The organism is Candidatus Zixiibacteriota bacterium, assembly GCA_019038695.1.
In the GTDB taxonomy this organism is placed as follows: Bacteria; Zixibacteria; MSB-5A5; order GN15; family FEB-12; genus B120-G9.
The window spans coordinates 1-57671 of the sequence record JAHOYZ010000012.1; the positions used below are offsets into that span (position 1 = coordinate 1).

Annotated in this window: 43 protein-coding genes and 2 tRNA genes (1 of these 45 running past the window's edge); 16 read left to right on the forward strand and 29 right to left on the reverse strand. The window is 47.5% G+C overall.

The window, feature by feature from the left end; genetic code table 11:
- Positions 1 to 193 precede the first annotated feature (193 nt).
- The 3 genes from KOO62_05300 to KOO62_05310 all read right to left on the reverse strand — a co-directional run bounded on the left by KOO62_05300 (position 194) and on the right by KOO62_05310 (position 4558).
- The gene (locus KOO62_05300; GenBank protein MBU8933406.1) at positions 194 to 4021 is read right to left on the reverse strand and encodes a dockerin type I repeat-containing protein; all 3828 of its coding nucleotides are present in this window, start codon (positions 4019 to 4021) and stop codon (positions 194 to 196) included.
- Positions 4005 to 4208, reverse strand: coding sequence for a hypothetical protein (locus KOO62_05305; protein ID MBU8933407.1), 204 nt, complete (start codon positions 4206 to 4208; stop codon positions 4005 to 4007). The genes KOO62_05300 and KOO62_05305 overlap by 17 nt, the downstream gene beginning before the upstream one ends.
- Positions 4209 to 4348: 140 nt before the next feature.
- On the reverse strand, positions 4349 to 4558 hold the full coding sequence (locus KOO62_05310) for a hypothetical protein (GenBank protein ID MBU8933408.1): 210 nt from the start codon (positions 4556 to 4558) through the stop codon (positions 4349 to 4351).
- A 189-nt stretch (positions 4559 to 4747) separates the two neighbouring features.
- On the opposite strand from KOO62_05310, the gene KOO62_05315 reads away from it, so the two are divergent.
- From KOO62_05315 to KOO62_05330, 4 genes are all read left to right on the forward strand, one after another.
- Positions 4748 to 5668, forward strand: coding sequence for a hypothetical protein (locus tag KOO62_05315; protein ID MBU8933409.1), 921 nt, complete (start codon positions 4748 to 4750; stop codon positions 5666 to 5668).
- A 129-nt stretch (positions 5669 to 5797) separates the two neighbouring features.
- Positions 5798 to 6664, forward strand: coding sequence for a hypothetical protein (locus KOO62_05320; GenBank protein MBU8933410.1), 867 nt, complete (start codon positions 5798 to 5800; stop codon positions 6662 to 6664).
- A 24-nt stretch (positions 6665 to 6688) separates the two neighbouring features.
- The gene (locus KOO62_05325) at positions 6689 to 9865 is read left to right on the forward strand and encodes a metallophosphoesterase (protein ID MBU8933411.1); all 3177 of its coding nucleotides are present in this window, start codon (positions 6689 to 6691) and stop codon (positions 9863 to 9865) included.
- 58 nt (positions 9866 to 9923) lie between these two features.
- Complete coding sequence (locus KOO62_05330) at positions 9924 to 11009, forward strand: pentapeptide repeat-containing protein (GenBank protein ID MBU8933412.1); 1086 nt, start codon at positions 9924 to 9926, stop codon at positions 11007 to 11009.
- Positions 11010 to 11350: 341 nt separating this feature from the next.
- Here KOO62_05330 and KOO62_05335 read toward each other — a convergent pair whose 3' ends face one another.
- The 4 genes from KOO62_05335 to KOO62_05350 all read right to left on the reverse strand — a co-directional run bounded on the left by KOO62_05335 (position 11351) and on the right by KOO62_05350 (position 16915).
- On the reverse strand, positions 11351 to 14104 hold the full coding sequence (locus tag KOO62_05335) for a hypothetical protein (GenBank protein MBU8933413.1): 2754 nt from the start codon (positions 14102 to 14104) through the stop codon (positions 11351 to 11353).
- A 237-nt stretch (positions 14105 to 14341) separates the two neighbouring features.
- A tRNA-Ser gene (locus KOO62_05340) sits at positions 14342 to 14426 on the reverse strand.
- Between the two features lie 268 nt (positions 14427 to 14694).
- Complete coding sequence (locus KOO62_05345; protein ID MBU8933414.1) at positions 14695 to 15600, reverse strand: hypothetical protein; 906 nt, start codon at positions 15598 to 15600, stop codon at positions 14695 to 14697.
- Positions 15601 to 15709: 109 nt separating this feature from the next.
- On the reverse strand, positions 15710 to 16915 hold the full coding sequence (locus tag KOO62_05350; protein MBU8933415.1) for a right-handed parallel beta-helix repeat-containing protein: 1206 nt from the start codon (positions 16913 to 16915) through the stop codon (positions 15710 to 15712).
- Positions 16916 to 17021: 106 nt separating this feature from the next.
- Here KOO62_05350 and KOO62_05355 point away from each other — a divergent pair, with 106 nt between their 5' ends.
- The 6 genes from KOO62_05355 to KOO62_05380 all read left to right on the forward strand — a co-directional run bounded on the left by KOO62_05355 (position 17022) and on the right by KOO62_05380 (position 26650).
- Entirely contained in the window at positions 17022 to 18128 is a 1107-nt protein-coding gene (locus KOO62_05355; protein MBU8933416.1) for a hypothetical protein, read from the forward strand.
- Between the two features lie 117 nt (positions 18129 to 18245).
- The gene (gene trpS / locus KOO62_05360) at positions 18246 to 19241 is read left to right on the forward strand and encodes a tryptophan--tRNA ligase (protein ID MBU8933417.1); all 996 of its coding nucleotides are present in this window, start codon (positions 18246 to 18248) and stop codon (positions 19239 to 19241) included.
- 8 nt (positions 19242 to 19249) lie between these two features.
- Complete coding sequence (locus KOO62_05365) at positions 19250 to 20050, forward strand: segregation/condensation protein A (protein MBU8933418.1); 801 nt, start codon at positions 19250 to 19252, stop codon at positions 20048 to 20050.
- The gene (gene scpB / locus KOO62_05370; protein MBU8933419.1) at positions 20050 to 20838 is read left to right on the forward strand and encodes an SMC-Scp complex subunit ScpB; all 789 of its coding nucleotides are present in this window, start codon (positions 20050 to 20052) and stop codon (positions 20836 to 20838) included. Before KOO62_05365 ends, scpB begins: the two co-directional genes overlap by 1 nt.
- Positions 20839 to 20990: 152 nt before the next feature.
- Positions 20991 to 21716 (forward strand): rRNA pseudouridine synthase, encoded by a 726-nt coding sequence (locus KOO62_05375; GenBank protein MBU8933420.1) that lies wholly within the window; start codon positions 20991 to 20993, stop codon positions 21714 to 21716.
- A 269-nt stretch (positions 21717 to 21985) separates the two neighbouring features.
- Positions 21986 to 26650 (forward strand): PAS domain S-box protein, encoded by a 4665-nt coding sequence (locus tag KOO62_05380; GenBank protein ID MBU8933421.1) that lies wholly within the window; start codon positions 21986 to 21988, stop codon positions 26648 to 26650.
- A gap of 62 nt (positions 26651 to 26712) precedes the next feature.
- Here the strand turns inward: KOO62_05380 and KOO62_05385 are convergent, their stop codons facing one another.
- The 7 genes from KOO62_05385 to KOO62_05415 all read right to left on the reverse strand — a co-directional run bounded on the left by KOO62_05385 (position 26713) and on the right by KOO62_05415 (position 31583).
- Positions 26713 to 27084 (reverse strand): NifB/NifX family molybdenum-iron cluster-binding protein, encoded by a 372-nt coding sequence (locus KOO62_05385; protein ID MBU8933422.1) that lies wholly within the window; start codon positions 27082 to 27084, stop codon positions 26713 to 26715.
- A gap of 59 nt (positions 27085 to 27143) precedes the next feature.
- Positions 27144 to 28046, reverse strand: a complete 903-nt coding sequence (locus KOO62_05390) for an ATP-binding protein (protein ID MBU8933423.1) — start codon at positions 28044 to 28046, stop codon at positions 27144 to 27146.
- Positions 28018 to 28890: an ATP-binding protein gene (locus tag KOO62_05395; GenBank protein ID MBU8933424.1), complete on the reverse strand. Its 873-nt coding sequence runs from the start codon at positions 28888 to 28890 to the stop codon at positions 28018 to 28020. The genes KOO62_05390 and KOO62_05395 overlap by 29 nt, the downstream gene beginning before the upstream one ends.
- A gap of 19 nt (positions 28891 to 28909) precedes the next feature.
- Complete coding sequence (locus KOO62_05400) at positions 28910 to 29233, reverse strand: DUF5320 domain-containing protein (protein MBU8933425.1); 324 nt, start codon at positions 29231 to 29233, stop codon at positions 28910 to 28912.
- A gap of 61 nt (positions 29234 to 29294) precedes the next feature.
- Complete coding sequence (locus KOO62_05405; protein ID MBU8933426.1) at positions 29295 to 29657, reverse strand: NifB/NifX family molybdenum-iron cluster-binding protein; 363 nt, start codon at positions 29655 to 29657, stop codon at positions 29295 to 29297.
- A complete protein-coding gene (locus KOO62_05410) occupies positions 29657 to 30070 on the reverse strand; it encodes a hypothetical protein (GenBank protein ID MBU8933427.1) in 414 nt (137 codons plus the stop codon). Before KOO62_05410 ends, KOO62_05405 begins: the two co-directional genes overlap by 1 nt.
- A gap of 184 nt (positions 30071 to 30254) precedes the next feature.
- A complete protein-coding gene (locus tag KOO62_05415; protein MBU8933428.1) occupies positions 30255 to 31583 on the reverse strand; it encodes a sigma 54-interacting transcriptional regulator in 1329 nt (442 codons plus the stop codon).
- A 511-nt stretch (positions 31584 to 32094) separates the two neighbouring features.
- Between KOO62_05415 and KOO62_05420 the strand changes: the two genes are divergently transcribed.
- A tRNA-Ser gene (locus tag KOO62_05420) sits at positions 32095 to 32180 on the forward strand.
- Positions 32181 to 32697: 517 nt separating this feature from the next.
- On the opposite strand, the gene KOO62_05425 is transcribed toward KOO62_05420, so the two are convergent.
- From KOO62_05425 to KOO62_05465, 9 genes are all read right to left on the reverse strand, one after another.
- Entirely contained in the window at positions 32698 to 33399 is a 702-nt protein-coding gene (locus KOO62_05425; protein ID MBU8933429.1) for an ABC transporter ATP-binding protein, read from the reverse strand.
- Between the two features lie 3 nt (positions 33400 to 33402).
- The gene (locus KOO62_05430) at positions 33403 to 34167 is read right to left on the reverse strand and encodes an ABC transporter ATP-binding protein (GenBank protein MBU8933430.1); all 765 of its coding nucleotides are present in this window, start codon (positions 34165 to 34167) and stop codon (positions 33403 to 33405) included.
- Positions 34164 to 35051: a branched-chain amino acid ABC transporter permease gene (locus KOO62_05435; GenBank protein ID MBU8933431.1), complete on the reverse strand. Its 888-nt coding sequence runs from the start codon at positions 35049 to 35051 to the stop codon at positions 34164 to 34166. Before KOO62_05435 ends, KOO62_05430 begins: the two co-directional genes overlap by 4 nt.
- A 9-nt stretch (positions 35052 to 35060) precedes the next feature.
- Positions 35061 to 35939 carry a branched-chain amino acid ABC transporter permease gene (locus tag KOO62_05440; protein ID MBU8933432.1) on the reverse strand — a complete coding sequence of 293 codons (879 nt, stop codon included), beginning with the start codon at positions 35937 to 35939 and terminating at the stop codon, positions 35061 to 35063.
- Positions 35940 to 37397, reverse strand: coding sequence for a B12-binding domain-containing radical SAM protein (locus tag KOO62_05445; protein ID MBU8933433.1), 1458 nt, complete (start codon positions 37395 to 37397; stop codon positions 35940 to 35942).
- The gene (locus KOO62_05450) at positions 37378 to 39765 is read right to left on the reverse strand and encodes a hypothetical protein (GenBank protein MBU8933434.1); all 2388 of its coding nucleotides are present in this window, start codon (positions 39763 to 39765) and stop codon (positions 37378 to 37380) included. Before KOO62_05450 ends, KOO62_05445 begins: the two co-directional genes overlap by 20 nt.
- Before the next feature lies 1 nt (position 39766).
- The gene (locus tag KOO62_05455; GenBank protein ID MBU8933435.1) at positions 39767 to 40891 is read right to left on the reverse strand and encodes an ABC transporter substrate-binding protein; all 1125 of its coding nucleotides are present in this window, start codon (positions 40889 to 40891) and stop codon (positions 39767 to 39769) included.
- Between the two features lie 29 nt (positions 40892 to 40920).
- Positions 40921 to 41109, reverse strand: a complete 189-nt coding sequence (locus tag KOO62_05460) for a helix-turn-helix domain-containing protein (GenBank protein MBU8933436.1) — start codon at positions 41107 to 41109, stop codon at positions 40921 to 40923.
- Between the two features lie 190 nt (positions 41110 to 41299).
- Entirely contained in the window at positions 41300 to 41446 is a 147-nt protein-coding gene (locus tag KOO62_05465) for a hypothetical protein (protein MBU8933437.1), read from the reverse strand.
- Positions 41447 to 42038: 592 nt separating this feature from the next.
- Between KOO62_05465 and KOO62_05470 the strand changes: the two genes are divergently transcribed.
- From KOO62_05470 to KOO62_05480, 3 genes are all read left to right on the forward strand, one after another.
- Entirely contained in the window at positions 42039 to 42407 is a 369-nt protein-coding gene (locus tag KOO62_05470) for a hypothetical protein (GenBank protein ID MBU8933438.1), read from the forward strand.
- Positions 42408 to 42560: 153 nt separating this feature from the next.
- Positions 42561 to 44282, forward strand: a complete 1722-nt coding sequence (locus KOO62_05475) for an efflux RND transporter periplasmic adaptor subunit (protein MBU8933439.1) — start codon at positions 42561 to 42563, stop codon at positions 44280 to 44282.
- Between the two features lie 11 nt (positions 44283 to 44293).
- A complete protein-coding gene (locus KOO62_05480) occupies positions 44294 to 47362 on the forward strand; it encodes a CusA/CzcA family heavy metal efflux RND transporter (GenBank protein MBU8933440.1) in 3069 nt (1022 codons plus the stop codon).
- A 667-nt stretch (positions 47363 to 48029) separates the two neighbouring features.
- On the opposite strand, the gene arsB is transcribed toward KOO62_05480, so the two are convergent.
- The 6 genes from arsB to KOO62_05510 form a co-directional block, all read right to left on the reverse strand.
- On the reverse strand, positions 48030 to 49037 hold the full coding sequence (gene arsB, locus KOO62_05485) for an ACR3 family arsenite efflux transporter (protein ID MBU8933441.1): 1008 nt from the start codon (positions 49035 to 49037) through the stop codon (positions 48030 to 48032).
- Between the two features lie 221 nt (positions 49038 to 49258).
- Positions 49259 to 49924 carry an ABC transporter ATP-binding protein gene (locus tag KOO62_05490; GenBank protein ID MBU8933442.1) on the reverse strand — a complete coding sequence of 222 codons (666 nt, stop codon included), beginning with the start codon at positions 49922 to 49924 and terminating at the stop codon, positions 49259 to 49261.
- A 2-nt stretch (positions 49925 to 49926) separates the two neighbouring features.
- On the reverse strand, positions 49927 to 51153 hold the full coding sequence (locus KOO62_05495; protein ID MBU8933443.1) for an ABC transporter permease: 1227 nt from the start codon (positions 51151 to 51153) through the stop codon (positions 49927 to 49929).
- A gap of 3 nt (positions 51154 to 51156) precedes the next feature.
- Positions 51157 to 51927: a hypothetical protein gene (locus KOO62_05500; GenBank protein MBU8933444.1), complete on the reverse strand. Its 771-nt coding sequence runs from the start codon at positions 51925 to 51927 to the stop codon at positions 51157 to 51159.
- Positions 51928 to 52079: 152 nt separating this feature from the next.
- Positions 52080 to 52487 carry a metalloregulator ArsR/SmtB family transcription factor gene (locus KOO62_05505; GenBank protein ID MBU8933445.1) on the reverse strand — a complete coding sequence of 136 codons (408 nt, stop codon included), beginning with the start codon at positions 52485 to 52487 and terminating at the stop codon, positions 52080 to 52082.
- A 787-nt stretch (positions 52488 to 53274) separates the two neighbouring features.
- The gene (locus KOO62_05510; GenBank protein MBU8933446.1) at positions 53275 to 53709 is read right to left on the reverse strand and encodes a thrombospondin type 3 repeat-containing protein; all 435 of its coding nucleotides are present in this window, start codon (positions 53707 to 53709) and stop codon (positions 53275 to 53277) included.
- A gap of 346 nt (positions 53710 to 54055) precedes the next feature.
- Here KOO62_05510 and KOO62_05515 point away from each other — a divergent pair, with 346 nt between their 5' ends.
- Both KOO62_05515 and KOO62_05520 read left to right on the forward strand, forming a co-directional pair.
- Complete coding sequence (locus KOO62_05515; GenBank protein MBU8933447.1) at positions 54056 to 55522, forward strand: sodium/proline symporter; 1467 nt, start codon at positions 54056 to 54058, stop codon at positions 55520 to 55522.
- Between the two features lie 12 nt (positions 55523 to 55534).
- Positions 55535 to 57671, forward strand: the 5' portion of a protein-coding gene (locus KOO62_05520; GenBank protein ID MBU8933448.1) for a penicillin acylase family protein. Its footprint extends 236 nt past the window's final position; only the first 2137 of its 2373 coding nucleotides appear in the window; the start codon lies at positions 55535 to 55537; its stop codon lies beyond the right edge, outside the window.

Below are 57671 nucleotides of genomic sequence, written 5' to 3' on the forward strand. Positions count from 1 at the left end.
AAAGCAGCATGAATAATATGGATACACACTTTTACACACAACTCTTGACATTACCCCTAGCGTGAGTAGCTCGGATTTCAATGCCACCCGTCCGAATTATCTAAGGACACAGAATAGTCACAAATGAGAACAGCCACTCCTCGTGATGAGAAGTGGCTGTTCCAATCTACTCTATTCTATCTGTCCGCAGTTCCTAAGGACACGCCACCGGTGGTGGACCACCAGTGAACAGATATGCCACCAAGTAAGTCAGGTCAGCTATATTGATCTCGCCATCGCCGTTTACGTCAGCTTCTTCCAGGCACGGAGGAGGTGGACCACCAGTGAACAGGTAGGCCACAAGGTAGGTCAGATCAGCAATATTGACTTCGCCGTCATCATCGACATTGCCGCGAAGACCCTCACAGCAATCGTCACCACCACTGAATTGAGGTGTCTCGGGAACTTCGTTGGCTTCGACCGAATCAACAGCCTCATTGTGCGCTTCTTCCCATGTTGCACCGCTCTTCAAAGCCTCAATGAAGGGGTACTCGTACTCACCATGAGCATCGGCACCTTCTTCACCGTTGCCGTAAGAATACTCACCCGCCTCGCACGCGGTCGCGTGTTCACCGACGCAGGCTGCCAGGTCATCAATGAAGCTACCACTGAAGCATTGATCCATCTCTGCCCGGCAGTTGTCCTTGGTCAAGCCCGTGCCGGGAGTAGCGATGAGATCGCTAATAAGGTCCGCCAACTCATCGTCTACAAGCGATCCGCCTACACCGAGTGATATAATGTCATCGACACCAATCATGCTGATACCACCGGTTCCATCAAGATCAGGGGCTGTCCAGTCATCGTCCAGTTTATCAATGTAGCCGTCGCCGTTGGTATCGGTTCCGACCAGTTCGTCCTCTTCGAAGATACCGTCGCCGTCGGCGTCATGATAAACGGTGGGCGGAGGTCCGTACCAGAATTGGAGATCGCCGAGGGTGTCTCCGTTGACATCAAGTGTTCCCTGTCCGCGGCCATCAAATCTCAGATCATTTTCGCTGATCCGATTGGCTTCATCGCCGCCAGGTGGGTCGACCTGACCGCCACACCAGCCCTGACCACCACCACCTTCGGGCTCTTCCCCAACGGGAACTTGGTGCGCTGCAGTGTGATTGCCGCCGCCGTGGGACGAGCTGTGGAACTGGAACTCAGTATCCGAACAACCACTGGCGATCATCTGCTGTTTGATGTATTCGAAGGCCTTTTGGACATTGTCTTCAGTGGCAGGAAAGGCCCCACCGCTGGTGAAGTTGCCTGCTCCGTCGGTGGTGCCGGCTGGAGCGTCGAAGTCTTCCAGACAAGCCGCCGGACCCAGCACAATGATGTTGTCCGGATCGACGTCGGCATAGTTCTTTTTGTAATCGTACTTCTGGTTGATGTCATTCACAAAATCATCGTCGCAGTAGCCGGTCACAAGAATCGCGAACTTACACGGATCAATCACTCTGTCACCGGTCCTCGGCGGTGGCAGAGGATTACGGGATGGAGCAGACGGTGACGGCGGTATGGCGACGCCCCGAATGGATACATCGTCAACTGTAATATTGGCGATTAACTCATCTTTAGTCATTTTTCCCACTTTAGGGAAGATTTCGGAGGTATAGTAACCACTGATTGTAATTGCCGTTCCCTGGGAGATGCCGGAGAGATCCCCATCAGGGTCGTTAAGCAAGACATGGTGATTCCAGAACTTGCCCGCTCTGGAATTAGCCTTTCTTATACTAGTCCAGAGTTCAACCTGCTGTTTTTTAATTATCAGGACACCGGGTAGCGCCGTCGCATAGCCCGCTCGTTCCTTCATAATCAGCGAAGCGTTCAATTTGGGGATAAAGAGCGTATCGATAATATGCACAAATGTTTCGATCGTGTCCGGAGACGAAGGCGCATTCGAGTTGATAATCAGGCGACCAGTCAGATCTACTTCGGTGCCGGGACTGTTGACGATGCCACCCTGGTTGAAACTGACGGTTACGGTGTCGGCATTGCCAAGTCCCGCCGGCACTACACCTGAATATGGACCTACACCCAGCCATCCGGCCGGTCCGGTGTCTTCCACGATGGATATGCTGTAGTTGAGGGTCGCGTTACCGGTGTTCTCGATTATCAATGATGTGTCGAACTGGACTCCGTGCTGAACCCACAGCCAACCGAATTCAACCGGATGGGGCACAACAATCGGCGTTTCAACCGGTTCCACACAAGCCAGACGGAACCACTCGACATCGGCTTCAGTGAAATTCCCTTCCTGGAAAGGAAGACCTGGAGGGCCGGTTCGATCATCACTTTTCCATCCCGGATTGGGCCATAGACCATTGGTATATGCGCCGGGACTCTGATCAAGGATGTACTGGACATCAAGGTACCAGTCACCAGCATAACTCGCTGACGGATCAATGATGGGAACCCCGCTGAAATTGCCTACGAAATCGGTACCGAACTTGGTCATCGACGGCCAGTTTTCAGAGGCGCACGGTCCGCCCACTCCACCAACTGAATCACATCCGGGAGTATAAGTGTAGGTCAGATTGCGAGCGAGGTCCCAGGTGAGTCCGTAGTTATCGGACACACAGACAAATAGATCACCGTTGGCGGCGCCATCGGGATAGCCGGGGCTACCCACAGCGGCGCAGTCATCGGTAAGACCATTGGGAACATCGTTAAACTGGACAAAGAGGCAATACAGTCTGCCATCGCACTCTGATATTGTCATCTTAGAGGCGTTTAGCATCCAGTAACCACCGTTACACATAGGCTGGTTCCAGAGGAACAGATGGACTGAGCGAATGAACGGATTGTCTTCGGACCAGTGAAATATCCGGCCACTGAGTTTGTACGGTGGACCGGTATTGTCCCACTCGCGCGAACCCCAGGCAACGTGAAAATCATTCTTCGAATCGATGAATGCTGAGAGATCAGTATATGGCCGATATGGCCGGCTGCCGTTATAGTTCTTCGTGATGTTCTGTCGAGGATTCCAGTTGTCACCATTGTTATATGTAATTTGATAGTAAACATCGTTATCGACCAGTGGGTGCGATCCACCCAAGCCGGAACAGGTATCGCCACCGTTACAGGGATCGGTAATATCATGCTTTTGCGCAATCCAGGTTATGGCGACTTTACCGTAGTCATCGGCGGCAATGTCGTGTCCCACAACGTAGACAGTATCCACACAATACGGGGGATTGTCCCAGGTCGCAGTTGGGCTGCCAACGGAACCTAGCAGGCGGTAATAGACCAGAGCCGCCGGATCGCCCGGTTCTGGTTCCCCTTCAAGGGCGATAACATGTAGGAAAGTATCGGCTGAAGGACCTTCCACGAGGCGGAATTTGGGCCAGCAAGCACCGTCCTCAGGGGGAGGAGGAGGAGTGACTGCACAGTAGTTGGCCAGCGCATTGGGAATCGAATCCTGGTAGGCGAAAAATCCGACGCCGGGCGCCCAATCACGGAAGAAAGTACTGTTGAAGTCACCACCGGTAGGCTTCAGATGTCCGCCCAACAATGCCTGGTTCTCAACTGTGATGTCAATGCCAACATAACCTCCATACAAATCATGAGGGGGGTGAACATCGATTCCCCCTGCGAAAACCAGGTTTCCTGCACCAGCATCCCACGCCTCATATCGGTACGTCCGGTGCGACAAGCACGAAGGATCACCTCCGGGCGTATAAGTCCATGTAAATTGCATCAACAATTGAGATGGATCTGAAGGCGTTATGCCGTAGTCGATCATCCGTCCCATCGAGCCGATCTGCTGCTGATCCCACCAGGTTGTTCCGATCTTTAATCCCACGCCACGGCTGGAACCGCCAGATGAACCCAGCGCCTGATCACCTGCTTCGGCGGGGAAAGCGTATTGTTGAGAGTTGATGACCTTAGAGTCTACAACTCTGTCGTCATCCCGAACATCCCCGGCTACTACTGCGGTCACGATCAGACCGCAAAGCAACGCTGCCATAAGATACATTTTAGCGAGTGACTTCATAGTGTTCTTCCTTGTCCATGCGTATATTCGGTTCAATTACTGTCGATTTCATGATTGATCGTCGCAGAGGGGAGTCCACTGCGCCCCATGTCAGAAGAACCGAGCGCGAGATCAAGTATGGTACCTCTTTTGGCAAACTGTAGCATCTGAGAAACAATTCATCGATGGGCGCAAACAGAAGTAACAATAGCAGACTCCTACCTTAATTTAAGTCTGCATCCATGGCATTATTATAGCGCTTGAAGTGTGAAATGTCAAGTGCCGGAATTGGATTGTTCGCTGACAGTTGGGCAGTGACCCAACCGAGGTTAGCAGGCTTCGTGAGCGTTACCCGTTGCGATAACCCTTCCTCTGGTTGGTTCGATGGTGGCGACCGGCATTGATGAAACTGTCAAAGTCGACCGCCAATATCTTTTGATGTATTCGTTTGGCTACATACTGACAACTTCGTTCAAAATGCATTCGATACACATCCTTGACCTCGAACATACAGATTGCTGCCATGTGACTGTCGAAATTCAACTCTCGATAAAACATTAGGTGTCTCCTTTGTGGGTCGTTGAAAACTCTAGGATACACCTTTTGTTTTTACACACTTCCAAAGATATTACGAGGTTCGAAACATGGAACAAATGGTCTTGACTCAGCCTCTTGTACCGACTACTTTTATCAAAACAGATACCATATTCAGGGAGTAATGACGTGACACAAATTCGTTACAGACAGATGGCAAGTTATATTGTGATTCTCTTTGGCATCTTCGCATTGACTTACCCTCTGTCCGCTGAACAAGCAGCTGTTGATCAGGATAAACCACTAACCCTCACTGAGGAGCCAGACGCTTTAAGCGGGACTATCATTCATGCAGATCTTCTTATTAGCAACTTCGAAGATCACCAAGCTGAGTTGTACATTAACGATATTCCAGTCGCAAGAGTTGGTGGCAAGTTGCAGTCTTGGGCATCGGTGCCTGTTCCGGAATTCTTGCTGGATGGAACCAACACTCTCTCCGTGGTCATTGGAATTGGTGCAACACCCGCAACTGCCAAGGCTGGACCAAGTGATGGTAAATGTAACCCACAGATGGAAGTGTTGGCCCGAATTGTGAGAATGAAGGATGGTGAAATGGCCGAACCGGGCTCCGGAGAAATGCTTGCAGAAATAAAGTGGACCGGTGAGAAAGCAGAACCTATGCCAACGGCTGTCTCCGCTGAAGTAGATTTGGGGAAGCAATTCGGAGCTTGGGCGTGGCAATCAGCTGATGTTCTCACACTTGACTCGACAACCTGTGAATCGGCTGCTCAGTTTATTTCAGGATTGAGTGCTGCGTATACCGGTGGTCAAGCTGACCCGATTATCAAGGTGGCTCAACCCAAGCATTCGGAAGTAGGCCGCGCCTATCCCGAATTTGGGGATATCTCTTTTGACGATATGTTCAGGGAACAGATGGAGATGACAGCCGAAGAGCCTAATTGGAAACCATTCGTTCTGCCACGGGATGAGTATGATCTTCGTCTGGTCGCAGATGGTCGTCTTATCGAAGCAATCGCAAAGAACTGGAGACCAATAATCCGAATGGAAGACGGTGACTATGCCTATCCGATGCTTATCGGTAAGATCAAAGGCGAATGGCAGATAATGCGGTGATCTTCATGTGGTGTCAACGTTGTAGCTCTGCGGTTCAGTTAGGGCGGGAGTATACTAAGTCTGAGTCGGAATGAAGGACGCTTTTGAGACTCTCGTTCCTAAAACATACGACCCCTTGGAAGAAAAGTGATGTCTGATCTGAAGTTCACGGTGTCAACAGACACCAAGCACGAGATAGAGTTGGACTCGACGTTGGAAAGCGCCATGTGGTGCAGAGGTACTGCTGTCGTGGGCCAACCTGTGAAATTCGAAGTAATCACTTCTTTTGTCGGAAATGGTGCTAAGATCAAGATCACCGGCATGACTAATAATGGTACGAAGCTCGGCAAGATCAGCGATAAAATCTCAAACAATGTGTTTGTCGGCGAGTTCGATGTTCCGGAAAATATAGAACTGGACGACGAAGCCTATTTCGAGGTGAAGCTCCCTGAGAACGACCTCTCGGGCGAATCGAATAAGATACCATGTGTCGCTCCCGCAGTAATCTCGAACATGCGATGGAGTGCTAGTGAAGCGAGACGCGGCGATGTTCTGACACTTTCGGCCGATGTCAAAAATGTCCACTCACAGACCGAAGTATTGATCACTATATACGAATACGACGAAGACGGCGCTCACGACAAGGTCACTGACTTTCCTGGGATTGTGCGGAGCAGCAGAGTTGAAGTGAAATGGGAGTATGAGTACTTCGAGGACGTTAACGAAGTACCGACTGAGGAAGAGCTTCAAAGATATGGTCGGAGCTACAATCCTCCGAGGTATTTCTTTACGATCAAGGTGAATGACATCGAGTACGGTAGAGAGCAGGAGTCCGGATTGCTCGCTTTCAAAGACTGGATCGAAATCAAAGTTCTCAACTATACAGGTAATGAGAATTACGTCCTCCATCTCGCAGACGGAAGTGAGCGAAGGGGATCATTCGGTGAAGATGGCACTGCGCGAGAAGAAGATGTTCCTCCCGGGAGATGCTCCATCGAAATTGAAAGAGAGAACTAATTCGATGAGAACGGTGTCCACAGTATGACTCTGCAGGGTACAACTGGCAGACAGCACGATGTAATCTTTACCATTCCGGCCATGATAATCTATCCTTCACTACTTACACCGGAAGTAATAGTGGGAACGCAGAGTTCAAGCGACATAGAGCTACTGCTGCTTTTGCGTGACGGCTTTGAATTGTCTCAAGACAATATCGATTATCAGGTGAAGATCACCAATGGGCTCGACCCCGCTAAGAATTTCTCCCTTGATCCTCTTTCACAACTGGACGGTTCGGTTGAAATATCCTTCCACAGTATACCTTTGGACGAAAATGTTCTGGCCACAGATGCAAGATTCAAGGGTATACTCGACAGTCAGTCACTACAGATGTTTAGAGATTCCGAATGGACTCAGCTCTTCAAAATATCCATAAGGAATACGCGACTTCTATCCGATGGTGTCAACAATCTGTTTTGGCTTTATCCTCATGACCAGAAATGGTATGAAATATCCCCCGGAAGTGCTCCTGCTACCGGATCGGGTGTCCCGACTCATACGCTGAATCGCGTCGAGTCGGGGCGTATCATATCTAACGAAATCCAGGATGAGCAGATCAGGCACGTACTCAGGAATTTGAATGGACCCAATATCGCCGAGAGAGGCGAATATTGTTTTCGAGTGACTGAAGATGATATAGATCACACCGAAGTAGATTTGATGAATCCGATTCAGGCATATCATCCTGTGATCTTTTATGAGCAAGCTCTGGAATATCTGAACATTGGGCACATAACAGACCTACACCTTGCCGCAAGACAGAGCGTACTGTCGAGATGTGAGGCGAGGGTGATTGAATATCCATTCGAGAACGCCATACCACCGTCCTCCGAGAGTACACCTCCATCATCGGAGGAACCTTCCGAAACTCAGTCTGAAGCAGCAGAGTCTCCTCCTCCTGCTCCTGCCCATGACATATATATTGTTCAAAGTGGTGACTGGCTCTCCAAGATAGCATCGCGATATGGTATGACCTGGCAGGAACTGTGGCACTACGACGGCGGAACCGGTATTCCGAACTCGAAGCGCCTCAGGAGTGGGGACCCTGACTTGATTTATCCGGGCGAAGAGATTGTCGTACCGCCCTCTTCTCCACCGGGACTGGGCGAGGATGTCCCCCGATTGCATGTTTCTCCGGACTCAGTTGCAATCGTAATACATTCGGGTGGTGCCTCAACGGGACCACAGCCGGTAACTATAGCAAACATAGGCGGCGGGACTCTGAATTGGAATGCTGTTTCGGCTGATGATTGGGCCAGCATCAGTCCGACATCAGGTGTCACCACACCCGAAACGCCCAACTCGGCTTTCGTGGACGTCAATGGCGAGGGAATGGAGCCGGGCACTTACTATTCTGAGATCACCGTCTCATCTGAGGAGGCTTCTAACTCGCCTCAGCAGATTGGAATAACGCTTATCGTCGCCGAACAAGAGCTTCCACTGGAGGATTCCCCCGGAATAGGCTCGATGCTCGAAGTCTCTACACGCATTATAAAGACATTGCTGGACAGAATAGGAGGTGATCCCGGAATCCATGCTCTCATGCTGACGGGAGACCTCATAGATTTCGTGAGAATGCTCTATCCTGACAAGACGAGCAGGACGGTAAAGCAGATATGGGATCAGGTTGCACTCGATGACTCATATGATTCGCGGTATCAGGATTACGTTGACAATATTGCGCTCTATTCGTTGATAGTGTACTTCTACAACAGGTACCAGAAGCCCGTATTTGCTGTTACCGGGAATCACGATGCATATGCGCTACCATATGGTATTTCACCCCGAGTAGCCGGGGTACGTGCTAACCCCGGCATTCCGGCAGATCACAATTTGACGATCTACGAGGCAACACTTGCTTTCGGAGAGACTTATGCGGAAGTCAAGGAGATGTTTACATTCCATTACGAGAGGCTTCAGTGGTTGTATACAGTGTTTAGTCCTTTCGCAGATTTTGCCGCAGGATTTCCCAGGCAGACTCTTATCGGAGTGTCGTGGGGAGATGAAGAAGATATTCTCGATTTCCCGGGTATCGATCAGGGATTTGGTCATCTTCCAAGAGCAGATGATCCGGTGACTGATACTCAGCTTGAACTGCTGAATCGCGCTATCGAAGATCAGAAAAACATAATCTTCACAAGCCATTTCACGTTCGTTAGTTATCTTGAGAGTATTCCTATGAATACGGCTGAAGAAGGCGACGTAGAATTCCAATCAGGCTGGGATGCAGACGATCATGATCAGGGAACCTTTGAGACTAACAGGCAGCCTCTCTATGAAGACCATCTTGTTAAGCGCAAGAGCATTCAAGTTGTATTGACTGGACATTCGCATCGACGGGGCTTCTACACGATAAACCGTGCGGATTACAGCGGCGACGATTCCGTAAAGACGAGCTACTATGATTTTTCCGATTATCCGGCGCTTCGAGCTACCGGCAGGAGATTAATCCCTGTGGTGATAGTGTCAGATTCTGCCGGGCCACATCCGCGGCTCAACAAAACCGGCGAGTTCAATGGCGTGGGAAGTGATTTCTCGGCGGGTTCAAAGATTTGCTTCGACTCAACCGGCGACGTCGACAGGATGGAACCTGTAACAGGCTCTGTGAGCCCGAGAATCGCTGTCGCGATTGACTACTACGACTTACTCGAAAACAATCCGACAGTCGGCCATCATGATCGAGTCATTGAGACATTTGAATCCGACAAGTTCCTTATTCGGGACGAGCATCGCGGTTTGATCGATTACCGGTTCAGTGTAGTCATCATGCAGCATATTCGCATTCTGGTGAATCTGGAAGATATTGTGATCTATGTCTTCGCTGCCGATGGAGAGTGGAAGAAGATTCCATTGCAACCCGAAGGCTTGAACCATTGGATAATACCACGGGGAAGAGATGCTCAGACGTTCTTCAATTTTGTTGCCGGCAACAATGAGAGATCGATCTTTATGTCGATTAAATTCAATCAGAGAAATGCTCTTGTATCACATTATGATTTTGACAGCAGATGGAATTTCGAGATCCAAATAGACTCAGACACATCTGGTGGTGGGATCTTCGGTACAGACACTCACAAAATTTACACAATTGAAAGAGATGTGGATCGAGCAGAGATACCCGACTTCGAATGGAGACGGCGATTTGAAAAATACTGTTAGACATTTGTGGGTATGGTTTGTACTTGCGGTCATGATTGGCATGGGAGGAGTTTCCTGTATGACTTCAGAATTGAGTGACAAGGAGAAGAGCGATCTCAAGGATATTAGAAAATTCAATGCTGAGATCGGTCAACGGGGATGGCATGTCGAGGATAAACTCATTGAAGAACTGGACATTTCAGGCATTGTATTGAATCAGTCGTCTCTACGGGCTATTGAATTCAGCAATGTCACATCCAGGGGTGCCAGAATCACCGGGTCGGAGCTCAAGGGGGTCAAATTCGCTTCCGGAGACTTCTCTAATTCACAGTTTGCAGATGTTCATTTCATTGAGTGCGAATTCGGAGGTGTATCGTTTGAGCGAAGCACATTCGACAACTGCTCTTTCGTAGACTGCAAAAGCGTTAGAGCAAGAATGAGCGATGCAGCCTTCAGAGGATGCTCATTTGACAATTGCTCTGATGAATCCGGTGTTTTCTCTCGGGTAGAATTCATTAACACCAGGATACTCAAACCGGACTGGCGCAACACAAGTCTCTATCATGCTAGATTCGACTCTACAGAGATTACAAACGGTAAATTGGAGCTGGTTGTCTTCGGAAATGCCAATATCGACGATTTGAGCATCTCCGAATCGAGTATCATCTCCTGCAGCTTTGGTGAAAGTAATATCAGAAAACTTCAGTTCGACAAATGCGAAAGCAGGAGCGCCTCATTTGGGAAGGCGAATATCCAGCAGCTGATATTTGTTGGGTGCAACGGATTCAATGGCCTAAACATCATTAATAGCGACTGCCAGATGGTGACGATTGAAAATTGTGAAAACATGTCAGAGCCCAAGATATTCATTTCCAGAGTAGATAGTCTCTCGATAAGTAATTGCAGTATTGCTTACCTCTACTGTGTAGATTCTGAATTTAGATCCGGGGGACAAATCAACGGCTGCAAGATATCGGGTGCTAACTTTCAGGGAGCGAAAATGACCGGCATCGCGATCAGCGACTCCGAATTCTCCGACTACCTGGTAATTTCAAATGCTATTATCAAGAATCTCTCGCTGACGGGTGTGACATATATGAGTGGCATTGAGGTTGACAGTCAAAACGTTAATTACATTGAGTCTGATAGATTTGCGCCTTTGTAATAGGATGGGAGCATGAAGAGCAGGTGGGCTAATGAGGAAATTAAGAATGCAGTAGTGACTGAAGAGATTAGGCTGAAGCGACATAGTGAAGACATATCATTTTAACCAATGAATGTTTCTTGTACGTGTATGTCTTCAGACAATCCGGACAAAGTGTAGTTGAAATCTAAGCCATAGTTTGAGCCCTGTCAATTGTCCTTCTGTAATTCAACGTGATCCATTGCCTCTGTCCGATATCTGTTCATCCAACTGAGTTTCAAGTTAAATATCACAAGGAGAGACTCATACTGCGCCAATCGCAATTCGGCCGCAGGATTCATCGGTTTTGTCCCGGATTGGAGCTAAGGACACGCTGGCGGTGCTGCAGCTCCGCCAAATAGATAGTTTACCAGGAAGGTCAGGTCGGCTATATTGATGCTGCCATCCCGGTTCATGTCTGCTGATTCCATTATAGGAGGAGGCGGACCACCGCTAAATAAGTAAGCGACGAAGTGTGTCAGATCAACAATGTTAATAGTACCGTCATCATTCATATCACCAGTCGTATGACCGACGATTGTAATGGTTCCGTCGACAGAGAAGCTCTCCAGGTCGTTGTACTCACCTGACACGTTGTGCAACTGGATGGTGGTATCAGCCAGCACTCCATAGGTAACAAGGAAATCTTCTACTGGGCACGTGATTTGGAAAACGTCACCATCGAAATCCGGGTGCGATGCTAACAGCTCCCAGGAAGTTGGAGTGATAGTCGCATTTATCAGCACCGACGAGGGATCGATATCACCACAGATGTATCCGCCATCGAGATTACCCAGACGGATGGTTGCCATCTCGGCGAACCGCAAACCCTGAAGAGGAAGCTGCATCAAGTCTGGTTCAATGGTAGTCATCTCCCCGGAGCAACCGACTCCATAGGCGCCTACCAGGGAATCACAAACGTTATATTCGGGTGCACAGGGTGAGGTCTCGAAGAGGTGGAAGTCGCCGGAGGTGGTATCACAAAACCAGGGGTCAGCCGAGAAGTTGCAGTAAACACCATATTGATCTGCAATGCAGTCGGTCCAGTCACCGCCCTGATTGCCATAAATGTCACATAACCAGAAGAACGGGTAGGCGTAAGGGGAGAGGCATGCCACCGCCGCAGGTCCTTCGTTAAAAGCGATGAGGCACCGATCAAAAACTGGTGAGCAGTACGACGCGACGGCCACAGCACCACCATAGCTGTTGCTGTGGCCGTAGAACGTGCAGTTCCTGGCGTGGGGAGAGGCATTAGCCATGTACAGCGCCCCGCCATTGCTACCGGCGTGGTTATCATCAAAAGTGCAGAAGGTCAGGTAGGATGTGTCGGAGCTGTACATTGTGGTATCGTTGCTGAAAAAATGTATGGCGCCCCCATTAGCCATGGCGGTATTGCGTGATACAACGCAGTCGGAAAGTGAAACGGACGAACCGGTGAAGATACCACCGCCGTTGTTGCCTGCCGAGTTGCTATCGAGCGTACACACCTCAAGGCGCAAAAGGGAATAAAGCTCAACGCAAGCTAAGGCGCCGCCCGAGTAGGCGTGGTTACCTCTAAGAACACAGTTGCGTATGGTGGGGGAAGAGCCGTCACAAAACATTCCCCCGCCATTTTGAGACTCGAAATAGCCATTGACGATGGTAAGGCCTTCTATGAAGGTGGTCGAATCCTCTCCCTGATGAAGATAGAACCCCCGGTGTTCCTCAGACGCACTGCCTTCACAATCGATAATGGTCTGTTCGGGTCCTGAAACAGAAGTTAAGACAATGGCTTTGCCGCGCAGTTCGATATCACGATTGCCGACGCCGGAGTAGGTTCCCGGTTCCAGCAGAACCGTATCAAGAGTTGAGCAAGAGTCAACCGCGGCCTGGATGTTGGGCGCATCGCCACTACCATCGGCAGATACTAACCACGCCCGCGCGGGCGTTCCACAGCCCACTCCCATCGCACCTATCAGCGTGCCGCAGCCGCTGAGAGCAGGAGAACCCGGCGAAATCTCGTCAATGTGATAGTCACCGGCGGCGGTATCGCAAAATAGTGGATCAGCTGAGATGTTGTTATTGTCGTTGTCTTGACCGGCGATGCAGTCAATCCAGTCCCCTCCAATGTTGCCATAGACATCGCAGCAAGCAAGTGTCGGGTAACAAGGTTCGCCTGTGTACTGGAGACACTTTACGGCCTGCCCCGGGCTGAAAGCAATGATGCAATTCTGTAGCGCAGGTGAGGACGAGCGTCCGCAGTAGATCCCTCCCCCGAAAAAAGTGCAGTTTGTCAATGTGGGTGAGCATGAGCGATAGAGCGTCAGATCGTTGCTATTAAAACCGGTATTACTGATAAAAACACAGTTCTCAAATATCGGAGAGCATTCAATCACGCAGTAAATACCGCCGCTACCGCCCCAACTGAAATTGGTTTCGAAGCGACAGTCGGCTAAACTTGGAAAGGAGTTGTCCTGCATATAAATCGCCCCGCCGGAGTGTCGGGAGGTGTCACAATAAAACAGGCAACCTGACAGAACCGGCGAAGACTGATTACAATGCATGCCACCGCCCCATAAGTAGGCATAGTTGGTCTTGATGACGCAGTTAACCAGACTTGGTGAAGCGTCGTCACAGGAGATACCGCCGCCCATCATGGCCCAGGAGTCTTCAATGATGCAGTCAACGACGGTCGGGGAAGCGGAGTCGCAGAGCATGCCACCGCCATAGGTGATGGTGGTGTCATCAATGTACATGTACCCGTTGCGAATTGTAAAGCCCTGTACCACGGTCATGAAGTCCTCACCCGTGTTGAAAATGAACCCACGGTGTGGGTTTGTGGAATCGCCTTCGCAATCGATGATAGTCAACTCCGGGCCACTCAAGGATTTCAGTACTACGGCCCTGCCGCCAAAGTTGATGTCGCGGTTACCATCGCCGGTGTATACGCCGTCCGCAACGAGGATGGTATCAAGATACTCTTCTGCGGAGTCTATTCCTGACTGGATGGTTGGTTGATCGGCCGGCACATGTATTATGGTTGCCTGGACAGGGGCCACAATCAACATCATTACTGTTAAGACTAGAATTCGCTTCATCTCTACGTTCCTCTCCTGATTATGATCGCCAGAGAGGCGCTCTTGGGGTACACCCAATAATATACATAGGAGAACGTATTGGGGCAAACGGAAACTGACTACCCCTCGATAGAGAAATGTCACACAGTGTGAGAGGTTCTGTGAGTGTGAGTAGCGACTATTTTGTTAGAAATCGGGGAGGAAAAGCTTCTAGTCTATGTCATAAGATTATGTAGCACAATAATTTACATAATAATGCGGAGGAGGTAGGATTCGAACCCACGGTACCTTGCGGTACAACGGTTTTCAAGACCGCCGCTTTCGACCTCTCAGCCACTCCTCCGGACAAATACTGTCACACACTGTTTGTCGGTCCCATTATGCATCTCTTGAATGCCATCATCAGGAACCAACACACCGTGTGTCAAGGTCGGTAAGATCACCGATCAATAGCTGGTCGTCAAGTCTTTTGGGCGGCGGTGCCACCTCTTACTCCTGAGTTCGAAAGATAATCTGGGGATCATAAGAAGGCGGGCGCCCGAAAAGGACACCCGACAGAATACTTCGCCAATTCAATCTGCGAAGGCGGTTCAGTAACCGCCGCGAGGTTTTTATGCCGACGGGCCGCAGTCGAGAGTCTCGGTAGTTGTCCAGGTAGTTGTACCATCACTGATGGTTACCGTTATCGTCCTGTTGCCGTTGACAACTGCCGTCATTGTCCACGTGCCGTCGATATTGAGTTGATCCCATCCAATTGGGCTGTCCCCAGTGCAATCCATGTCAATTGCCATGGTGACCGAAATCGTTCCATCCAGAGGGCAGTCGTCACCCCCATTTAGTAACAGTTCGAGTCCGTCAACAGTTGTTACAGAAGCCATCTCCAGTTCGCAGGTTGTGACGTCATCGGCCCAGGCGATAGCGATTGTGTCGTGAGCCGTGCCGTCGATGGTGGCCACGCTGTCGGTATCGGTTACATTCACCTCGAAATCTACACGGTGGTGGCTGCCAATTGTAGTGCCATTGTTGGTCTCTCCATTGACGTGAGCGCGCACTTTCACACCGTTAAATACGAGGGGCATTATTTCCATCGTGAGCGGCGTTCCGTCATTAAGAAGCTGAATCGAGTCGATACCGTTGATATTGATGGTGTCGAAACCGTCAATGATGGTGCCATGGAATATAAAGACATACCAATATTCAGGAGTGAACAGGAAACTGTCGACTAAGGTAATCTCGATTTCGTCCGAGCCATCACCAAGGGCCGCGAGTGGGGTGGATTTCGACGGCGACATCGTAATACCCTCGATTTCGTCCAGAAGGGCCAGCGACATATTTAGAGAGATGTCGAAGCTTGAAAAGATGTCCTCCCCGAAGGCCGAATCCACGAACTGGAAATTGGCCGCAGTTGTATCTCCCTGTTGATTCGAAACGGGGTCCTTGGAACTGTCACAGCCGGTTCCCATCATCAACAGAACCAAGCCAGTGAGAATCGCCATCAAAAAAATTATGCGTTTCACAACTAGTCCTCCATATTCAACAATTCATTTCTATCCGATATTTCTCTAATCGGTTACTCACTGGTCGAGAATTAGAAAATAATGATCGCTGGTCAGAAATGTTCGATCTTCAGTCTTGTTTGGCCTGTGGTCCGCCATAGAGCCCGATATGTGAGGCTGAACCGTCGATGTTGTAAATCAGGCTGTCACCAGCGTTCAGTCCTGGAGATCCGGCTTGAAGATGAAAATCTCCATCTCCAACGAAGAGGGGGTCAACATTCAAGTTGCCGTTTAGGCCGGTCTGGTTCCAGATAGCCTCATATTCGCCTGCCACGTTGTTGAAGACGATATTATTTCTAAAATCCCATTTGGCCCAATCGCCATAATTCCAGACTCCGACACAAGGACAGACCCACTGCTCCCGCCAACCGTTCTCAATCACAATGTTATTGACTATGCGACCCCTGCTTTCCGTTGACCAGGGAGCGATGCCGCAATTGCCGTTGTGGTACACAACGTTGTTGACCATATCCATATAGGCTTGCCCGGTGGCGATCATGCCCCAACCCAGGTTATTATGAATCAAGTTGTTGCGGGCAATAACCCACGAAGTACCAAAAGCACCGATACCTTTCCAATAGCCGGTTACTTCGTTGCGATATGCGGTGCAGGTGGCATCCCATGTCACGCCGATTGCTGCTCCGCGGCCGTCCTTGATCAGGCAGTCAGTAATCACTGCCGATGCTCCCCGGTAGAGTGCTATGCCATCCCACCCGTTGTTCTCGATCGTGCAGTTTCGAATCTCAAGCTCGGCTCCTTCGCGACCGAATATGCCCCCGATTCCAACTACGACGGTGTCGAGCCGGTGATCGTTGTCGCGGACATTGACTTCGGTGATTTCCACTTGCGAACGACGTACAACTATTCCGGCGTTAGTTGCCATACCGTCAGGATCACGACGACCTCCGGTTATGGTTAGATTCGAAATCCTGAGCGATGGACAGTCTTCAATGTACAACCCGTAACCTGCACCGGTTATCAGCTTCGTACCGGTTCGGTCAGCCCCGCGGATTACCAGTGATTTGCCGCGAATAACGAAACCGACTGAGGCTCTGACTACCGTCTGTGGATCAGGGCAGTTGCCACAAAGAGAATCTTCAAATGGTGAAGGTCTCGAAGAGAACTCCTTGGCCGCCAGGAGAAGGGTGTCCCCGTTTCGGGCGTAATTTATGACGGACTGAAGATCGGACCCGCGCTTGACGGTTAGGGTGGCGGCTATGGCAGACTGCACCACCAGAAGCAGACTGATTCCATAAACTATGAGTATCTTGAACATAATCTAAAGAAGTGGCCGAATTGCGCCTGATAGCAAGGAAAAAAGAAGCCGCGACTGACCTCAATCCTTTCCCCAGGTTCGATTCTGATGCATCTTGATACTTATAATGAAAAGCAAGAAAGCTGCCATACTGTTATCGCGCCAGCCTCTCCACCCGAACGGCAATGCCGGCTGGGTTCGGCAGGTGATCAAGGCAGTCCAGTGGGTTCGTGATCATGATCTGACGCTGGTGACATCGATAGGGCTTCAGACCTGGGAGCTGATCACCACCTTTGGGGCGGAACTCGATCTCAGGCAGGAGATACTGATCCCGGCTGCCAATGAGTCGGATTTCGCTCGGTTGCAATCCTGGACTCTGGAGCAGTTCACTTTTGACCAGACTCGCACTCGGATTCGACCTGTAATTCTGTCTGAAGGGGGAGAAGTCACGAATCTATCTGTGCAACGTGATAGGGCGGTTGTTGATACGGCCGATACTCTGGTGCCAATCTCGGTCAGATCCGGCGGCAACATGTCTCGGCTCATCTCAGAGGGTTATTCGGCAGGGAAGGAAATCATGTCTTCTATGCAGATAGTGTATCAGCGCCGTTCGAGTCGTTTGAAGTATAAGATCATTCATGATCATCTTAACTCGGAATTGGACAGGTTCGGCCGCAAGTACCTGGTCCACTGGACCCGTTCGTCAAATGGTCCCTGGCCAGATGAACGAGTAGTCGATTATTGGCGAGCAGTAGTAGATTCTAAGACACATCCTCGATCTGCCTTTGATACGTTGCAACATATCGTATCCACTCGCAAGATTATTGCTTCACCACGACATATGCCGGGAGGTGTGGCAACGGTATCAATGACTGGTCTGGATCCGGAAAAGGCACTGGCATTGATGCGATGGCGCGCCCGGTATCACGAGATGTCTTTCGAACCATACGGATTAGCTATTGATCGCGATTTCGCACTGGCTCACGGTGTGGTTCCGGTCGTGTACTACGAGAAAAAATCAAGTCAGTCGGAAGCAAGGGAGAATGCCTGGCAATTCCAGTCACGAGGTCATAAGACTGACTGGCGGGTGGAAGAAGAATTCCGGTGTCGCGGCGATTTCGATCTGTCCGGTATACCGCCCGACAAGCTGCTGGCGATTTGTTACCGACCCGATGAGTCAACGCGGTTGGAATCAACGTCGGGAATCAGGACAATATCGATCCTGGCGCGATAGGGGCTGCTATATAGCCACGATTCAACTGGACTCCTTAAAAAGTTTTATTTGATTTCGATCCCAACTCTGGATAACATCTAAAGCTGGTAGAAAGGTGTATTATATGGGAATACTTCTGTGACTGACACAAACAAAAATGGCCGCCAGGTTATCCTTTCCGGGATGCAACCGACCGGCAGACTCCATATCGGGAATCTTGAGGGCGCCCTGCGCAACTGGGTCATGTTGCAACAGGAATATGAGATGTACTGTTGTATCGTGGATCTGCACGCGTTGACGGCCGACTATAAGGAACCGGGAGTGCTGAAGGATCGGATTTTCCAGATGACCATTGATTTTCTATCTGCTGGTCTCGATCCGCAACAGTGCGCCATCTTCATCCAGTCGGAGGTACCCGAGCACGTCGAATTGCATTGGATATTCTCCACGATGATCACAGTACCTACACTGATGCGGCTGCCAACGTACATTGAGAAAAAGGACACGCTCGATTCGTATGGTTTTCTCGGGTATCCTGTTTTACAGGCGGCGGATATCTGTATCTATGACGCTGACAAAGTGCCGGTCGGTAAGGATCAGGAGAAACATATTTGGCTCGCCGGCGATTTGGCAAAGCGGTTCAACCACTACTATGGTCCGACGCTGAAAGAACCGGAAGGGTTGTTTAGAGACATTCCGCTAATTCCCGGGTCTGATAACCGCAAGATGTCAAAGTCCTATGACAACCACATTCCGATAGATTACTCGCCGGAAGACACTATCAAGCGTATTCGCGGTTTCTATACTGATGAGAAGAAACTACGAAAAGGGGACCCGGGTCGACCAGAACAATGCCCGGTGTTCCTGCTGCATCGCATCTATACTCAAAACGCCGAAGAAGAACTGGCAGTTCCATGCCGGACGGGTGAACTTGGATGTGTCGATTGCAAGATGCGCCTCGCAGATAATATGAACAGCGCCCTGGCGCCAATACGTGACAAACGTGCCGAACTGGAGAAAACTCCGGACTACGTCTGGGATGTACTCAAGGATGGCCGCGACCGCGCCAGGATTCGAACTGGAGGCGTGATGGACCGAGTGCGTGTGGCTATGAAGATGAACTACCGAGGATGAATGACAATATGAACATGACCACCAGCCAATTGCCTCAGGATTACCGGGTTGACCTGCCTGTTTTCAGCGGACCTCTTGATCTACTCTTGTATCTGATCAAGAAAGAGGAAGTCGATATCTATGACATTCCTCTGGCGCGCGTAACGAGCCAGTACTTGAAGTATATGGAACTGATACAAGAACTGAATCTTGATGTCGCCGGTGAGTTCGTTTTGATGGCGGCCACTTTGATCCGAGCCAAGGCGCGACTACTTTTACCTCGTGACGAAAACGATCCGGAGGAGATCGATCCTCGCGAAGAGCTCATCATGGCTCTGGTTGAGTATCGCAAGTATCGGGAAGCGAGCGAGATTCTGCGCGAGAAGGCGCTTCTTGAGGAACGCAACTATGTGCCGCCCTCGCCGGTAGGCAAGATTGAAACCAAGGTTGACCTGTCGCCAGGAACGTCATTGTTCGAATTGCTGACCGCTTTCAGGGAAGTCCTGGAGGCAAAGCGCGATGAAGCATTTCACAGTGTCGATGCCGAGGAGATCTCTATTGAAGACCGGATCACGGTTATCATGGGAATGCTCAAGCAACAAGAGTTCGCTACCTTCCCCGAACTGTTTTCTGACGTTCCCCGTCGCATTGTAGCTATCGTGACATTCATAGCTCTACTGGAACTGGTTCGTGTTCACCGCGTCTCAATTTATCAATCGGTGTCATTTGGTGAGATGCGGGTTTACCGGGGCAAGGAATTCGAGGCTCCCCGCAGATCAATGGACATCATCGATTTTACCCAATCCCAACCACAAATGGTGAGTAACTGATGGAGAATGGATACCAGCAATCAGTAGTCGAGGCACTTATTCTGGCCTCACCGGAACCGCTACCGGTTCGGCGTATTGCCGGGCTGATTGACGACATGACCCCAAGCCGCGTTAACAAAATCGTGGCCGATCTTAACAATCGTTATATGCAATCCGGTAGTTGCTCTCGTATCCGGGAGATTGCCGGAGGCTTTCAGTTTTATATCCTGCCGGAGTTTGCCGGGTTTGTCGAGGAACTCTTTGCCCGTCGGCGTAAGATGCGTCTAACGCGGGCATCGCTTGAGACTCTGGCTATCACCGCCTACCGTCAGCCGGTGACCAAAGCGGAGATCGAGCACATTCGCGGGGTAGCGTCAGATGGCGTTCTGCACAATCTGCTCGACAAGAAAATGATAACTATCAAGGGTCGAGCCGAGACTGTAGGTCGTCCGCTTCAATACGGAACGACCGATGAGTTCTTGAAGTTTTTCGGATTGGCGCGGCTTGACGATCTGCCCAAGATGACGGAAATCGAGGAATTGATCAGGGCCGTCGAGCCGCAGGACCAGTCGCAGTTAAGTCTGGACCCCGACGCTCTCGATGCAGAAACACAGCAGAAGCTCAATGTAGCTGACGGAACTTTTGATCCGAAATCTCGGCGTGAGACTGAAATCGCTCCCATCTCGGTGAAAGAAACATCGGTTGAACCATCAGAGGAGGAGATCAGCGTCGAAGCGACATCTGTCGAGGAAGAGACGTCAGAAGGTATCACTGTCGATATGATTGTCACGGCCGATTCCACCTCCTGAAGGCTTGACGTGGTTGCCTCGGTACCAATGGTAGGTTCAGTTGACTTCAACCTGACAATACTATTGCTATTGTTTTCCTTCGACTTCGCTCAGGATGACGACTCTGTTTCGGTACCCCATAGCTTGCTATGGGACTGGTGAGCAATGAAACTATGCCCTCAGTACGAATCAACAAGTTCCTTGCCCTGTGCGGTGTCACTTCGCGTCGTGGGGCTGATGCCCTTATAGCTCAACAGCGAGTAGTTGTCAACGATTGTCTGGTCGACAAGGTGGGCACGATTATTGACGACGAATGTGACGTAGTCAAGGTGGACGGAACTGTCGTGTCGCCGGTACGGGAGAAGGTACATGTTCTGTTGTTCAAGCCGCGCGAAGTAGTGACCACACTCGACGATCCGTTCCATCGCAGGACGGTGGCTGATTATCTTAGGAATCTTAAAGTTCGTGTTTATCCGGTCGGTCGTCTCGACTACGATACCGACGGTGTACTGTTGCTAACCAACGATGGCGATCTGGCTCATCGTCTGACCCACCCTCGATACGAGGTGCCCAAGGTGTATGAGGCGCAGGTACGGGGATATTTCGAGCACGACTCCGCCCATCTGATCGGTAAGGGCATCCCACTAGAAGATGGTGCCATAGGGAGAGCCAAAGTGCGTATAGGTGTTCGTACTGACGACACCACGCGGATCAGACTCACACTTACCGAAGGCCGCAAACGCGAAGTGAAGCAGCTCTGCAAGGCAGTCGGGCATCGAGTACTCAGACTACAGCGAATCAAGTTTGCCGGGTTGACCGTCGAGGGGCTTCAACCGGGTAACTGGCGCCATCTATCGGACGATGAGGTGCGGCAATTGAAAGAGCTGGTGGGGCTTTAGGAGTACTGCACTCTCTCACAAAACCCATGTTGAACCTTGATTCCTGCGGACAAATTGCCGATACCTCATTATAAGTAGCCGAGTCGATATCCCTGGCTATCCGGAGGCGGAATTGAAACCGGGTGAACAGGTGACAGATCGACAGGCGTTTGCATTCAGGGTTGGCAATGCAGCACGACTAGCGTTTATTGTTTTACACCTCGCATCGTCTATCAGAACGTCAGTGTAGTTGACATTCACTTTGGAAAGGCAGGGATATGCCGGAATTGATGAAATCCCGAAAAGAGTTACTCAAGGAAGTAGAATCACTCCACGCCCGCATTGCGGAATTGGAGAATACCATAACACGCCCACACGACTCGGCAAACTTGCAGGAGAGCGATGCCAGATACCAGGAGTTATTTGACTCCCTGATGGAGGGGGTTGGTTTTGTTGATGAGAACGAAGTCTTTCAGTTTTGCAATCCTGCTTGCGTCAGGATATTCGAGGAGAATTCGTGCGAGGCCATGGTTGGGAAGAGCTTGCTGTCATACCTCCCGGACGACCAGGTCAAGCTGGTCCGTCAGGAGACCTCCCAAAGAGGAAAAGGTATATCATCCACGTATGACTTGAAGATAGTCACTGCCAGCGGCAACCATCGGTTTATATCTGTCACTGCCTCACCGCAATTCGACGAAGTTGGCAAGTTCACTGGTACCTCCAGTGCGTTGCTTGACATCACCCAGCGCAAGCAGGCCGAAGAGGCGTTAATTGCAAGCAAGGAGCAATTTAGGAGGTTGGTGGACCAGTCACCCATGAGTATTCAGGTTATGGAACCCGACGGTAGGACTATTCAAGTAAATAAGGCCTGGGAACAACTCTGGGGAGTAACCCTTGATGATCTGCAAGGCTACAACATGCTTGAGGATCAACAGTTGGAGTGCCTGGGTGTGATGCCCTATATCAAACGGGGATTCGGAGGCGAAAAGGTAACAATCCCAGTCGTTCAATACGATGTGCTGGAGACATTGGATACCGGTACCAAGCCCTGGGTGGCGGCGACAATCTATCCGGTGAAGAGTGCAGATGGGGAAATCAGTCATGTTGTCCTTATGCATGAGGACATCACCGACCGCAAGCGGGCCGAGGAGGCGCTGCGGGAGAGTGAAGAGAAATTACGTGCGTTTGCCGATACTGTTAGTGACGTAATCTATCGTTACGACCCCATACTCAACCAGTATGACTTCATCTCCCCGTCCATCGAGAGTCATACGGGCTACACTGTGGAAGAGATCTCGGCTGATCCCGCCGGCGTGGTGCGATCCTTTTCACATCCGGAAGATTGTGAAAGAGTGTTCCGGGAGGTCAGAGAGCACATAGCCTTGGGGCCGGACATCGGACCCCTAGTGACAGAATACCGCATCATCCGCAAAGACGGGGAAACCATTCACGTCATAGACACCAAAGTTATCGAGTTCACTCCGGACGGAAAGCTGTCGCGTGTCAGCGGAGTAGTCTCCAACATCACCGAGCGCAAGAAGACGGAAGAGAAGTTGCGGCATCTATCTTCAGTTGCCGAGCAGTGTAACGAGGGAATGGCCCAGGTGGATGTTGATGGCAATTTGGAATTCGTTAACCGGGCTTTCGCACAAATGCATGGATATGAGCCCGAGGAGTTGCTGGGAAAATCTCTCTCGATTTTTCATACGGCAGATCAGATGCTAGCCGTGAATGAAATCAATCGGCAGGTTATGGACAGTGGCTCATTCAGTGGTGAGGTGTGGCATGTGCGAAGGGACGGCACAACGTTTCCCACCCATATGGAGAGCTCACTGCTTCGTGACTCGGATGGCAAGGTCATCGGTCTTATTGGAACCATGCGTGATATTACTGAGCGCAAGCGGGCCGAGGAGGCACTGCGGGAGTCAGAGGCACGCTTCCGAGATGTAGCGCAGAGTACCGCCGACTGGATCTGGGAAGTTGATGCGCAGGGCAGGTACACCTATGTCTCCGACGGCGTGGAAGAGGTGCTGGGTTATGTTCCCGAAGACCTGCTGGGGAAGACGCCTTTCGACTTAATGTCTGAGAAGGAGGCCGAGCGCGTATCCAGAATCTTCACGGCAATAGCGGCTGACAAACAGCCCATCGTTGACTTGGAGAACTTGAACATTGCCAAAGATGGACATGAGGTTTACCTCCTTACTAACGGCGTTCCCATATTGGACGACGAAGGCAAGCTCGCCGGTTATCGTGGTGTGGACAAAGACATCACTGAGCGCAAGCAGGTCGAGGAGGCGCTGCGGGAAAAGACAACTATGCTCGACAACATCCTGCGTAGCGCGAGCGATGTTGCTATTGCCACGACCGATCTGGACTACCGCATCACTTACTACAATCCCATGGCGGAGAAACTGTTTGGCTACTCTGCTGCGGAAGTCGTCGGCAAGACCGTTCTGGAAATGCATACGAAAGAGAATGTCTCGCCAAAGCGCTTCGAGCGCGTAGTGGAGATCGTCCGTCAGGTCGGAGAATACAACTACTCTATTACACAGGAGACTGATGAGGGCGTACGCGAACTGGATTCGACTGTGGCTGGCATTTTCGGTCCGGATGGCAAGATGGTAGGTTACTCGCTGTTCACTTACGACATCACCGAGCGCAAGCAAGCCGAGGAGGCGTTACGGGAGAGCGAGGGGCGCTACCGTGATTTGTTCGATAATGCGAGCAATCTGATTCAGTGCGTTCGTCCGGATGGCTCGTTTCTCTATGTGAATCCAGCATGGCGTGAAACGCTTGGCTACGAAGAGGAAGAAATCGCCAATCTCTCCCTGTTCGACATTATTCACCCAGACCACAAAGAACACTGTCTGGATATCTTTGAGAGGGTTCAGGCTGGGGGAACTGCCAAGGGCGTGGAGACTGTTCTTGTTTCCAAGACCGGCAAGATGATCACGGTCGCGGGTAATAGTAGCTGTCTGTTTGAAGACGGCAAGCCGGTCGCCACGCGAGGAATCTTCATCGACATCACCGAACGCAAGCAGGCCGAGGGGGAGCGGGAACGCGCGCGGAAGTTTATGCAGACGGTCATTGACGGGTTCCCCGAGAGTCTGATGGTGATCAACCACGACTACACGATCGAGCTGGCTAACAAGGCTGCGCTCAAGATAATGAAAGGAAAAGACTCTGCTGACTCCTGCATGAAGTGTCACGAAGCTTCACACAATTCTCCGACACCGTGCACGGGTACAGATGACCCGTGCCCACTGAAGCATGTTTTCGCAACCAAAGCCCCGGTGACGGTTGAACACACCCACTATGATATCGAAGGCCGGGCCATTGCGGTGGAAATTGTGGCTGCACCTATCTTCGACGAGGAGGGCGAGGTTATCCAGGTCATTGAGACATCCCGTGATATCACCGATCGCAAAGAAGGCGAGGCCAACCGTCTCAGACTATCAAGGGCCATTGAACATGCCGCCGAGACAATCGTCATCACGGATGCCGAGGGAACAATTCAATATGCAAATCCTGCCTTCGAGAGAATAACGGGCTATACGGTTAAGGAAGCTATCGGGCAAAATCCACGAATATTGAAAAGCGACAAGCATGATGACGCCTTCTACAAGAAGTTGTGGGAAACGTTGTTGCGAGGTGAAGAATGGCGTGGAGAGGTTATCAATAAGAAAAAAGATGGTACCCTCTTTACCGAAGATGTGACAATTTCACCTGTCTATGATGGTGACGGTAAGGTCGTCAATTATGTGGCTGTCAAGAGTGACATTACCGAAATCAGACGTCTGCAAACTCTTGAATCCCGCGCCGAACGACTGGAGATCGCGGGTCGTATAGCAGGACAAGTAGCACATGATTTCAACAACCTGCTCGCGCCGCTGGTGGCTTATCCGGAATTTATCAGAGAAGAGCTAGCTGAGGATCATCACTGTTTAACCTATTTGGAACAGATGGAAAAGGCAGCCTCTCAGATTGCTGACATCAATCAGCAGTTGCTGACTCTGGGACGGCGGGGGCATTACAATCAGGAACCGTTGGAACTCAATGAGATTGTCTACCAAGTCTTGCAACAGATGGAAGAGACACCAAAGACGCTCGTATGTGAGACCCAGTTAGCTGGAGATCTTCTGAGAATTATGGGCGGGAGTGCCCAGATCGGCCGAGTATTGCTGAACCTGATCTCAAATGCCTGCGACGCCATGCAGAACATCGGACAAATCACAATCATGACCGAGAACTACTACATAGATGAAGCATACGGTCGCTATGCCAGTGTTCCGCGAGGAGAGTACGTCAAACTCACCATTACTGACACCGGGTCAGGCATTTCGCCTGATGTCCTACCGACAATTTTTGAGCCGTTCATCACTACCAAAACAACTGACAAGAAACGTGGCTCCGGTCTCGGTTTGAGTGTTGTTGATGCCGTCGTCAAGGATCATGACGGATACATTGATGTCAAGAGTATTGTTGGGGAGGGAACTTCGTTCTATCTCTATTTCCCGGTGGCGCGACAATCAATTACGACAGTGACCCCGGCCGAGATCGTCGGCGGCACAGAGACGGTACTGGTAGTTGACGATGATGTTGTGCAGCGTGATGTGTCGGTGCAACTACTAAAAAAACTTGGTTACGAGATCGATGCAGTGGAGAGTGGCGAGAAGGCAATTAACTACATCAGGAATAACCCGCGAGATCTTCTAATTCTCGATATGGTTATGCCGCCCGGAATCGACGGTGCCGAAACCTATCGACAGACTCTCGAAATCAATCCGAAACAGAAGGCCATAATAGTCTCCGGTTTCGCCGAGTCGGAGCGGGTGGATGAAGCCTTGCGGTTGGGAGCAGGAGCCTACATCCGAAAGCCGCTCACGCTCCGTACTATTGCCGAGGCAGCGCGCCGGGAGTTGAATCGGGTAGGAGCATCGGTGTCTTCGGAATAGTTCAGTAAGCGGCAGACGGAGGTGTCTGCCGCCCACAAGTGTATTTCTTTAGGGTGTTACGGTTACTCCCCGCAAGGCGTGTCGCCGTGAAAGGCTGGATCATCACACGGATTGACACCGGTAGTGAGCTTGCTGTCAAGATAGGCCATCACAATCTCTTCGGGCTTTCCATTTGGTGCTCCCATAACAACTTCGATGTCATTTTGCTTGAACAAGTCTATGGCTCGACCGCCCATACCACCAGCGATTATGAGATTACATCCTAACTTGTGCAACCATGCGGGGAGCACGCCCGGTTCGTGCGGAGGTGGGGTCAACATCTCAGAATTGTCAATCACCTTTGTTTCCAAATTGACATCAAGGATTGCAAACTGCTGGCAATGTCCAAAATGCGGGCACAACACACCATCTACCGTAGGGATTGCGATTTTCATATTCTTAACTCCATGTTAATTCCTGTTGATTCTTGTTTTGTCATGTATCTGATTTGAGACTATGATCCTTTCTTTCTCAGTTCGTTTTCAAGGTTTGACCACATGAGTGAGATATTCTTTGAGGCTCCGTTGGTGACATGCTCAATGACGGAAGTGCCCTCAAGTTGAGCTTGTGTCACTGCCGGGTCAAAGGGGATTCGCCCCAGCGTGTTAACTTTTTGCTTCTTTGCAAAGTTCTCGATACGGGAAGTCAGGTCGTGATTGATATCGGACCTGTTGATACATATCCCGGTTGGCATTCTGAAGTGTGTGGTTAATTGTAATAGCCGTTCCATATCGTGCATAGCCGACATAGATGGTTCAGTAACTATCAGAACGTATGTGGCTCCGGTGATCGAGGCAATCACGGGACAGCCAATCCCGGGGGGACCATCAACAATAATCAGATCCAACCCTCTCTTTTCCGCCATCAATCTTGCTTGCTGGCGCAACAGCGAAACCAGCTTGCCGGAATTGGCCTGTGCCAGACCCAGACGCGCATGCAGGAGAGGTCCATGCGGGGTCTCGGAAAGGAACCAATCGCCGCTGATAACTTCCTTGAAATCGATGGCCTGTTCCGGGCAGTGACGTACACAAGCCGCACATCCGTCACAAGCATGCTTGTCAATCCAATACTTCTCTTCGCCGTCGAGGTCAGAGGGTGACTTATGCTTGATGGCATCGAACCGGCAGAATTCCTCACATAGCCCGCAATTTGTGCATCTCTCTTCAATGATTGAGGCTTGCTTGCCACCGATGAACTTGGTTGTTCTCAGGACGTTATGTTGTAGAATCAAATGGAGATCAGCCGCGTCGACATCGCAATCAACCAGCACTTTGTTCTGTGACAAAGCAGCGAGTGATCCGACCAAACTGGTCTTTCCCGTACCGCCCTTACCGCTGACTACGATCAGTTCCGTCATGATTAACCCGTTCTGCTATGATCTGGTAAAGATCGTACAGGTTCTTATCATACTGTGAGTTGACATCAAGCATCATGTCTCCACGCGAGTATGTTTCAGCAACCTGACGGTCAAAGGGAATGTTCATTAGAATATCGATCTTCTCTTGCCGACAATATTCGTGAGTTCTGCTATCACCAATATCTGAACGATTGATCACGACGCCATATGACAGGCCGATCTCACGCACCATCCCGACTGCCAGTTTAAGATCGTTCAATCCAAATGGTGTGGGTTCGGTTATCAATATCACGAAATCTGTGTCTTTGATTGCTTCAATGACCGGACAGGATGTACCGGGGGGAGCGTCGATAATGACTACACTGGATGTCGTACCAAGCTTCCGCAGAGCCTTCGTAACGGGAGGTGATATCGCTTCTCCGACATTCAGACGTCCCTCAAGGAACTCGACTCCCATCCCAACTCCACGATTGATCTGTCCGATAGTTCTGGGGATTTCTTCGATGGCATCTTCCGGGCAAACATCAAGGCATCCCCCGCAACCATGACAAAGTGAATCAAAGACCTCCACTGTTTTTCCCAGTACGGCGATAGCGTGATACTCGCAGGCTGCGGAACAATCACCACATAGAGTGCACTTATCGAGATCAACTCGGGGAACCGGAACAGTAACATCGATCTGTTCCTTGATCTCCGGCTTCAGGAACAAATGACCGTTCGGTTCCTCGACATCGCAATCAAGGTAGGCAACGGTCTTACCCATCCGACCAATCGCAACGGCCAAATTGGTGGCAATCGTTGTTTTTCCGGTACCACCTTTACCGCTGGCGACAGATATTTTCAAAGTATTGTTTTTCAGTTCCTTACTGCCTCGTCATTTTCTGGCCACACTTCGGGCAGTCTGTCTCAATGCAGGGCATGCCTTGCTGATGCGGAACAGTCACACCGCAGTTCAGGCAGACACATTCGGTACCGGGGCCGAGGCCTTGCCCGCCACCTTTGCCTTGTCCGCCACCACGTCTGCGACCCTGACCACCACCTCTACCTTGTCCTCCGCCCCGACCACGACCAAAGCGTCCGGGAGAAGGATTCTGATTTCCTGATACATCGTTGCCGGCACAAAAACCGACGCCTCGTCCTGTCATTGGTCCGTCACCTGACGGTCCGGTTTTGTCTCCACCTGGCATCTTGAACTCCTATCTTTTTTGATTATTGAAATCATCTCTTCCAAGTTATAAGAGCAGACAATCACATCCAGTGTCCTTCAACATTGGCTTTGTCGCATATCTTGAGTTTGTCATTCCGAACCTGCTCAATCGCCTCTGCAACGGTCCCATCTGCCCAGAGGGCGACCTTGATTTTTGCTACTTCCAGAGCTCGAAACGCTTTCGGACCGAAATTGCCGGCAACAACGATGTCGACGTTTTTCTTTGCAATGTTTTCGGCTGCCTGGATACCGGCTCCCTGCGCGGCATTTACGTTCTGGCTATTCTCAACAACTTCAACGCTCTCGTCAGTCGTATCAAATACCAGGAAATACAACGCCCGGCCAAATCGTGGATCAACCTTGCTAGCCAAATCTGTACCTTGTGATGTAACTGCTATCCTCATCACTCCTCCTCAAATTGTTTATAACGACCGAGTTCTGTACGTCGACCACGACACCTACCCATTCCCTGACGGCGACGTCGCCCACAACCGGGCAAGCGGTAGCTGTTGTTTTGCAGAGAGCCGTCGGCGTAGGCGGTGACTATTTCATCAACATTTCCGCCAAACCAGGGAACGGTCTTAATTCCTGAAGCAGAAAGCATTCGTTCGAACTGATGCGATATAGCTCCGCAGATCAGGACATCAATGCCGCGATCTATGAAGAAGCTTACCCGGTATGGGATATTGACCTGAGGAATATCCCAGGCTTCTCTGGAGACCTCAACGCTATCGGAAAACTCGACCACGAGCAGACGACACGCTGTGTCCATTACAGGTGAAACACGTCCATTCCATATCGGAATTGCAACCTTCATAGTCATGCTCATATCTTGAGCACTATTCATGCCGAAATGGACATACCCGCAAGAGTGAAGAGTTATAGTAGTTGGATTCAACGAGTTACAAGGCTGGTCCAATTTGGAGGATGGGACGTTGTGTAGCGATTGATTGCAGTAATGCAGTTATTGATTGGTGATGGTTGCGTATATGCAACCTCAATCAGTCAGGGTTGGAGATTCCCAGTTTCTTCATTTTACGCCAGAGCGTCGTTTTGTGCATTCCAAGTTCTTCGGCTGTTTGTTTCCTATTCCAGTTGTTTCTCTTGAGTGCCTCGGTTATGAATGCTGCCTCAATATCATCCATAGAGCTTATTTTTGCTGAAGCCCTTTCATCTCTATGGCTGATTTTGTCGGGCAGATCGTCAATCTCAATAGTAGTCCCTCGACAGAGAACAAAGGCACGTTCGATGATATTCTCAAGCTCTCTGATATTGCCTGGATAATTATGACTTACCAGAGCAGCCAGGGCGTCGGGCGAGATGTCCGTGATGAGCTTTTTCCTGAGGTTGCTGAGACGCCGGATGAAATGATTAGTCAACATTGGAATATCTTCTTTGCGTTTCCGGAGCGGTGGCAAGGTGATGAGAATTACGTTGATGCGATAGAACAAATCTTCTCTGAACTCTCCTGATTGGACAAGGTTCTCGAGGTTCTTGTTGGATGCGGCAACAATGCGAACATCCGCCGGAACTGATTCTGTAGCACCCAGCGGCTCATAGGTTCTTTCCTGAATAACTCGCAACAAACGCACCTGCAAGGCTGGGGAAACATCAGCAATTTCGTCGAGGAATATGGTTCCGGTTTCGGCTTTTGCAAAGCGTCCCGGCTTATCTCGACGGGCATCGGTGAAGGCTCCCGCTTTGTAGCCAAAGAGCTCCGATTCGAGAAGGGTATCTGGTATTGCACCGCAGTTGACAGCAACGAATGGATTGTCTTTTCGAAGTGATAAATCATGCAGGGCACGGGCAATCAGTTCTTTGCCGGTACCGGTTTCGCCTTCGATAAGCACTGTGCTATCACTCTCGGCGATGCTTGGCAGGACATCAAAGATCCGAAGCATTTCGCTGTTCTTGCTGATAATATCATGGAAGGAGTATTTCTTCTCCAGTTCCAGCCGGAGTTCCTCAATTGTGCTCAAGTCGCGGAACGTTTCAACACCTCCAATGATGTCCCCGTTTTTGTTCTTCAGGACCGCTGCTGAAATACTGATTGGGACTCTGTTTCCTTCAGCATCGATAATGAAGGCAGTTCGGTTGATTACGGGTTTCCCGGATTCGAGGGTCTCTTTGAGTGCACAGCTTGTTTCGCAAATCGAAGCATGAAATACGTCGCTGCACCGTTGACCAATAGCCTCCTCCTTCAGAATACCGGTAATTTCCTCAGCCGCCCGATTGAAAGAAGTTATCAGCCACTCGCGATCAATCGTGAAAACACCATCGGCGATTGAGTCGAGAATTATCTTGGTGGTATCTATACTTGTATTTGCCATATCCTTCAATCCCAAGAAGCTTTCAACCCATAATATGGCCTACGTTGCAATTATGCAACTATTACTAACACTCGCATTTGGTCGATTGGCTTGAGTGGAAAGGAATTGTTAAGATGAACCTCCAACCGTATCTTGTGCTTGATGTAAAACGGATCTGCCCAAAACCATATTTAGAGTCTTCATTTCCGCTCTTGCTTTCAATCGCGATGTATTTGTAAGGCATAACCAGATTTCAGAGAATGGGCTGGCCAGTCCTGTCAGGACCCCGTTCGGACACTACCCATAATCGACAAATGCACGAATTCCATCAATCATAATTGGTCGGGGTGCAATACTCAGTCGATCATCCCGAAAAAAAAAGGGCCTGCTTGACTTTCGTTATGGTTTTCATAACTTGTTTGGTCATAAGAAACGAGTATGATGGAGGACCACATTCTCGTAGACAAACTATCTATGGACCAATGGCCTGTAGGTATTAGTTTGTGACTGCGGAATTACTCGTTTTGCTGTCGGAGAGGTGGCTGAGCGGTTGAAAGCGCTGGTCTCGAAAACCAGTGTACCCTTTGGGTACCCAGGGTTCGAATCCCTGCCTCTCCGCTTTATCCATGTTTGCGGGGTCCATCTGGCTGCAGATCATCTGTCGAAAGCTGTGGACAAGCTGCCGTTTGGGTAGGGCACGGTGACCTTCAGGCTCATAACCCGAAGGTCAGGGATTCAAATCCCCCCCCGCTACCATAATTCATTACATCGCAATTAGTTATGCGTTCCCATGGGAAAATGGTCTGTAAAGGTTCTAGCACGAAGGTCAAAATGATAGTATCTATTATTATCTAATGGTGTTTCTAGTTCGGTGATTTTTTACTTTGTGACCTTCGGGTTCTATCTGTTTCACAGATACGAACCGTTCATCCGGCGGACGCGAAGGCCACTGCCTGTGTGCATTACACAAGTTTGAAGACATAGTATCCTCTTAGTTTGGATTGCAAGAGAACAATTTTATATATGCTGGTATTAGTTTAGGTTGAATGTGGAAGAAATCAATTGCCTTTAAAGGATTATTGGTTCTCAATTGAAGATTATCAATGAGAACTAGCAATCAATAGTAAAATGCTAACTACAAAAAGAGTTTTCTGATTAAAGTATTATCGTTTATTAATTCTTCCGAATTTCCACAAAATGCTTTTTTACCAAGTTTTAAAGAATATACGCGATCAGAAATCTCAAGTATATCTTTTACTTTTTGTTCTACTATGATTATGCTTAAAGAATGACCTTTCATGATTTCTTGAATTTTATCAAGTATAAGATTTGCATAATTAGGGGCAAGACCCAAAGTAGGTTCATCAAGCATTAACAATTTCGGTTCCGGGATAAGGACGCGAGCCAAAGATAGCATTTGTTGTTCCCCTCCGGAAAGCGACCCGGCGATTTGCGATAATCGCTCCTTTAGAGGAGGAAATACATCCAGAATATATTCAAAACGATTACATAAAGCACGTTTGGATAACTGAAAACCACCTACTTCAATATTTTCTTTAACAGTTAAATCCTGGAATACGCGACCTCCCTGTGGAGCAAATGTAATTCCACGCATTACATTTGCATAAGGTACAGAATTATTGATTAACATTCCCTGAAAGCGTATTTCGCCTTTCCAAATTGGAATCAAACCACAAATTGCTTTAAGAAGAGTTGATTTTCCAGCACCGTTGGGGCCGATTATGGATACGATCTCATTATCTAGAATTTCAAAATCTAATCCATAAATAACTTGTTTAATTCCGTATCCAGTATCTAAAGCATCAATTTTCAGCATTTATCAAACTCTGTTTAAATATGCTTTTAAGACTTCTGGATTATTACGAACTTCATTAGGTGTTCCTTCGCAGATTACTTTACCAGCATCCATAAAAACAACTCGATCACATATTTGAATGATTGCATCTATATTATGTTCAATTACAATTACCGATTTGCCTTCGGTCGGTAGTTGTAGAATTATATCCAAAATATTATTTGTAAGATTTTTAGCAACGCCTGAGATAGGTTCATCCAATAGTAATAGATTACCATTTGCCGCAAGACAAGAGATAAGGGTCAAAAGTTTTTGCTGCCCATATGAAAGCTCATCGGCAATTTCATCAATTGTTTTGTCAAGCCCAGCTTTTTCCAACAATCGTGTTACCTCCTGCCGAAAAGAATGTTCTTGTTTTCTAATACTACTCCATTTGGTAAACAATTTTATTAAGCTATTGCCAAGTCTATTTTTAAAAGCCATGGAGACATTATCAACTATACTTAACCTACGGATTAGTCGCAAATCTTGAAAGGTTCTTGTAATTCCTGCTTTCGCTATATTTTGTGATGGAGTGCCTACAATACTTTTCTTAAGATAATTAATCTCTCCGCTGTCCGGTAAAATGAAACCACTAATTAGATTAAAAAGAGTCGTTTTACCAGAACCATTTGGGCCGATTAAACCAACGATTTCTGAACTTTTCACTGATAATGATATATTATTAATGGCATTTATACCATTAAAGCTTTTACTAACATTATGCATTGACAGGATTTCTTCGTTCATTCCAATTTCCCAGTTTTTGCAAAAATATTCTCACCCAAAATCCCTTTCGGCCTGTAAACTAAAAATAGAATAATAGCAACTCCCAGTAAAATCTGCCTTAAGTTTGCTACTATGGAATTAGGCAATCCAATAAACCGAAAAATCTCTGGAAATAACACCATTACGAGTGCGCCCAATATTGGGCTCCAAAAATTACCCGCACCTCCAATAATTATAATTGCTAAAATATATACAGACTCCATAAATGTAAAAGCCGGAGGTGACACAAATCCCACGTAATAAGCATAAAGAGCACCTGCCAAGGACGCAAAAGAACTTCCTACTATAAATACAGAGATCTTATATTTATTAACATTTATCCCGAATGAGCGTAAGAGTAACTCGTCCTCACGGATACCCTTCAATACCTTTCCATATGGTGATAAACAGATTCTTCGCATTATTGCCAATGAAATTATACAGACCACAAAAATAACAACAAAATAGGAGAATGTAGAATATAGATTTACAAAACCAAATGAAAGGTTCTGTATTTCTGTTATGCCCATAGGGCCACCCGTAACTGATATCCAATTATTGAAAATATTGTAGATAATAATGTGAAGCATAAATGTGGCAATTGCAAAATAGTCATCCCTAATTCGTAATGTTGGTATGGCAACAACAACACATACTATTATGCAAAAGAGAACAGCAATCAATATATTTAATGCCGCAGGCATATTAGTACTAGTTGATAATATTGCTATTACATATGCACCAATTCCGAAATATCCTGCATGTGCGAGAGTAATTAATCCAGCATAGCCTGTTATTAAATTCAGAGAAACACCAAGAATCAAATAGATGCAATACAAAATCAATATGTGAATTACATATTCCATTCTACCTACCTATACCGCCGCTTTCTTACTTTTCTTACCAAACAAACCATTTGGTCTTAATATAAGAATCACTAAGAAGACTGCGAAAATAATAGTATCCTGCCACTGAGGTCCAATTTTCCAAACACCGAAATGTTGGATAATTCCAAACAATGAAGCTGCAATCGCAATTCCATGTAATCTATTCGATCCGCTTACAATGACAATAACAACGCCTATAAGCATTGGTTGTAGTCCCATCCAGGGGACCAAATCAGTATCTAAGCCAAGAAGTACTCCGGATAGTCCGCCAATAGCAGACCCAATGGCAAAAGTAACAAGCATTATCTTATGTGAACTAATTCCGGAAATCTCGGCAAGCTCAATATCACAAGAGACAGCCTTAATAGCTTTACCATACTTAGTATAGCTCAGGAAAACCGAGATAAATAAATACGTTATACAAGTCAAAGCAATGATGATTAATTGTAATGTTGTGATGTGTGCTCCTAAAATGCTATGACCCGTGGAAACATTACTCTCTCGTATCACTAATATGTCATTTCCAAAAACAATTGATACTAGATTCTGTAGAATTATAAAAGCACCCAGGGATACTAAAAGCAAAATCAAGGGAGACGTCTTTTTAGCGATCATTCGCCTATATAATAGGTAGTATAATAATACACCTAATACCGCACTCAAAAATACAGCCACAATGCCTGATGCAACAAGTGGAAATCCAAAATATTCTTTAATCAAATAAGTAAAATATGCCCCGGATGAAATTATAATGCAATGCGCGAAATTAAAAAAGCGAGTAGTATTATAAATTAAACCAAACCCTATTGCCACCAATATCCATATGGCAATACTATTAAGGCTATTCATTAATACTTGTTCAAACAATTACGACTCCTCAGATTTAATCATTCGGTTACTTATATACCCCATACTTGAATGAGGGCCGGGGCTAAGGCAATCTAATCTATTTGCCACTTTTCGAAGAACATCTAGTCCCTGGGTAGGAGAATTGCCAAGCTCAGGGCAGAAATGTTTTACCCAATACCATTGCAGTTTTTCTGTCGGAAGTTCATCTAATTCCATAATCCAGTTTTCTTTAGAACAAAGTAGTGAATAGTTAGGTGCCCCGGGCATAATAACGACAATAGCAGTATTTATTCTTTCAAGAATACGCATTTCACTTAGTTCTTCAGCAAACCTGATATTTTTTCCCAATGAGTCTAATGTCTCACCAGCACACCCAAGCATAAATGCGGCCTGTAATTTGAAGTCGAAATCCTTACATATATTTGCTGCCTTTTTATGAGATTTTAGAGTTGAACCAAGACCATTATATTTTTGAATTTTGTCATCAGCAGAATCAAATCCTATAAAAATATTTTTGCCACCCACTTTTTGCAGTTTTATTGCCAAATCCTCTGTCATATGACTGCTTTGAACGTAAAAGGTCCATTCTATTCTGTAATTACTCAACAGTTCATTACAATGCAGAGCACTATATAAATCATCAAGCATTTGCTTATGATAACCTACGTTGTCACCATAGCATTTCAATAATATTCTGGAACCAAAAGGAATATTGTGATAGCTAATCAAATACTTAATATCATTTACAATGTCAGTGCCGCTACGCGAATACGAATTGTCATTTAATGAACAAAAACTACACCAGCCTGATATGCAACTATTATTACCATGGCGACGTTTCATGATATTTTGATACTTGCATCCAAAATGAGTAAAAACTACAAACGCTGTATCGATATCTGAGTTAATGTTTTTATTGAATATGTGAGTATAATCGCTAATGTCTGTGTTTAATAATGAAAAATCAAATGGTACAAATGCATCATATTCCCATTGATGTAAAGAAACGGGATTATGGATAGGTGTTCCGTTATCAGATATCCAACTAAGATTTGGAATCTCTTCAAAACCACTATTTCTTTGGATTGCTTTGATTAATTCTCCAAAAGGTATTTCACCCTTTCCACGTATAACATAGTCAATAAGGCCATTTCTCTTTAGCAATATTTGATTTGCCAGATGTGTAGCGTGAGGACCACCAAGCACAACAATGCTATTATTGTTTTTGGCCTTTTGAGCAATCTCTAAAACATTTGAATAATTGAGTGTACTGCTTGCAGCAATTCCCACAATCTCAGCGGAAGGTACATAATCCTGATCATGATGAAGGTCTATAATCCTAATATTTGATTCAGGAAATAATTTCTTGAGAAAAGTCCCAATTGAAAGTATTCCACAGGGATAATATGCGCCATCATTTGCACCATGTCCAAAATTAGCAGGAACGGATACTAGATCAACTTGTATACTTGTCATATATGCTTTCTACTTCTTTGGGATTTGGTCCTGACCCAATCATTATGGCCTTTGATGATATTATTTCCACAATTGGAATCCCTCCTAACCAAATTCTAATAGGCCCCGATTCTGAACACGTTATTGCAAGAGTATCTTCGCATAACATCGATATGGTGGATGCTTTTCTATGTCTAGTTCCAAAAGACAGTAATTTCGAGGGTTCTAAATTCGAAATTGTATTCATTTCAACTTTATCCATAAAACCGGGTAATTCTAATTTATCGTAATAGTGCGATAATTGGGGTAATATATTGGGATTGAAGTTGGTGTTAATTTCATTCCATTGAATTTTATAAGCATCATTCACGTCCGGCTTAGTTGGATGAATTAGTGGTTGCGTATTACTAGGGGGTTGTGTAAAACATCCTGTGCTTATTCCACAAGTACTATCTGGTTCAGTATCGCCATTTTTATATAGCGGGCAACATATAATAGTCTCGCCATCAAGACCCGACATATCAGCATATTTACTACAAAAATCATTTGAAAGAAAAGTAGGCAAATTGGGGACTACTTTCCAACTAGTTCCTAACCTCGTTATTTGTATGTTATCGGGGTTTTCAAATTTACCTGCCTTCCTCAATAACCATAATGTGGAATCTTCCTTTTGATGCGTTGGACCTAAGAATACTAAACATCCGCGATTTAACCTGCATACCTCTGCAATCCCGGCACAAAGATTTATTAATTGGTTATTTTCAATATTATTAAATGTGACTAAGTAATGGGAAAAATAGCTTAGGCTAACAAACTCAGTTTTCATATGGCATAAACAAGTATACAATAATGATGCGACTACGCTCCAATCATTCCATGTTTTTTTTCGTAGTTGTATTTTACTAAAATCTTCAGTCGAAGAAATCTTTGGTGCCGTTGATACTTTTATTTTTTCGCCATCCTCCAAAGTGTATCCAAAATATAAGGCATGCTCTTTGCCCGCTTCAAAACCAGACCTTAAACATCCGGGATAGTGGATATTTCGGTCATCCAGATCTTCAAAAAGCTCAATTGCAGACTGTGACATATAAATTATGCTTCTGGGCTTAATTATAACTTCACTAATGTCATTACCTGAATTGATTAATTCCCACTCAAATTGGATATAAATATTAGGCCTGGATAAGAGAAATGCATTGGATAGAATGATTGGCTTAATCTTTTTGAAGAAATATTCCAATTGATTTGATGTTATTATTGAAGGAAAATCGTCTTGTTTAAACTCATATAGTATTTTTAAGTTGGATGGTCCAGCCGGTATGGTATCTATTCCCTCTGTAATTAATGCGCGTAAAGACAGTGGTTTACCCTCATGATCAGAACCAATTAACTCATTCCCCAAATGCATAAAAAACGAATTAGACACATTTATTATGTTATTTTTCCAGGCACCCAATTTATTTTCAAATTCATCTTGATTAATATCGAGCGATTCTATTTTATTCGCTAATATTTTATGGAATTGAGTGGTCCACTCGTCCGCAATTTTAATTAAGTTTTCCATTTTAGGAGAATCAAGATTTGCACCGCAGTGACAGGCAACAGTGGTACTTGCAGTAACATTTAACATACTCCAAATTTTGTTTTCAAACTCAATCCTCTTGGTTACCCATCTCTGACCCCAGATCTTAGAGGCTATGACTGCGAGCTGAACCTTTCTTGCCCAACCATCCTTTGCATCAAACTTACTTGTACCGGATAAAACTTCATTTCTTAGATATAGCTCGCTAAACTCATCAAACTGGATATCCTCAACATTTTCAATGAAATTCATACGGTTTTCTGTTATTATCTCCCTAAAACGTCCTTCATACTTGGATTCGAATTCATCTACAAATAGATGTGAAAGCAATGCCGTACTAATATCTAGGTACGAAACAAGTTCTTTCTGGGTATTTGTTTCGTTCGAGTATAATGGAATTTTAAATTCGACAGGATCAGCATTTGGGGTAGGGCCATGTAATGTATCTGATGTAGTATCTACATGTATATTGTATACATTACTGTTTTCTATTATATAATGATTAATGCTTGCATTTCGTCCCAATAACTTTATATATCTTTTGTGAGCCCTTCCTAAATTATCAGGGTCTGTTTCAATACCTTTCTGTTTGAGATTATCAAAAACAGATAACTGATCTTGGTTTGTAGGATAAATGACTTTAGAAATACGACCATTAGAAATATACGGCGACCAGAGATTTAATGCAAACGATGCAGGACCACTATTATAATTACTACTACTTAATATATATTCCATCTGCGTAAATTCATCCAAACACAGATTTATAAGCTGGGATGCATACAAATAATAAGGATTAGTCAGCATATTAATTATCCCCCATCCTCACAAATACTCCTTCTGTGATAATGACAAGGTCTACAGGTTTTACAACGTCACCATAAGAATCAAATGTTGTTATTCCTCCAACACCATTATATTGCTGTACTGAGTATAAAGCATCCTTGATTTTATCCGAAGTTTCTGCCCCGCTTGTAAGAATACCTGCTATGATCTTAACGGCATCATAAGAGTTTGCGGCGATCCAATCTGGAGCAGACCCGTATTTATTAGTATAGGCTTCTACAAACCCCTTAACGTTTATTTCATCCGATTCAATATTAAATGGTGCAGTTGCACAGATCATACCTTCGGCTGCTTCTTTTGATATTTCAAGTAATTTCTTACTGACAGCTCCGGCACTAGCAAAATACTGGGGCGCATACCCCACCTCGCGGGATTGCTTCAATATCATGCCCATTTCAGTATCATGACCAGCAAGATATACCGCCTTTGCATTTGATTCTCGCAATTGCTCTATTTCCGCACGAAAATCAGTCTTGTTTTCATTATACCCGACGATTTTGGCAACCTTGCCATTCAGGTCCTCAATCGCTTTCTTAAAGCTATCACGATACGAAATACCATTTGCTGCATTTGCATGCAATATAGCTACTTCTTTGAAATTGTATTGTTCTATACACGCTTTGGCTATTATCTCTGCTTGGAGAGTAGCGCTTTCTCTATTTCTGAATATGTAATCTCCCGCTTCTCTTATTTTGGTGCTTCCTGCGCCAGGGGTAAAAATAATTGTTTTTGTTTTATTGGCAAAAGGTGCACAAGTTAATACCTCATCGCTAAGGACCATACCTATGACCACATTTACCCTATCTATAGAAACTAGCTTGCGTAAAGCTGTCAATGCACCGCTACCCGATGATTCTGAATCTTCAATAATCAATTCAATAGGCTTATCTTTAAAATTTTCTGTGGCGTTCAACTGGTCTGTGGCGAGTTGTATTCCTCGCAGAGATCGTTCACCATATGTTGCCCCACGGTCTGTTAGTGACAATATGATCCCTACTTTATAAGAATCAGATTTATCGCTTGAACAACCCAACATTAAACAGGTTGACAAAATAATTACTGTTAATGTAATCCAAGTACTTTTCATAATTCCAAATCTCCATTTATTATTAATTACTACCTTTTGTGTTCCTCAATTAATTCATCAATTCGTCGCATAGCCAATGGAGAGGGCCGCCCTCGGTTATTTTCCCAACGATTTACAGTTGAAAATGTGACACCGATCTTAAAGGCGAATTGCTCTTGGGTTAGGTTGAGTCTTTTTCTTAATTTTTTTATTTTTTGAGGTATATTTTTGGAAACCATAAAGATATAAACTCCTGAAAGCAGCCACCAATTAGATTGGCAAAGCCATTAACGCATATTATATAGCATATGATATAAATACAAAATGCAATGTCAATATTTATTGTATCATTATACTGGGCAATAAGTCAGAGGGTGTTTCTAGTAAACCGAAAAACCATTATAAATTTGTTGTGCATGAATCAAACATTTACTTTGGGTTTTTGAGGGTTTCCACGTTTTTTCCCTTTAAGTAATCATTGGCCAATAATTCTGTCAAAAAATCAATAAACGATTCCATGCGTTCTTTAGGAATTGGCGGAAGATCAACGTCAATTATTACTTCCTTTTTCATCATAGAATTTCTCCTTCAAAAATAGCCAAATAGTAATGTATATGAGTATGAAGTCCATGTTAACATACACCTCTTTCTAACAATTTTCTAACAAAACGAGCAAGAACAACAGATAACAAGAAGAAACACCAGACACTGAGTTTCCCGTAAGTAATTGCTATTACTACAGGATAGTGTCTGGTGCTTTCTGTTGTTCGGACTATCGAACAGGCTCATAACCCGAAGGTCAGAGGTTCAAATCCTCTCCCCGCCACCATAAATAGCTACATCATAACAAGTTACACGTTTAACAAGACGAGGATCTGTCAGGGTTTTGACCCGAAGGTCAATTGATCATTTTCATCCATTACTCATTGATCTAAACAACTAATCATCAGGGGGCTCGGTTACTTCGTGATTTTGAACAATTAACTCTGAAGAGCAGTTATCTAACCGTTTTCTAACAATAAATCCCAGCATTAGATTCAAAGATGTGAAGACTCAGCAGTTTTCATCTGAGGTATTGCAGGGATCATCCCCAGTCTCATCATCGAGTCAACTCTTTACCGATATCCGACGATACTGTATATTGACTCATTGTCATGGGGTTGTGGAGATGGAACCTATTAGAGGATTTGGTGTTGAAGCAATAATGGCTGAAAAAGATTGCAAAACAATACTATTTCGTTTTGTTGCAGCGCTGACTCTGGTCTTACTTTTGGTAGCACCACTCCTACCTGCCCCTACGGGAGCACAGGTGTCTGCCTGTGATGATTGTGACGACTGTGACGATCATGACGATGGTGACGGTGAATCAGTTTGTGGATGTATTGGCTGCCTGCCGGTTACAGTAGCTTGTGTCTCAGATTTCTCTGAGGACAGCTATACTCTGGATGCCATCACTTATTCCATAATCAATCCTTTCATCGACATTGAGTGTGAGTTCTTCGATCGCGTGGATAGACCACCCCAGACACTCCTCTAATAGTTTCTTATAGCCGACTAGTTTTTTGCATCTAGTTTCGGAAGCGCAACATAGCTATAATTCTGACTCATTCAAGGGTCTAAGATTCTATTTGGTACTCATGGTCGCCAATGAGCAACTGCGAGATTCACCAAATGTGGAGGAGTAATGATAATGAAAAAGCGTCTGTGGATCGCCGGTATACTATTGGTGATCATAAGTGTGGCAATCACGTCAGTGACTCTGTTAGGTGATAGCGAAACAGATAAGGACGAAACTGCCACTTTGAGCATAAGCCCACAGTCATCAAACAAAGCGGTCGTGGTGGATTGGTGTGCAGAACATTCTGTGCCAGAATCAGAGTGTACCCAATGCGACCCTTCACTGATTGATAAATATAAAGCAGCTAATGACTGGTGTGCCGGGCACGCTCTCCCAGAATCTCATTGTAGACTCTGTAATCCGGAAATCACGTTTCCCCAGGAAGAGTTGCTAGCTAGTGCCAATGCGGGTCACAATGGAATAGCCTCACCTGAGAAGGCACAGAATAATGTTGATCTTGACTGGTGTGCTGAACATTCGGTACCCGAGTCACAGTGTACCCAATGCAATTCTTCGTTAATAGAGCAATACAAAATAGCTCACGACTGGTGTGCCCCGCACGCTCTCCCAGAATCTCATTGTAGACTCTGTAACCCTGAGATCGCGTTCCCTCAAGAAGAGACTATAAGACTACGTCTGGCGGAATCACCTGAAAACGAGATTAAGGTCACGCTCTTCTTCCGCCCAAATGCAGATGTGTGCGCTACAAATGGCGCCCTCATCCAATTTGTATCGTCAAGAACTGCCGAGAGGTCGGGCATCGCCGTTCGCCGGGCGTTAGCCGCCCCTTACGAATCTTCAATCGATGCTCCCGCAGAGATTATGTTCGACGAGAACAGCACCTCGGTTATTGCTTCGGCTGTGAAGGTGCTTGTATCGCGATGGTTAATCTCACCCGGCGATATCGTCGCAAAGGGTGATCCAATAGCGATGTTACAATCGTCGGAAATGGCAGAATTACAGGCAAGGTTGATTTCAACACATGCTGAATTCATGGTTCAGCAGAAGGAACTAGAAAGAGATGAGGCTCTGGTATCCAAGAAACTCGTCTCGGAGAGTGAATATGAGCGTCGGGTAGCTCTCCATAAGAAGGCCCAAGCAGAGTTGACAAGTGTGCGTGGTTTGTTGCTGTCAAGTGGCATCAGTGATGCTGACATCGATGACCTGCTCGATAAGGGTACGGTTACAAATGAGTTTGTCTTTAGAGCACCTAACTCAGGCTTGATTGCTAAACGACTTGCGCAAGTTGGAGAGTTGCTTGAAGACGGTCAAGCGTTAGCAATACAAACAGACCCGGCCTCGTTGTGGATAGAAGCACATTTGACAGAAGATCAAATGAAGCATGTTTTCCTTGGCCAGGACTTACTCTTCGCATCTGACGACCGCGCACTAAATCGAGTAGGAGCCAAAGTCATATGGGTGTCTCCTTATCTTGACTCTCATACTCGAACCGGAGTGGTCCGAGCTCAAGTTGTTGAAAACGGACATTATCTCCGGGCAGGCGAGTTTGGCCGGGTCACTATCTCGGAAGCTCTTGACATTGAATCCGTCTTGGTGCCCAAAGATGCAGTTCAATGGGAAGGCTGCTGTAATGTGGTGTTCGTCAGAGAAGCGATCGATCGTTTCCGTCCCCGCAAAGTACAGATTGCCGACGGCCCCGGATCATATTACCAGATAACTGAAGGGCTTTTACCAGGGGAAGAGGTTGTCGTTGAAGGTTCATTCCTTTTGAAGACTGAATTGAAAAAGACTAGTATCGGCGCCGGTTGTTGTGGTATCGAACCTGTAGGATAAAGGTGTGACACATGTTACGAAAACTGGTTGAATCAGTACTAAAGTACCGGTTTGTTGTCCTCGCATTAGGTGGCATCTTTTGTCTGTTTGGTTTGGTTGCACTTTGGGACTTACCTTTTGATGCATTTCCTGATACTACACCAATTCTTGTGCAGGTTAATGTCTCCGCTTCCGGTTGGGCACCCGAGGATCTTGAGAGGTTAGTTACCTTTCCCATCGAACAGGCACTAACAGGTCTAACCGGGCTTGATGAAGTACGATCCATGACAAAATACGGGCTTTGTCAGGTAACAACTATATTCGAAGACGGCACAGATTTGTATCTGGCACGCCAACAGGTGAGTGAACGACTGTTGACAGCAGAGCTGCCTGATGGTGTCGGCGTACCTCAACTCGGACCGGTATCAACAGGTCTTGGTGAGGTATTTCACTATATTGTGATAGGTTCGTCAGGCGATCCGTCGGAGCCACGCACGGCTCAGGATTGGCTCATCAAACCGCAACTTCAAGCTGTTCCTGGCGTGGCGGAAGTCAACAGTTGGGGGGGATTCACAAAACAATATCTGATTCTCTTCGATCCTGCCAAGCTCGCGCAATATAGTCTCGCTGTGAATGACGTAGTGTCGTCGATTAATGATGATTTGGGGAACGTTCCGGGTGGCCAGATTATTCGCGGCGGAGAAATGACCCTGGTTCGTGGGATTGGTGTTGTTGAATCCATGGAAGAAATCGAGAACATTGTCGTGGACAGCCGCGAGGGGGTACCTATCCTCGTTGCTGACATTGCCGATGTCGTTATCGGTCATGAACTGCGACGGGGTGCTACTACTTACAACGGCCAGGGCGAGGTTGTCCTGGGTTTGGGCTTTATGATCACCGGAGAGAATCCGCCTGCGGTGACTGAGCAGCTGGCAAAACGGCTTGCCGAAGCTACCGCTGCATTGCCTGACGGCATAGAAGCAACCACAGTGTACGAGCGCACGGATCTGGTCAACGATGTCTTGTCTACTGTCGAACACAACCTCTTCTATGGGGCTCTGCTGGTTGTGGCGGTCCTATTTATATTTCTGGGCAGTCTCCGCGCCGGATTGATTGTCGCCTCAGCTATCCCGCTTTCAATGCTCTTTGCTTTCGACATGATGTCCAGGGTGGGAATCACTGGAAGTCTTATGAGTCTTGGGGCTATAGACTTTGGATTGGCGGTGGACAACGCGGTGATTCAGGTCGAAAACTCGGTGCGAAGACTGGCTCAGGCGGGAGAGTCTGTCAGTCGTCTACAGGTTATTCGTGACGCAATCCTTGAAGTAAGAAAACCGACACTATTCGGTGAGTTGATTCTCATAATAGTCTATCTGCCAATTCTTACCCTGGAAGGAGTGGAAGGCAAACTCTTCCAACCAATGGCTCTGACGGTCGTGTTTGTCCTGACAGGTTCGCTGCTTCTGTCGTTCACTGTGATCCCGGCCTTGATTGGTACTTTTCTGACCAAGACCGTTCGCGATCGCGAACCTCTGTTCGTCATTTGGTTACGTCATCTCTATGAACCAGTTTTAGACTGGGCCTTACGTTTTCGCCGGACTGTTCTGGTAGCAGCCCTGGTGCTAATCGCGGGCGGCACGTTTCTGTTCAGCCAACTTGGATCTGAGTTTGTACCACGGTTGAGTGAGGGAACTATAGTCATCAATTTTGTCCGCTTGGCAGGTATTTCCCTGGATCAATCGGTCAAATACAATACTCAAATCGAACAGAATCTGCTTGAGGCCTTTCCGGACGAAATCAAACACATATGGACACGGACCGGCACCGCTGAGTTGTCGACAGATCCGATGGGTCTAGAATTGTCAGATATGTTCATCTCCTTGACACCAAGAGATCAATGGACCAAAGTGAGCAGCCAGCAGGATTTGGTAGCTGCTATGGATCTGGAACTAAGTGATCTTCCGGGACAGAATCGAATATTCACTCAGCCAATCGAAATGCGCGTAAACGAAATGATCGCCGGTATTCGATCAGATATAGGGATAAAATTATTCGGAGATGATTTGTTGGTCCTGGTAGATAAAGGAGAAGAGATTGCATCCGTAGTCAAGCAAATACCAGGTGCTGCAGATGTATCTGTCGAGCAGATGACGGGGCAGCCGCAACTTCGCCTGGCAATAGATCGGCAAAGATTAGCTCGCTTCGGGTTATCGGCGCGCGAAGTTCTCGCTTCCATTGAAAGCATTGGGGGACTGACGGTAGGAGATGTCTTTGAAGGACAACGCCGATTCGAGTTGGTTTTGCGAGTGGATACAACGCGGATTAAGGGTCCGGAGGACATCAATCAAGTGTTGCTTGCCTCGAGCACCGGTAGTTTAATAGGTCTTGATCAAGTGACAATCGCCACGCTTGATGAGGGACCAGCCACTATTACCAGGGAATGGAGTAAACGTCGAGTTGTAGTACAGTGTAACGTTCGTGATCGCGATATGGGATCGTTTGTGAGTGAATTGCGGGATCGCCTTGATTCTGACATATCCCTCCCGACCGGTTATTTCATCAGGCTCGGAGGACAGTTTGAGAACCTCGAACGGGCTCGCACCAGGCTGGCGATTGTAGTGCCCATAGCCCTGTTTCTGATTTTTGGATTGCTCTATTGGACATATAAGTCAGCAAGAGATGCTATACTAATCTTCTCGGGAGTGCCACTTGCGGCGCTAGGAGGTGTAGTATCACTCGCACTTCGCGGCATGCCTTTTTCCATATCTGCAGGTGTTGGCTTTATAGCTCTCTCTGGTATTGCCGTGCTCAATGGTCTTGTACTTGTGTCGTCGATCAAACATCTTCGCTCTGAAGGTAAGGACATCTTAGGTGCAGTTAAGCGAAGCGCATTAACACGACTCCGCCCGGTCTTTATGACTGCCTTAGTCGCTGCGTTTGGTTTCATACCAATGGCCATCTCTACGAGTATCGGGGCTGAGGTTCAACGTCCGCTGGCAACCGTCGTGGTCGGTGGCATTCTGACTTCAACGGTGCTTACCCTGATCGTATTGCCTGTGCTTTACATAACCTTCGGAAGAAGAACGGAATCCGAGTCGTAGAATATTGTGATCCGGAGTATGATAACTCCGGATTCTATCACATTGATGGTTTTTACAGAAGCACATCGTCTTAGTTCTTTGACTTCAGCAGCCGCATCTGCGGAAGCGATCGCGAGCAATAGCGGTGTTGGTGTAGGACTTGCGGGTGGCGAGCGAATTTTGGTTCCCGTACCTGGGATGTATATCATTCACTCTCTGAAGAGAGTGATGCAGTTGGTCAGTTCGCTATGATCTCATGTGATGGATGTGTCACTCGCGGCTGACATACACCTCTTTCTAACACTTTTCTAACAAAACGAGCAAGAACAACAGACAATAAGAAGAAACACCAGACACTGTGTTTCCCGTAAGTAATTGCTATTACTACAGGATAGTGTCTGGTGCTTTCTGTTGTTCGGACTATCGAACAGGCTCATAACCCGAAGGTCGAGGGTTCAAATCCCTCCCCCGCCACCAAAATTTGTTGTCACTCATCCACTTACGAAACATCATAGATTAAATCCTGTTATGGGTCACCAGCCCGAAGGTCAACATTGTTTTATCTAATATTATCTATTGTTGTTTCTTATTAGGGATTTTTCTGCTTTGTGACCTTCGGGTAATTTGTTGAAAATCTGAAATAAACTATGTAAAATATCGGTTATTATTATCCGTTTCTTAATGACATTTACGCTTTACACTTCTCCAGTTCAATCTCTCCTCCGGTAAAGTACTTCTTCCGGAAGTACAGGGCGACATTGACCAATCCGATTAGTACCGGGACCTCTACTAAGGGGCCAATTACAGCCGCAAAGGCCACACCTGAGTTGATTCCGAATACAGCCACGGCCACGGCGATGGCTAATTCAAAGTTGTTTGATGCAGCTGTGAAGCTGAGAGTTGTTGCCTTTCCATAGTCAGCCTTAGCCTTTTTGCTCATGTAGAAACTAACTAAGAACATCACCACAAAGTAAATCAATAACGGGACGGCAATACGAACCACGTCCATCGGAATCTTTACAATCAGTTCGCCCTTGAGGGAGAACATCACGAATATAGTGAAGAGCAACGCAACCAATGTGATCGGGCTTATGCGTGGTATGAATTCACGATGATACCATTCTTTCCCCTTAGCCTTGACTAGGATCAATCTAGTCAACATGCCTGCCAAGAACGGAATCCCAAGATAAATGAAGACACTCTCGGCAATTTGGCCAATCGTTACGTCTACAGCTACTCCTTCAAGTCCGAAAAGAGGAGGTAACTTAGTTACGAAGATCCAGGCGAATACTGAGTAGAACAGTACTTGAAAGACTGAATTGAAGGCTACTAGCCCAGCGGCATACTCAGGGTCTCCATCTGCTAGGTCGTTCCAAACAATGACCATCGCAATACATCGGGCTAGCCCGATCATTATGAGACCGACCATGTACTCGGGATATCCCGAGAGAAATGCTATCGCCAGAACAAACATTAGAATTGGGCCAATAACCCAATTCTGGATCAGGCTCAAGAAAAGGATCTTGTAATTGCGAAATACACGCCCCATCTCCTCATAGCGCACCTTAGCCAGGGGCGGGTACATCATGAGAATTAGACCGATTGCGATCGGGATGTTGGTCGTCCCGACTGAGAAAGTATCCCAGAATCCGGCAATGCCGGGGGAAAAGTGACCAATTGCGACACCAATTCCCATAGCCGCAAATATCCAAACTGTAAGATAGCGGTCCAGAAAGCCAAGTCTTTTGACAATCGAACCTTCAGTCGTCACGATAGCAACTCCTTCTGATCACGCTGATATATTCGCTCAATCGGTGTTCATGATGGTTGTTATAGTATCCTCAAACTGTTTCCCCCTCACCTTCGAAAATCTTATTGTTCTGGTACTTAGTTACAATCAGCACCAGCTTGCATCCCTCAGGACACAAGCATACCTTCTCTTAGATTCAGCACGGCCCCCGCTCTTGCAGCTGCCTGAGGGCTGTGGGTTACCATTATCACTGTCTTTCCATGAGTTCTATTTAAGTCCCCTAAAATATCAAGAATCTCCTCAGAAAGAGCGGGATCGAGGTTACCGGTCGGCTCATCGGCCAGAATCACGTCTGGCTCATTCGCAAGGGCTCGGGCAATTGCTACTCTTTGCTGCTGACCAACCGAAAGTTCTCTGGGATGGAAATCCTTGCGATTCGCTAATCCCAATATATCCAATAGCTCTATTGCGCGCTGTGTTGGGTTCGTTCCATTTCTGCCCTGCGGCAGCATAGGTAACAACACGTTTTCAACGGCCGTCAGATACGGCACCAAATTAAATGTCTGAAGCACAAATCCAATCGTCTGATTACGGAATGCTGCTATCCTTGAGGAGGAGAGAGTGTATAAGTCCTTATCGCCATACTGCACTTTACCCGCACTGGGTTGAATGAGCCCTCCCAGAGACAACAGAAGAGTGGTCTTCCCCGATCCGGAGGGACCTGTCACAGCTACAAAACTACCAGCATCTATAGACAGTGAGACATCTTTTAAGGCATGTACTTGGTGCCTGGAACGAGTATATGTTTTTGTGAGACTTTGAATGACAAACACGCTCAGACCTCCTGCATAATGACAGCTGGGTCGATCCGAGCCGCCCGATAAGTGGGATACCAACTGCCTGCCAGAGCGATTACAACCGAAACCAAGACCGACCACCACAAGTAACTCATCACAGGGCCTATCTCCAAACCGGCCAGATAAGGTCCGAGAATGACCGCAGACACCGTTCCGACCGCATATCCAAGAACACCGCCAAACAGACCCAGAATGATGGCCTTGGAAAGGAAGAGCCAATAGATGTGTCGTCTTGCCCATCCGATCGTAATGAGAGTTCCTATTTCCTTGCGGCGTTCTTCAACATTAGCCCACATGTAGTTGCCAATTGAAAAGGACCCTACGACGATAATGATCACAAGTAGGACCAGGGCAACCTTGGCCATCAGTGTGTTGGTTTCAATCTGAGTATTAACGATATGCCCGATGGTAGTTATGCGCGTATCCGGAAGAATATTACGCAGCTTTCCAAGCAAACCGTCTGATATTTCGCTGCAACACCCCATGATCTCAATGTTACTCACCTGACCTTCGATACCTAGAAGACGCTGGGCTGTGTGAAGGTGAGCGAAAACCCTGTTGTCGTCGATTGTTCCCGTTTCCGACAGCACGTGCGTTACCTGAAGGTTCTCGCCTTCGATCGGTATAGCGGAACCTTTTTCGATTTTGAAACGCTCGGCAATCAGACTGCCAATCCACACTTCATTGCTGCCCAGAGAATCAACGGTCTTGCGTTGAGCCTTAAGATCTGTATCGGTGAGTGATGACTCTTTGTCTTTTGAGGGAGCACAGGCCAGTTCCAACTCAGCTCCCATGAGGCCGGAGGCCTGCCAGATCGGCTTTGAGGCTAACTCATTTGCCGGGAGGATCCCGGTTAGAATGATCGATGAGCCGTCAATGTCAATTCGGCGACTCAGCTTGGGCGACATGTTATCGACCCCGGGAATCATCGATGTTGCAATTCGCTCAACGTACTCCTCCGGGAAGGTAGGGGCGTCGACATCAGCGGTATAATAGTCATCTACAGTGGCACCTTGCGGAAGCACCATAATATTAGCGCCAAGCAGATCCAACTTCTTGGCCACCATTTGGCGTGAAACAGAAGTCACAGACTGGATTGCAACTATCACCGCAATGCCTAAGGTAATGGCCAATAGGCCTGAAACCAGGCGACCCTTACGCTGAGATATTTCTTTGAGTACGACGGTTCTGAAGTTGAATGGCATTGGCTACTTCCCGCCCTCTTTCTTTGCGGGGGTTGGAGCGCACGTCTTCCCACTGTTGGGAGGGCAGCAACCACTGCTGACTTTCTTGGTCGCAGCCTGAACCAGATTTGTTACGTCTACTGGTCCGTTGAAAGTACCGGTCAATTGTCCCTGTGCATTGAGCACGACGGTGACAGGCTCAGTCGCCTGCAAATTCACTTTGAGTTGCTTGAGAAAATCCGATTCAGCTGGATCATCCATTGCAACATCTATTGAAGCGCATTTCCCCTGCATTTGTGTGCAAGCGGCAGCGCATCCTTTGGCAACATCGGACGTGGTAGCCATTCCGGAGCGTGACGCTGTCAAATAAACGGCTTGCCCGGATTGAAGAGCCTTCAGAACTTCTGCTTTCTTGGGGCTGGGTACCATGGCTACCAACTGCTGTGTTGTCAGCTTGGAAGCAATATTGCCACCTGCCATGATTCCGTTGGATGCAAAGACAAGGACCAAAGGAACCGGCGCAGCGGCCAGCTTATACTTCTTGATGAAATCCGAGTTGGCCGCATCATCCCTGTTCGACTCGATCATCACGGCCCCGGGGACTTGAGCCATAGCTGCCTGAATCATTTGTTTTGCCTGATCGATTCCAATTGCACCTGGTTCGGTGACGAGAACGAAGGCAACATGGCCATCTGAGGTTGCCGTCTGAAGCTGATCGCTTGTGGAAGCGAAAGCGACAAGAGGCAGACATGTCACGAAGGCTAAGACCGCAATCTTCTTGAAGTTGATCATCATTACTCCTAACTATGCATTACCTAATTTCGTTACTATTATCATAATTCAACGCCGACCAAGCCGGCTTCCTTCATCTTACTATGACCGCTGCATTGTGTACCACTAAAGCTGGTAAGACCTATGAGCATACAGAAGCGGTCGGTCGCATCTGTTCAGCCCACCGATGCTATCACTGCCCCTTTAGCTGTCCGTGCCGTCCTGGTCGCCTTCTGCTTCCTGCAGACTTCGACAGGATGCTGCTTGATAATCGCCTTTAGGCTCTTGGCATCTCTCTTGACGGTCGCCTCAGCCACAAGATGTTTTTTCGCCCACTCAATAGCCTCCAGAGCGGCCTTTGGTGCGCTGCAAGCTAGTCGATAGTAAACCCATTTACCGCTCTTCTCACCCTCCACTAGTCGCGCCTGCTTGAGGATGGACATGTGTTTGGACACGGTTGACGGGGCCAGATTGAGCAGCTCAATGATCTGGCAAACACACAATTCTCCGGTGCCAAGCGCCATTAGGACGCGGACCCGGTTTTCATCGCTGAGGGCTTTGGTAATGGAAAGAAAGTCTTGCACAACATCTCCTACAATTCGCCAATCATCGAATTATTATACAGCAATATCGGCAAAAGTTTCCATTTGTCAATGGGATTTTTTTCTCAAGGAGCCGGGCAACTACATGTACAAACTCGTCCTAATAACGTTAGCTACTTGTATTCATGCGCATTATGCGCCAGTGGCAGCTAATACTTGCAGTTCTATAGTTTTGCCATACAGCACTTTCTAACATTTTTCTAACATAATTAGCCAAAGCTACAGAAAATTAGGGATAACACCAGACACTGTGGTCCCCGTAAGTAATTGCTATTACTACAGGATTGTGTCTGGTGCTTTATGGTGTTCGGACAACTGAGCAAGCTCATAACCCGAAGGTCAATAGATCCAATTTGGACCCACCACACAGTCCCGTCGTTTTCTAAGATGCAAAACAGGATTTGTTCGCGGAAATAGTGGAGTTGGTCACTTCCTTTCACGTTCGTACTTCAACTGCCACATTCTCGGTCTTGATCGCAGACTCTCATCAACCGTCAAGTGACTTATTTCAAGCCGATTAGCTGCTTCCTCATCCTACGCCGCACCCCTCAAAAAAGTTCTAAAATCTTCAATGAAGGCCCGCTTTATTATTTTCTAACCTATATTTCCCTTTTATAGCATGTTTTCCGTATATTACCAAAAGCCCATGTTCACATAAGATAGATACCACTGGCGATGAGATGTTCTGTGAAATTGGATAAAAAACAGCCACTCCTCGTGATGAGGAGTGGCTGTTCCAATCTACTCTATATCTATCTGTTCACAGCTCCTAAGGACACGCAACCGGTGCAGGACCACCAGTGAACAAGTACGAAACCAGATAGGTCAGGTCGGCAATATTGATCTCGACATTGCCATCAATGTCACTTTCTTCCATACATGGTGGCTCCGATCCTCCGGTATACAAATAAGACACAAGGTAGGTCAGATCGGCAATGTTGACTTCGCCGATATCATCAACATTTCCACGTAACCCATCCCCGTTGCAGCAACAAACGTCGCCGATTCCATTCCCATCAGTATCGAGTTGGTCTGGATTGTGGACATCGGGACAGTTGTCACACAGGTTGCCTGCCCCATCAAGGTCTGAATCCAGTTGACTCAGATTTGCGGTTTGGGGGCAATTGTCGCAATCGTCCTCGATTCCATCGCTGTCGCTATCAGTCGAATCGTGGCAACGCCGACCGGTCAGCAGCGAAACCATTACGCCAAACCATGAAAATCGTAGTAATGATGTCCAGTCATCGATTGCCTAATACCGTCTACTTTTGTGACAGTAAGATAACCCCGGATGTCAAACTGTCCAAACCGAAAAGCACTTATCCCGACCAGTATTTTCTTGACCGGACACAAAATGAACACCGACGAACTCAATGAAAGTAAAAAAAACAGGGCACGAGCTGGCTCAAAGATGAAGCTAACAGCGACACTTGGCCTCGGGATCACCACTTAGTGGGCTGCATCCGAACGACCAATAAACTTGTTGATCCGAGCCGAATGCGAACTATTTTGACATGGTGTTCTGATACCCAACCGGGAAGGATATCGACATGGATTCACAGATTGTTCTGACAATATCATTTATTGTCTACACCTCCGCCATTATAGGTGTGGGACTCTATTCGTCGCGAATGCGCAAGCGAACCGAAGATGACTTCACCCTGGCCAATCGTGAACTAGGACCCTGGGTATCGGCGCTTTCAGCGTCGGCCAGTGCGGAATCAGGTTGGGTGATGCTGGGTTTGGTAGGTGAGGCTTACCTGTTTGGCATGTCGGCTTTCTGGATTGTTCCCGGCATTGCCGCCGGATATCTATTCAACTGGTTCGTTATTGCTGAACGCTTGCGTCGGGAATCGCTCCGTATGGGGACGTCAACTTTGCCGCAATACCTTGATGCCCGTTTCGGAGGCGGTTCAGTGGCTCTGAAATCAATAGCCATCGTTATCATTACGGCCGCCATGCTGGGCTATGTGGCTGCTCAGATGAACGCTGCCGGCAAAGCGTTCGATGCTGTGTTTCATCTTCCATATTGGTTGGGAGTGTTGATCGGAGCGGTGGTAATTTTGGTCTATACAATTACCGGTGGCTTTCGCGCCATTTGCTGGACTGATGTCATCCAATCGAGTTTCATGTTTGTTGCTATGGTTGGGATGCCAATTATCCTGCTCGCTCGAATCGGTGGTTGGGATATGTTCATGCAGGGCTTGCAGTCGATTGATACTCACGCCGGTAGTTCCGAAGCGATCATGCTTTCGATAGCGGGTGGGAAAACTGGAATGACCGCCTTCGGGTTTGTCATTGGATTGCTTGGCATTGGTCTTGGTTATCCTGGCCAACCGCACATTCTCGCCCGGTTCATGGCGGTTCGCGATGAGGAGTCGGTAAAGCGCGGAGGTGCCATAGCCATTTCTTGGATGGTCATAGTTTATCTTGGGGCGGTGTTGTTCGGACTGATGGCCAAGGTGTATTTTGGCATAATGGATGACCCCGAACAAGCGTTGCCGAGGGCAGTCAGTGAGTTTCTGCCCCCTGTAATTGGCGGGTTCGTAATAGCGGCCATTGTATCGGCTATCTGTTCCACCGCTGATTCTCAGCTCATTGTCGTCTCCACAGCCATCTCCAGAGATGTTCCCGCTATGCTGGGAAAGATGGGACGGTCGTTCAAACAAATTCAATTCACCGACAGGGTAGTATTGGTCGTTTTGGCCCTTATATCCGTTTTCTTCGCTTTGACCGAGAATCGTGTTATTTTCTCCTTTGTGCTCTATGCCTGGTCAGCGTTGGGGGCGTCGTTTGGTCCGCTTGTGATTTTGAGCCTGCTCTGGAAGGGAACAACCCGCGCCGGGGCTATTGCTGGTATGCTTACTGGAATCATCGTTACGATAGTATGGAGAAATGTGCCATCGCTCAAGGCTGTAGTCTATGAACTGGTGCCAGCCTTTGTTCTGGCTTTCCTTGCAGTGTGGTTGGTGAGCCTGATGACTTCTTCGGGCAAAGTCGCAGAGCGACAGGAATAGCAGTCAATGTCTATGAATCACAAGCTCGTCCGTCTGATCAAGAGTATTGGCGTTGCACTGGCAATCCTTGTCGGAGGGATTATCATCGCTGCCTATCTGACGCTGAGATCAACCCTTCCGCCGACCAGTGGCGAAATCTCCCTGGTGAATATTCGGAAATCCGTCGAAATCACTTTTGACAGTATGGGTATCGCCCAGATTTGGGCTGAGACCGAGCACGATGGTTTCTTCGCTATGGGTTGGCAACATGCTGCAGATCGTCTTTTTCAAATGGACCTCACACGCCGCGTATCGCAGGGAAGGTTGTCGGAGATGTTGGGGGAGATGACGCTCGATTTCGATATCCAGCAGCGTCGTATCGGGCACCATCGGATTGCTCGGCAGGCTTTGCAGAACCTGTCCGAACCCGATCTGGCTCGTTTGCAAGCCTATGCCGACGGCGTGAACGCCTACGTTCTGGAATGCGACGCTTTTCCGTTTGAGTTCTATTTGCTGCCGGTAGCTTTTGAGGAATGGACAGTCTACGACTGCCTGACTATTCTCAGTTTCAAAACCTGGTATTCGGACGCCTTGCAGAACCGTGATGATTTCTTTGTCGAGCTTTCGCGCAAACTTCCTTCTGATATTGCGTCCGATTTTCTGCCTGAGTACCCGTCGTGGGCACCTGTAACGGCTGATGATAAAAACGTAGCAGAGCAGCCACGAAGGTTGCTTCCCGATGGATTGGAAAAATGGCGATTGCCAAGCGCTACGGCTGTCTCCAATGCCTGGATCATTGGACCGGACAGAAGCCATAGCGGCAAGGCGATGTTGGCCTCTGATCCCCATCTTGAGATCACACGGCTGCCGCAGTTCTGGTACGCAATCGGCTTGCACATTGAAGAGACAAATCTCAATGCGTTTGGCATTGGTATGGCCGGTGTGCCGTTAATCGTTATGGGTCACAACGGTCAGGCTGGTTGGACTTTCACAGCTGGCGGGGTCGACATCACCGACTATTATCAGGAGATTGTCAATCCGGACGATTCGACGCTGTATCTCGTAAGTGCCGATGCGGACAATCCCGAGAACAATGTTTGGGATCAATTTGTGGTCTACGAAGACACGCTCCGCGTGTCCGGGCAGGATTCAACCATCATCTCGCAAACCCGCTGGACACGACATGGTCCGATCATACCCGAACTTGCTGACAATACGCATCTGTTGTCATGGCGCTGGGCGGGTTATGACTGTCGGTTGGAGAAGGTGGTTGCGGCCGGATTCGAGTTAATGCGAGTGCGTGATTTTGAGATCTTTCGCTCTGTGGTGACCAATATGGGGGCACTTGATGCCAACTGGCTCTATGCCGACAGCAGTGGTATGATCGGGTACCAACTCGGCACTCCGGTTCCGAAGCGACCGAACGATGTAACAAGTTATCCGCTTCCAGGCTGGACGGACCAATGGGAATGGGATGGTTTCTTGCCTTTGGACGAAACCCCACATGCTCAAAATCCCCCTTGCGGGTGGCTAGCCAGTTGTAACAATAACCCCGGTGGGTCGGTAGAAATCCAAGGCAGTTACGCTGCTGACCGGATACTCCGTGCTACCGAGCTTCTAGCCATAGCGAGGGATCTTACTATTGAGGATATGCACTCTTTCCAGATAGACATTCATGATGAATATCTGTTGCGATGGAAAAATGAAGTTGCTTCTCTCCTTAATGATATCGGTGACACTCTTGAGGCCGAAGCGATGCGATCCTGGGATGGCAGCACTGATCTGCAATCGCGACAGACAGCGTTACTGGTGGAGTTTCTCAATGCTCTTCGAGATGAAATCTTCGCCGATGATCTGGATGATCTCGCCGGTCGTGTGTCCCGGTTTACCGTTGATCGTATCTACCATGATACCGCCGCAATGTGGATTGATGATCAACGAACGAAAAACACGATCGAGTCTCGTGAGGATATTGGTGCCAGAGCAATGCGACGAGCGCTTGAGACCACCAGTGGCCGTAGTTGGGGACAAATGCATTCGCTGACTATGCGGCACCCGATGGGAGCTGTGCCCGTGTTGGGCAGTATGTTGAAACTGGCTCGTGGACCATGGCCGTGGGCTGGTACCTCCGGTACGCTCAATTCTTCTTTTACCCGACGTACAAGTGATG

Excerpts from the sequence above, each read along its gene's own strand:
- KOO62_05300 (MBU8933406.1), bottom strand. The coding sequence starts at position 4,021 with ATGAAGTCACTCGCTAAAATGTATCTTATGGCAGCGTTGCTTTGCGGT.
- KOO62_05310 (MBU8933408.1), bottom strand. The coding sequence starts at position 4,558 with ATGTTTTATCGAGAGTTGAATTTCGACAGTCACATGGCAGCAATCTGT.
- KOO62_05315 (MBU8933409.1), top strand. The coding sequence starts at position 4,748 with ATGGCAAGTTATATTGTGATTCTCTTTGGCATCTTCGCATTGACTTAC.
- KOO62_05320 (MBU8933410.1), top strand. The coding sequence starts at position 5,798 with ATGTCTGATCTGAAGTTCACGGTGTCAACAGACACCAAGCACGAGATA.
- KOO62_05325 (MBU8933411.1), top strand. The coding sequence starts at position 6,689 with ATGACTCTGCAGGGTACAACTGGCAGACAGCACGATGTAATCTTTACC.
- KOO62_05330 (MBU8933412.1), top strand. The coding sequence starts at position 9,924 with ATGACTTCAGAATTGAGTGACAAGGAGAAGAGCGATCTCAAGGATATT.
- KOO62_05335 (MBU8933413.1), bottom strand. The coding sequence starts at position 14,104 with ATGAAGCGAATTCTAGTCTTAACAGTAATGATGTTGATTGTGGCCCCT.
- KOO62_05350 (MBU8933415.1), bottom strand. The coding sequence starts at position 16,915 with ATGTTCAAGATACTCATAGTTTATGGAATCAGTCTGCTTCTGGTGGTG.
- KOO62_05355 (MBU8933416.1), top strand. The coding sequence starts at position 17,022 with ATGAAAAGCAAGAAAGCTGCCATACTGTTATCGCGCCAGCCTCTCCAC.
- KOO62_05365 (MBU8933418.1), top strand. The coding sequence starts at position 19,250 with ATGAACATGACCACCAGCCAATTGCCTCAGGATTACCGGGTTGACCTG.
- scpB (MBU8933419.1), top strand. The coding sequence starts at position 20,050 with ATGGAGAATGGATACCAGCAATCAGTAGTCGAGGCACTTATTCTGGCC.
- KOO62_05375 (MBU8933420.1), top strand. The coding sequence starts at position 20,991 with ATGCCCTCAGTACGAATCAACAAGTTCCTTGCCCTGTGCGGTGTCACT.
- KOO62_05380 (MBU8933421.1), top strand. The coding sequence starts at position 21,986 with ATGAAATCCCGAAAAGAGTTACTCAAGGAAGTAGAATCACTCCACGCC.
- KOO62_05385 (MBU8933422.1), bottom strand. The coding sequence starts at position 27,084 with ATGAAAATCGCAATCCCTACGGTAGATGGTGTGTTGTGCCCGCATTTT.
- KOO62_05390 (MBU8933423.1), bottom strand. The coding sequence starts at position 28,046 with ATGACGGAACTGATCGTAGTCAGCGGTAAGGGCGGTACGGGAAAGACC.
- KOO62_05400 (MBU8933425.1), bottom strand. The coding sequence starts at position 29,233 with ATGCCAGGTGGAGACAAAACCGGACCGTCAGGTGACGGACCAATGACA.
- KOO62_05405 (MBU8933426.1), bottom strand. The coding sequence starts at position 29,657 with ATGAGGATAGCAGTTACATCACAAGGTACAGATTTGGCTAGCAAGGTT.
- KOO62_05410 (MBU8933427.1), bottom strand. The coding sequence starts at position 30,070 with ATGAAGGTTGCAATTCCGATATGGAATGGACGTGTTTCACCTGTAATG.
- KOO62_05415 (MBU8933428.1), bottom strand. The coding sequence starts at position 31,583 with ATGGCAAATACAAGTATAGATACCACCAAGATAATTCTCGACTCAATC.
- KOO62_05425 (MBU8933429.1), bottom strand. The coding sequence starts at position 33,399 with ATGCTGAAAATTGATGCTTTAGATACTGGATACGGAATTAAACAAGTT.
- KOO62_05430 (MBU8933430.1), bottom strand. The coding sequence starts at position 34,167 with ATGAACGAAGAAATCCTGTCAATGCATAATGTTAGTAAAAGCTTTAAT.
- KOO62_05435 (MBU8933431.1), bottom strand. The coding sequence starts at position 35,051 with ATGGAATATGTAATTCACATATTGATTTTGTATTGCATCTATTTGATT.
- KOO62_05445 (MBU8933433.1), bottom strand. The coding sequence starts at position 37,397 with ATGACAAGTATACAAGTTGATCTAGTATCCGTTCCTGCTAATTTTGGA.
- KOO62_05450 (MBU8933434.1), bottom strand. The coding sequence starts at position 39,765 with ATGCTGACTAATCCTTATTATTTGTATGCATCCCAGCTTATAAATCTG.
- KOO62_05455 (MBU8933435.1), bottom strand. The coding sequence starts at position 40,891 with ATGAAAAGTACTTGGATTACATTAACAGTAATTATTTTGTCAACCTGT.
- KOO62_05460 (MBU8933436.1), bottom strand. The coding sequence starts at position 41,109 with ATGGTTTCCAAAAATATACCTCAAAAAATAAAAAAATTAAGAAAAAGA.
- KOO62_05465 (MBU8933437.1), bottom strand. The coding sequence starts at position 41,446 with ATGATGAAAAAGGAAGTAATAATTGACGTTGATCTTCCGCCAATTCCT.
- KOO62_05470 (MBU8933438.1), top strand. The coding sequence starts at position 42,039 with ATGGAACCTATTAGAGGATTTGGTGTTGAAGCAATAATGGCTGAAAAA.
- KOO62_05475 (MBU8933439.1), top strand. The coding sequence starts at position 42,561 with ATGAAAAAGCGTCTGTGGATCGCCGGTATACTATTGGTGATCATAAGT.
- KOO62_05480 (MBU8933440.1), top strand. The coding sequence starts at position 44,294 with ATGTTACGAAAACTGGTTGAATCAGTACTAAAGTACCGGTTTGTTGTC.
- arsB (MBU8933441.1), bottom strand. The coding sequence starts at position 49,037 with ATGGGAATTGGTGTCGCAATTGGTCACTTTTCCCCCGGCATTGCCGGA.
- KOO62_05495 (MBU8933443.1), bottom strand. The coding sequence starts at position 51,153 with ATGCCATTCAACTTCAGAACCGTCGTACTCAAAGAAATATCTCAGCGT.
- KOO62_05500 (MBU8933444.1), bottom strand. The coding sequence starts at position 51,927 with ATGATGATCAACTTCAAGAAGATTGCGGTCTTAGCCTTCGTGACATGT.
- KOO62_05510 (MBU8933446.1), bottom strand. The coding sequence starts at position 53,709 with ATGGTTTCGCTGCTGACCGGTCGGCGTTGCCACGATTCGACTGATAGC.
- KOO62_05515 (MBU8933447.1), top strand. The coding sequence starts at position 54,056 with ATGGATTCACAGATTGTTCTGACAATATCATTTATTGTCTACACCTCC.